52 protein-coding genes and 2 pseudogenes (2 of these 54 only partly in view) are annotated in these 56,133 nt (G+C 75.2%); 29 read left to right on the top strand and 25 right to left on the bottom strand.

Translation table 11 applies throughout. The features are described from left to right. Positions 1-1,103, bottom strand: partial view of a DHA2 family efflux MFS transporter permease subunit gene (locus tag IF99_RS0108570; protein WP_037826613.1) — the 5' portion only. 427 nt of this gene lie to the left of the window's left edge; only the first 1,103 of its 1,530 coding nucleotides appear in the window; the start codon lies at positions 1,101-1,103; its stop codon lies off the left edge, out of view. 408 nt (positions 1,104-1,511) lie between these two features. On the opposite strand from IF99_RS0108570, the gene IF99_RS0108565 reads away from it, so the two are divergent. Beyond that, complete coding sequence (locus tag IF99_RS0108565; protein WP_030995768.1) at positions 1,512-2,153, top strand: HAD family hydrolase; 642 nt, start codon at positions 1,512-1,514, stop codon at positions 2,151-2,153. Positions 2,154-2,294: 141 nt separating this feature from the next. Continuing rightward, positions 2,295-2,777: a hypothetical protein gene (locus IF99_RS0108560; RefSeq protein WP_030995767.1), complete on the top strand. Its 483-nt coding sequence runs from the start codon at positions 2,295-2,297 to the stop codon at positions 2,775-2,777. 197 nt (positions 2,778-2,974) lie between these two features. On the opposite strand, the gene IF99_RS0108555 is transcribed toward IF99_RS0108560, so the two are convergent. The 3 genes from IF99_RS0108555 to IF99_RS0108545 all read right to left on the bottom strand — a co-directional run bounded on the left by IF99_RS0108555 (position 2,975) and on the right by IF99_RS0108545 (position 5,197). Next, positions 2,975-3,157, bottom strand: coding sequence for a hypothetical protein (locus tag IF99_RS0108555; protein WP_030995766.1), 183 nt, complete (start codon positions 3,155-3,157; stop codon positions 2,975-2,977). Between the two features lie 240 nt (positions 3,158-3,397). After that, positions 3,398-4,270, bottom strand: a complete 873-nt coding sequence (locus tag IF99_RS0108550) for an undecaprenyl-diphosphate phosphatase (RefSeq protein ID WP_030995765.1) — start codon at positions 4,268-4,270, stop codon at positions 3,398-3,400. 183 nt (positions 4,271-4,453) lie between these two features. Continuing rightward, a complete protein-coding gene (locus IF99_RS0108545) occupies positions 4,454-5,197 on the bottom strand; it encodes a TVP38/TMEM64 family protein (protein WP_030995764.1) in 744 nt (247 codons plus the stop codon). A 163-nt stretch (positions 5,198-5,360) separates the two neighbouring features. Here IF99_RS0108545 and IF99_RS0108540 point away from each other — a divergent pair, with 163 nt between their 5' ends. Then, positions 5,361-6,209 carry a spermidine synthase gene (locus IF99_RS0108540; protein ID WP_030995763.1) on the top strand — a complete coding sequence of 283 codons (849 nt, stop codon included), beginning with the start codon at positions 5,361-5,363 and terminating at the stop codon, positions 6,207-6,209. Here the strand turns inward: IF99_RS0108540 and IF99_RS0108535 are convergent, their stop codons facing one another. Together IF99_RS0108535 and IF99_RS0108530 are read right to left on the bottom strand one after the other, a co-directional pair. Further along, complete coding sequence (locus tag IF99_RS0108535) at positions 6,210-7,556, bottom strand: MFS transporter (RefSeq protein WP_030995762.1); 1,347 nt, start codon at positions 7,554-7,556, stop codon at positions 6,210-6,212. It lies immediately after the preceding gene. A 76-nt stretch (positions 7,557-7,632) separates the two neighbouring features. Beyond that, positions 7,633-8,835: a hypothetical protein gene (locus tag IF99_RS0108530; RefSeq protein ID WP_030995761.1), complete on the bottom strand. Its 1,203-nt coding sequence runs from the start codon at positions 8,833-8,835 to the stop codon at positions 7,633-7,635. Positions 8,836-9,064: 229 nt separating this feature from the next. Between IF99_RS0108530 and IF99_RS0108525 the strand changes: the two genes are divergently transcribed. The 5 genes from IF99_RS0108525 to IF99_RS0108505 all read left to right on the top strand — a co-directional run bounded on the left by IF99_RS0108525 (position 9,065) and on the right by IF99_RS0108505 (position 12,538). Further along, positions 9,065-9,904, top strand: coding sequence for a DedA family protein (locus IF99_RS0108525; RefSeq protein ID WP_030995760.1), 840 nt, complete (start codon positions 9,065-9,067; stop codon positions 9,902-9,904). Further along, on the top strand, positions 9,901-10,425 hold the full coding sequence (locus tag IF99_RS0108520) for a gamma carbonic anhydrase family protein (protein ID WP_030995759.1): 525 nt from the start codon (positions 9,901-9,903) through the stop codon (positions 10,423-10,425). The genes IF99_RS0108525 and IF99_RS0108520 overlap by 4 nt, the downstream gene beginning before the upstream one ends. A 76-nt stretch (positions 10,426-10,501) precedes the next feature. Then, the gene (locus IF99_RS0108515; RefSeq protein ID WP_030995758.1) at positions 10,502-11,296 is read left to right on the top strand and encodes an acyltransferase; all 795 of its coding nucleotides are present in this window, start codon (positions 10,502-10,504) and stop codon (positions 11,294-11,296) included. 85 nt (positions 11,297-11,381) lie between these two features. Continuing rightward, on the top strand, positions 11,382-11,957 hold the full coding sequence (locus IF99_RS0108510) for a helix-turn-helix domain-containing protein (protein ID WP_030995757.1): 576 nt from the start codon (positions 11,382-11,384) through the stop codon (positions 11,955-11,957). A gap of 17 nt (positions 11,958-11,974) precedes the next feature. Next, complete coding sequence (locus IF99_RS0108505) at positions 11,975-12,538, top strand: YbaK/EbsC family protein (RefSeq protein WP_030995756.1); 564 nt, start codon at positions 11,975-11,977, stop codon at positions 12,536-12,538. Here IF99_RS0108505 and IF99_RS0108500 read toward each other — a convergent pair whose 3' ends face one another. Next, positions 12,539-12,949: a CoA-binding protein gene (locus IF99_RS0108500; protein ID WP_030995755.1), complete on the bottom strand. Its 411-nt coding sequence runs from the start codon at positions 12,947-12,949 to the stop codon at positions 12,539-12,541. Positions 12,950-13,200: 251 nt separating this feature from the next. Between IF99_RS0108500 and IF99_RS0108495 the strand changes: the two genes are divergently transcribed. After that, entirely contained in the window at positions 13,201-13,830 is a 630-nt protein-coding gene (locus tag IF99_RS0108495) for a YigZ family protein (RefSeq protein WP_030995754.1), read from the top strand. Positions 13,831-13,873: 43 nt separating this feature from the next. Here the strand turns inward: IF99_RS0108495 and IF99_RS0108490 are convergent, their stop codons facing one another. Together IF99_RS0108490 and IF99_RS0108485 are read right to left on the bottom strand one after the other, a co-directional pair. Then, the gene (locus IF99_RS0108490) at positions 13,874-14,479 is read right to left on the bottom strand and encodes an HD domain-containing protein (RefSeq protein ID WP_030995753.1); all 606 of its coding nucleotides are present in this window, start codon (positions 14,477-14,479) and stop codon (positions 13,874-13,876) included. A gap of 92 nt (positions 14,480-14,571) precedes the next feature. Further along, the gene (locus tag IF99_RS0108485) at positions 14,572-15,132 is read right to left on the bottom strand and encodes an NAD(P)H-dependent oxidoreductase (protein WP_030995752.1); all 561 of its coding nucleotides are present in this window, start codon (positions 15,130-15,132) and stop codon (positions 14,572-14,574) included. Between the two features lie 169 nt (positions 15,133-15,301). Between IF99_RS0108485 and IF99_RS0108480 the strand changes: the two genes are divergently transcribed. After that, positions 15,302-15,931, top strand: a complete 630-nt coding sequence (locus IF99_RS0108480) for a TetR/AcrR family transcriptional regulator (RefSeq protein WP_030995751.1) — start codon at positions 15,302-15,304, stop codon at positions 15,929-15,931. Between the two features lie 170 nt (positions 15,932-16,101). Here the strand turns inward: IF99_RS0108480 and IF99_RS0108475 are convergent, their stop codons facing one another. Both IF99_RS0108475 and IF99_RS0108470 read right to left on the bottom strand, forming a co-directional pair. Further along, positions 16,102-16,704 (bottom strand): DUF305 domain-containing protein, encoded by a 603-nt coding sequence (locus tag IF99_RS0108475; protein ID WP_030995750.1) that lies wholly within the window; start codon positions 16,702-16,704, stop codon positions 16,102-16,104. A gap of 110 nt (positions 16,705-16,814) precedes the next feature. After that, the gene (locus IF99_RS0108470; protein WP_030995749.1) at positions 16,815-17,216 is read right to left on the bottom strand and encodes a DUF6153 family protein; all 402 of its coding nucleotides are present in this window, start codon (positions 17,214-17,216) and stop codon (positions 16,815-16,817) included. Positions 17,217-17,384: 168 nt separating this feature from the next. On the opposite strand from IF99_RS0108470, the gene IF99_RS35430 reads away from it, so the two are divergent. From IF99_RS35430 to IF99_RS0108425, 9 genes are all read left to right on the top strand, one after another. After that, the gene (locus IF99_RS35430) at positions 17,385-17,516 is read left to right on the top strand and encodes a hypothetical protein (protein ID WP_267882234.1); all 132 of its coding nucleotides are present in this window, start codon (positions 17,385-17,387) and stop codon (positions 17,514-17,516) included. A gap of 332 nt (positions 17,517-17,848) precedes the next feature. Beyond that, positions 17,849-18,871 carry an amino acid ABC transporter permease gene (locus IF99_RS0108460; protein ID WP_030995748.1) on the top strand — a complete coding sequence of 341 codons (1,023 nt, stop codon included), beginning with the start codon at positions 17,849-17,851 and terminating at the stop codon, positions 18,869-18,871. Beyond that, positions 18,868-19,680 carry an amino acid ABC transporter ATP-binding protein gene (locus IF99_RS0108455; protein WP_030995747.1) on the top strand — a complete coding sequence of 271 codons (813 nt, stop codon included), beginning with the start codon at positions 18,868-18,870 and terminating at the stop codon, positions 19,678-19,680. Before IF99_RS0108460 ends, IF99_RS0108455 begins: the two co-directional genes overlap by 4 nt. A 101-nt stretch (positions 19,681-19,781) precedes the next feature. Beyond that, complete coding sequence (locus IF99_RS0108450; RefSeq protein WP_030995746.1) at positions 19,782-20,804, top strand: transporter substrate-binding domain-containing protein; 1,023 nt, start codon at positions 19,782-19,784, stop codon at positions 20,802-20,804. 51 nt (positions 20,805-20,855) lie between these two features. Continuing rightward, positions 20,856-21,578, top strand: coding sequence for a GNAT family N-acetyltransferase (locus IF99_RS0108445; RefSeq protein WP_030995745.1), 723 nt, complete (start codon positions 20,856-20,858; stop codon positions 21,576-21,578). Between the two features lie 180 nt (positions 21,579-21,758). Beyond that, positions 21,759-22,964 carry an LLM class flavin-dependent oxidoreductase gene (locus IF99_RS0108440; protein WP_030995744.1) on the top strand — a complete coding sequence of 402 codons (1,206 nt, stop codon included), beginning with the start codon at positions 21,759-21,761 and terminating at the stop codon, positions 22,962-22,964. Between the two features lie 26 nt (positions 22,965-22,990). Next, a complete protein-coding gene (locus IF99_RS0108435; protein WP_030995743.1) occupies positions 22,991-24,340 on the top strand; it encodes an NtaA/DmoA family FMN-dependent monooxygenase in 1,350 nt (449 codons plus the stop codon). 370 nt (positions 24,341-24,710) lie between these two features. Then, entirely contained in the window at positions 24,711-25,871 is a 1,161-nt protein-coding gene (locus IF99_RS0108430) for an exonuclease SbcCD subunit D (RefSeq protein WP_030995742.1), read from the top strand. Then, positions 25,868-28,873, top strand: a complete 3,006-nt coding sequence (locus tag IF99_RS0108425) for an AAA family ATPase (RefSeq protein WP_030995741.1) — start codon at positions 25,868-25,870, stop codon at positions 28,871-28,873. The genes IF99_RS0108430 and IF99_RS0108425 overlap by 4 nt, the downstream gene beginning before the upstream one ends. Before the next feature lie 194 nt (positions 28,874-29,067). Here IF99_RS0108425 and IF99_RS0108420 read toward each other — a convergent pair whose 3' ends face one another. Next, complete coding sequence (locus IF99_RS0108420; RefSeq protein ID WP_030995740.1) at positions 29,068-30,750, bottom strand: DUF885 domain-containing protein; 1,683 nt, start codon at positions 30,748-30,750, stop codon at positions 29,068-29,070. A gap of 281 nt (positions 30,751-31,031) precedes the next feature. Continuing rightward, a complete protein-coding gene (locus tag IF99_RS0108415; protein ID WP_030995739.1) occupies positions 31,032-32,423 on the bottom strand; it encodes a GNAT family N-acetyltransferase in 1,392 nt (463 codons plus the stop codon). Positions 32,424-32,559: 136 nt separating this feature from the next. Between IF99_RS0108415 and IF99_RS0108410 the strand changes: the two genes are divergently transcribed. The 5 genes and pseudogenes from IF99_RS0108410 to IF99_RS35705 all read left to right on the top strand — a co-directional run. Beyond that, the gene (locus IF99_RS0108410) at positions 32,560-33,006 is read left to right on the top strand and encodes a hypothetical protein (RefSeq protein WP_030995738.1); all 447 of its coding nucleotides are present in this window, start codon (positions 32,560-32,562) and stop codon (positions 33,004-33,006) included. 204 nt (positions 33,007-33,210) lie between these two features. Then, on the top strand, positions 33,211-35,886 hold the full coding sequence (gene lanKC, locus IF99_RS0108405) for a class III lanthionine synthetase LanKC (protein ID WP_030995737.1): 2,676 nt from the start codon (positions 33,211-33,213) through the stop codon (positions 35,884-35,886). Between the two features lie 70 nt (positions 35,887-35,956). Further along, complete coding sequence (locus IF99_RS0108400) at positions 35,957-36,088, top strand: SapB/AmfS family lanthipeptide (RefSeq protein ID WP_010272359.1); 132 nt, start codon at positions 35,957-35,959, stop codon at positions 36,086-36,088. A 124-nt stretch (positions 36,089-36,212) separates the two neighbouring features. Then, complete coding sequence (locus tag IF99_RS35425) at positions 36,213-37,979, top strand: ATP-binding cassette domain-containing protein (RefSeq protein WP_030995736.1); 1,767 nt, start codon at positions 36,213-36,215, stop codon at positions 37,977-37,979. Positions 37,980-38,875: 896 nt separating this feature from the next. Further along, a pseudogene (locus IF99_RS35705) lies at positions 38,876-39,475 on the top strand (ATP-binding cassette domain-containing protein); the annotation flags it as partial. A 228-nt stretch (positions 39,476-39,703) separates the two neighbouring features. Here the strand turns inward: IF99_RS35705 and IF99_RS0108385 are convergent. Continuing rightward, positions 39,704-40,297, bottom strand: a complete 594-nt coding sequence (locus tag IF99_RS0108385) for a response regulator transcription factor (protein ID WP_030995734.1) — start codon at positions 40,295-40,297, stop codon at positions 39,704-39,706. Positions 40,298-40,702: 405 nt separating this feature from the next. On the opposite strand from IF99_RS0108385, the gene IF99_RS0108380 reads away from it, so the two are divergent. Next, positions 40,703-42,409, top strand: a complete 1,707-nt coding sequence (locus tag IF99_RS0108380; RefSeq protein ID WP_420705653.1) for an alkaline phosphatase D family protein — start codon at positions 40,703-40,705, stop codon at positions 42,407-42,409. 157 nt (positions 42,410-42,566) lie between these two features. Here the strand turns inward: IF99_RS0108380 and IF99_RS0108375 are convergent, their stop codons facing one another. Continuing rightward, the gene (locus tag IF99_RS0108375) at positions 42,567-43,007 is read right to left on the bottom strand and encodes a DUF6194 family protein (RefSeq protein ID WP_030995732.1); all 441 of its coding nucleotides are present in this window, start codon (positions 43,005-43,007) and stop codon (positions 42,567-42,569) included. A 41-nt stretch (positions 43,008-43,048) separates the two neighbouring features. On the opposite strand from IF99_RS0108375, the gene IF99_RS0108370 reads away from it, so the two are divergent. Further along, entirely contained in the window at positions 43,049-43,801 is a 753-nt protein-coding gene (locus IF99_RS0108370; RefSeq protein ID WP_030995731.1) for a MerR family transcriptional regulator, read from the top strand. A 17-nt stretch (positions 43,802-43,818) separates the two neighbouring features. On the opposite strand, the gene IF99_RS0108365 is transcribed toward IF99_RS0108370, so the two are convergent. After that, a complete protein-coding gene (locus IF99_RS0108365; RefSeq protein ID WP_030995730.1) occupies positions 43,819-45,789 on the bottom strand; it encodes a sigma-70 family RNA polymerase sigma factor in 1,971 nt (656 codons plus the stop codon). Positions 45,790-46,643: 854 nt separating this feature from the next. Beyond that, on the bottom strand, positions 46,644-47,180 hold the full coding sequence (locus IF99_RS0108360) for an AAA family ATPase (RefSeq protein WP_030995729.1): 537 nt from the start codon (positions 47,178-47,180) through the stop codon (positions 46,644-46,646). Between the two features lie 318 nt (positions 47,181-47,498). Between IF99_RS0108360 and IF99_RS0108355 the strand changes: the two genes are divergently transcribed. After that, positions 47,499-48,251: a GntR family transcriptional regulator gene (locus IF99_RS0108355; protein ID WP_030995728.1), complete on the top strand. Its 753-nt coding sequence runs from the start codon at positions 47,499-47,501 to the stop codon at positions 48,249-48,251. 142 nt (positions 48,252-48,393) lie between these two features. On the opposite strand, the gene IF99_RS0108350 is transcribed toward IF99_RS0108355, so the two are convergent. The 3 genes and pseudogenes from IF99_RS0108350 to IF99_RS0108345 all read right to left on the bottom strand — a co-directional run bounded on the left by IF99_RS0108350 (position 48,394) and on the right by IF99_RS0108345 (position 50,067). Beyond that, entirely contained in the window at positions 48,394-49,548 is a 1,155-nt protein-coding gene (locus IF99_RS0108350; RefSeq protein WP_030995727.1) for an ROK family transcriptional regulator, read from the bottom strand. A 151-nt stretch (positions 49,549-49,699) separates the two neighbouring features. Beyond that, positions 49,700-49,846: pseudogene (locus IF99_RS35700) on the bottom strand (response regulator transcription factor); the annotation flags it as partial. Beyond that, entirely contained in the window at positions 49,843-50,067 is a 225-nt protein-coding gene (locus IF99_RS0108345; RefSeq protein WP_030995726.1) for a hypothetical protein, read from the bottom strand. The pseudogene IF99_RS35700 and the gene IF99_RS0108345, both read right to left, overlap by 4 nt. Here IF99_RS0108345 and IF99_RS0108340 point away from each other — a divergent pair, their 5' ends adjacent. Both IF99_RS0108340 and IF99_RS0108335 read left to right on the top strand, forming a co-directional pair. After that, positions 50,068-50,544: a hypothetical protein gene (locus IF99_RS0108340; protein WP_234340623.1), complete on the top strand. Its 477-nt coding sequence runs from the start codon at positions 50,068-50,070 to the stop codon at positions 50,542-50,544. Positions 50,545-50,601: 57 nt separating this feature from the next. Beyond that, positions 50,602-51,039: a hypothetical protein gene (locus IF99_RS0108335; protein WP_030995724.1), complete on the top strand. Its 438-nt coding sequence runs from the start codon at positions 50,602-50,604 to the stop codon at positions 51,037-51,039. Positions 51,040-51,072: 33 nt separating this feature from the next. Here IF99_RS0108335 and mug read toward each other — a convergent pair whose 3' ends face one another. The 5 genes from mug to IF99_RS0108310 all read right to left on the bottom strand — a co-directional run. Next, positions 51,073-51,639, bottom strand: coding sequence for a G/U mismatch-specific DNA glycosylase (gene mug / locus IF99_RS0108330; protein ID WP_030995723.1), 567 nt, complete (start codon positions 51,637-51,639; stop codon positions 51,073-51,075). Positions 51,640-51,691: 52 nt separating this feature from the next. Further along, entirely contained in the window at positions 51,692-53,125 is a 1,434-nt protein-coding gene (gene purB, locus IF99_RS0108325) for an adenylosuccinate lyase (RefSeq protein ID WP_030995722.1), read from the bottom strand. A gap of 483 nt (positions 53,126-53,608) precedes the next feature. Continuing rightward, the gene (locus IF99_RS0108320; protein ID WP_030995721.1) at positions 53,609-54,445 is read right to left on the bottom strand and encodes an SGNH/GDSL hydrolase family protein; all 837 of its coding nucleotides are present in this window, start codon (positions 54,443-54,445) and stop codon (positions 53,609-53,611) included. Between the two features lie 155 nt (positions 54,446-54,600). Further along, positions 54,601-55,629, bottom strand: coding sequence for a hemolysin family protein (locus tag IF99_RS0108315; RefSeq protein ID WP_030995720.1), 1,029 nt, complete (start codon positions 55,627-55,629; stop codon positions 54,601-54,603). Next, a protein-coding gene (locus IF99_RS0108310; RefSeq protein WP_030995719.1) for a hemolysin family protein crosses the window boundary here: on the bottom strand, positions 55,626-56,133 show its 3' portion. It continues 827 nt past the right edge of the window; 508 of the gene's 1,335 nt are visible here — the last part of the coding sequence; its start codon lies off the right edge, out of view — the gene reads right to left on this strand; its stop codon occupies positions 55,626-55,628. The genes IF99_RS0108315 and IF99_RS0108310 overlap by 4 nt, the downstream gene beginning before the upstream one ends.

Here is a 56,133-nt window from a genome sequence, read left to right as displayed (position 1 = left end):
AGACCGCCGGAGGCCATCAGCATGCCGAGCGGGACGATCGGCCGGGGGCCGACGCGGGGCAGCAGCATGTTGGTGGAGAGCTGGGCCGACACCATCAGGGCGCCGATCATCGGCAGGAAGGCGAGGCCGGTCTTGACCGGCGTGAAGCCGAGGGACGCCTGGAGGTAGTACGTCAGGAAGAGGAAGACGCCGAACATGCCCATGCTGGAGATCGCGACCAGGAGGAACGAGGCGCCGCGGTCGCGGTCCGCGAGGACGCGCAGCGGGAGCAGCGGGTGCGAGCTGCGCGTCTGCCACCAGGCGAAGGCGGCGAGCACGACGGCAGCGCCGGTCAGGAAGCCCCACGTCATCGGCGAGGACCAGTCGTGGGTCTCCGCGTTGGAGAAGCCGTAGACGAGGCCGAAGAGCCCGGCCGAGGCGAGCACGGTGCCGGGGAGGTCGAGCTTGGGCCGGTCCTTCACGGTGCTGCGGCCGAGGAAGACGATGCCGCCGATCAGCGCGAAGACCGCGATGATCAGGTTGACGTAGAGCGTCCAGCGCCAGCTGAGGTGCTCGGTGAGCAGGCCGCCGAGCAGGAGGCCGATGCCGCCGCCGGCACCCGCGATGGCGCCGTAGATGCCGAAGGCGCGGGCGCGCTCCTTGGCGTCGGTGAACGTCGTGTTCAGCAGGGCGAGCGCGGCGGGGGCGAGGAGCGCCCCGAAGACGCCCTGGAGGACGCGGCCCGTGACGAGGATCTCGAAGTTCTGCGCGGCACCGGCGAGCGCGGAGGCTCCCGCGAAGCCGACGACGCCGGTGAGGAAGACGGTCTTGCGGCCCAGGAGGTCGGCGAGCCTGCCGCCGAGCAGCAGGAGGCTGCCGAAGGAGAGGGCGTAGGCCGTCACGACCCACTGCCTGTTGCCGTCGCTGAACTCCAGCGCCTTCTGCGCCGAGGGCAGGGCGATGTTCACGATGGTCGCGTCCAGGACCACCATCAGCTGGGCCAGGGCGATGACGCCCAGCACCCACCAGCGGTGGTTCGCGGACTTCTCACGGGGGACCGGGGCGCCGGCGGGGGCCGGCGACCGGTCCACCGGCTGACCGAGGGTCTGTGTGGATTCACTCATGGGCTGGTGCTCCAGGGCGCGTCGGGAAACGCTGACGGGACGGGAACTGCGCCGGTGGGGCGGCGCGGGACGGCGGGGCCCGTGAGCGGGCCACCTGGGAAACGAAACCGTTTCGTACGCAACCGTAAGGGCTCTGCCGGGCCGCTTCCAACAGCTTGCCTCGCGCGTCGTGAGACGCGCGTCACCCGCTTCGACGTGGGCCCTCGGGAATACGCAGCTCAATGGGGGCGAGCGGCCGATCGGGGGGATCGCATGGTGAACGAAACGGTTTCGTTTTTTTACTTTCTCTTGAGGGAGCGCGCCCGTCCGGCGCGTCCCCCGGCCGCCCGCACACCCGGCCGTACGGCGTGTCCCCGACCGGCGGCGCGCTTGGGCCGTGCGCCGCGCCGATGCTCGTACGCTGCGCGGATGAACGAGACGATCGTGTTCGACATCGGCGAGACCTTGGTCAAGGACGACCGGTACTGGGCGGGCTGGGCCGACTGGCTGGGCGTGCCCCGGCACACGGTCTCCGCCCTCGTCGGCGCCGCGGTGGCGGCCGGGGGCGACCACGACGACGCGCTGCGGCTGCTGCGGCCCGGCATCGACGTCGCCGGGGCCCGGCAGGCGCGCGACGTGGTGGGCAGGGGCGAGTACCTCGACGAGAGCGACCTCTACCCCGACGTGCGCCCCGCCCTCGCCGCGCTGCGTGAGCGCGGCCACCGCGTCCTCGTCGTGGGCAACCAGACCGCCCGCGCGGGCCAGCTCCTGCGCGACCTCGATCTCCCCGTGGACCTCCTCGCCACCTCCGAGGAGTGGGGGCTCGCCAAGCCTTCGCCCGACTTCTTCGCGCGCGTGCTCAAGGAGGCGGGCACGGAGCCCGCCGAGACGGTCTACGTGGGCGACCACCCCGCGCACGACGTCTTCCCCGCGAAGACGGCGGGGCTCCGGGTCGCCCACCTGCGCCGCGGGCCCTGGGGGCACTGGTGGGCGGACGACGCCACCGTGCGGGCGGCGGCCGACTGGAGCGTGGACTCGCTGACCCGGCTGGAGGTGGCGCTGCGCGCGTGACGCCCGGCCCCCGTCGTCACGACTTCCGCACCGCTTGCGCGTCGCAGCGGGACAACTCCTCTACTCCTCCCTGCTTTTGGCGCGCAAAGGTATGTGCCAGCCTGTGGGGCGGGCAGGACACGATGAGCAGGGGGACACGCGGTGCCGAACGGGCCGGAGCCGGGAGCGACGACGTACGCGGAGCGGACGCTTGACCCCGCCGGGCGGCCGGAGGCCGCGGCTCGCGCGCCGCACTCCTGGCCGCGCTGGTTCGCCCCCGCGCGCGGCGTGCTCGGCGCGGCGGTCTTCGCGCTCGGCGGCGCCCCCTGGCCCGCCCGCGCCGATGACCTGGCGGGAGTGCTCCTGTGCCTGCTCGCCGCCGCCTTCGTCGTGGTGCACTACGTCGCGGTACGGCGCTCGCGCGTCCTCGCGTGGCCGGGGGACCGCGCCACGATGTGGCAGCGCCTGACGCCCACGCTCGTGCAGGCCGCGCTGTACGGAGCGGGCTGGTTGCTCGCACCGCTCTTCGGAAGGACGGCGGGAGCCCTCGCCGCCGGCTTGCTGCTCGGCGCGACGCTGTGGACGCAGACGGCCCTGCACGACGCGCGGGCCCGCGCGTCGCGGCCCCCGGCGGACGCCGGATGACGACGGCGGACGGGCTCGACGCGCACCGGGCCCGTCGTGGCCGCCTTCCTCTCCGGCCGCGGCGGGGCGGACTTCGGCGCGGGACGGGACTGTGCCGGACTCCCCGTCGCGAGCGTTGAGCCGTGTAGGGCGTGAACGCCGCCGGGAAGGAGGCTGCGGGGCCGGGGGAGGGGGTGGACGGCGGACCGGGCCCCGCTTCAGGCCGCCGGGACGACCTCGCGCCGTACCGCCGCGGCCCACTCGGTGATGAGCCGCTCGTACTCGACGCGTTGCTCCGCCGTGAGGTGGCCGCCCGCGCGCAGCCAGAGGCTGCGGATCTCCTCGTTGACGGCGGCGGCTGAGCGGGCGGGCTGAGCGGAAGTGAGTGGATTGGCGGACATGTGTCCCAGCCTAGGGGGTGAAGGTGACGGACCGCTGCCCCGTCGGTACCGTTCGTTGCCTCGGAGTGCGGTGTGTGCGACCCTCCTGACCTGCTTGATCATCCCTCAAACGCCCCCTTGTGGGCGGCTTTTGTGATCTCGGCCTCATTTCGCCGCCCCTGTCCCCGACGCTCACCCCGCACACCCCCCTGACCTGCGCCGACGCCGTACGCACCGTCGCGGCGTCCCGCCCGGCGTGCCTCAGCCCGCCGACTCGCCCGCGTGCGGGCTCAGGGCCCCGCTCTGCACGAGGCCGAAGAGCGCGAGGCCGAGCGCGACGCGGTAGATCACGAAGGGGAGGAAGCTGCGGTGGCTGATGTACCGCATGAACCATGCGATGACCGCGTACCCGACGGCGAACGCGATGACCGTCGCGAAGAGCGTCGGGCCCCAGGCGACGTGCCCCTTGCCCGCGTCCTTCAGCTCGAAGATCCCCGAGGCGAGTACGGCGGGGATCGCGAGCAGGAAGGAGTACCGCGCCGCCGCGGCGCGCGTGTAGCCCATGAGCAGGCCGCCGCTGATCGTCGCGCCCGAGCGCGAGACGCCGGGGACCAGCGCCAGCGCCTGGCAGAAGCCGTAGATGAGCCCGTCCCGTACGCCGAGGTCGTCGAGCGTCTTGCGCTGCCCGCCCGCGCGGTGTCTGCCGCCGTTCTCGTCGCGTGCCGCGAGGAAGTCGGCGAAGCCGAGGACGAGGCCCATGACGACGAGCGTCGTCGCGATGAGCCGCAGGTCGCGGAACGGCCCCTCGATCTGGTCCTGCAGCGTGATCCCGAGCACGCCGATCGGGATCGAGCCGACGATCACGAGCCAGCCCATCTTCGCGTCGTGGTCGCGGCGGGCCTCACGGCTCGTCAGGGACCTGAACCACGCGGCGATGATCCGCCCGATGTCCTTGCGGAAGTACAGGATCACCGCGCATTCCGTGCCGATCTGGGTGATCGCCGTGAACGCCGCCCCCGGGTCGTGCCAGCCCGCGAAGGCGGCGGCGAGCCGCAGGTGCGCGCTCGACGAGATCGGGAGGAACTCGGTCAGGCCCTGGACCAGACCGAGGATGAAGGATTCGAACCAAGACATGAACGCGCAGCCGTCCCACGGTGGTCAGGTACGGAACCGGGAGCGGCCCCGGCCGGAGGTGGTCAACCGCCGCCGCCGTAGGGCCCGGGGAGGGAGAGACGATCATGCGCCGGTCGCGGCGAGCGTAGGGCACGCGAGGGGACGGACAGGTGAACGCGAGCCGAAGCGTCGGCCAATGGGGTGTCAATGCCTGCCGCTCGCCCCGACGAGCTCGCGTGTCTTCTCCTCGTCCGGGCCGTCCCCCCGCATCCGGTGCCTGCGCCGCCAGCCGATCCAGCCTCCGGCGAGCGCCGTCACCACGACGAAACCCGCCGCCAGCAGGAAGACCGGGGAGCCCGGAGTGGCGGCACGGCTCCCCGCGATGACGTACGCCGCCGTGTTCGGTACGACGCCGATCGCTGTCGCCAGCAGGAACGGCAGCCACCGGGTGCGGGCCACGGCAGCGCAGTAGTTGACGCCCCAGTAGGGGAGCCCGGGGAAGAGGCGCAGCGCCAGCGTCGTACGGAAGCCGTGTGCGCTGAGCTGGCCGTCGGCCGCGCGCAGCCATCTCGTCCGCAGCAGCGGTCGCAGCGCGTCCTGGCCGAGGACGCGTCCCAGCCCGAAGGCGAGCCCCGCGCCGAGCACCGAACCGGCGACCGCGGCACCGAGCCCGGACGCGCTCCCGAAGAGCGCCCCCGCGAGCAGGTTGAGCACGGGGCGCGGCACGAAGGCGGCCGTGCAGACGCCGTACGCCAGGGCGAAGACGGCGACCGCGACACTGCCCGTGAACTGGTGCGCGAGCGTGCCGGTGAGCAGGTCGCGGGGGTCGTGGCTCAGGAGGAGGGCGGCGCCGGTGCCGAGCAGGGCGAGGAGAAGGGCCAGGCGCGCCCACGGCGAGAACAGCAGCCGTACTCCGCGAGCGGGGCGGGTTTCGACATCGTCGAACATTCGGGGAGCGTAACCGAATCGGCGGGGCGCAGGGGCCCCCGGTGCTGGGGTCGCCTCGCGGGACTCCGCCCCGGGAGCCGCTCCTCAGGCGCCCCCGGCCGCCGGCCGGAAGGCCCCCGGAGGGGCTCGGTCCGGCGGCCCCTTCGCCCGGCACAATGGCGTGGTGACCTCCCCCGAACCCCTCCCCGTCCGCCGTTCCGTCGACCAGGGTGTCGCGCGCCTGCTGCCCGATGTCGACCGGGCGCGGGCCTGGCTGCTCACCGTGGACGAGGCGCCGCAGTCGTACGTCGATCTCGACGCGCCCACGCACCTGGAGTTCGAGTACACGCGGCGCATGGGGCACGTGCTCGACCTCGCCGCCGAGGAGGGCGCGGCGCTCGATGTCGTGCACCTCGGCGGGGGCGCGCTCACGCTGCCCCGCTATCTCGCCGCCACCAGGCCCGGCTCGCGGCAGGACGTCGTCGAGGCGGACCGGGGGCTCGCCGCGCTCGTCGACGAGGCGCTGCCCGCCGTACCGGGGGCCACCGTGCACGTCGAGGACGCGCGGGCGTGGCTGGAGAGGGCGGCGGACGGGGTCGCCGACGTCCTCGTCGCCGACGTGTTCGGCGGGTCCTCCGTGCCGGGGCATCTCACCACCACCGAGTACGCCCGCGAGGCCGCCCGCGTCCTGCGCCCCGGCGGCCTCTACCTCGCCAACCTCGCCGACTCCGCGCCCTTCGCCTTCCTCGGCGCCCAGCTCGCGACCCTCGGCACCGCCTTCGCCCACCTCGCGCTCCTCGCCGAACCGGCCGTCCTGCGCGGGCGCCGCTTCGGCAACGTCGTCGTCCTGGCCTCGACCGCCCCACCGCGCACCGAAGGGCTCGCCCGCCGCTGCGCGCGGGACGCCTTCCCTGCCCGCCTCGTCGGGGAACCGGAAGCGATCGAGGCGCTGCGGGGCTCGGCGCGCCCGGTGCGCGACGGCGAGAGCGCCCCGTCCCCGCTCCCGCCGGGCGGCACCTTCCACGTGGGCTGATCAGGTGCCGGGACGTTCGTCCCCCGGTGTCGTCACCGTCTCGGGCAGCCCCTCCTCCGGCGTCGGGAGCACCGGCCCGGCCGCGCCCGTCGGCGCGCGGCGCAGGGTCCGTACCTCCGGCACGCACAGCACCGCCAGGGTCAGGAGCAGGATCAGCCCGGAGCACCCCCACAGCGCCGCCGAGCGCCCCACGGCCGACTCCACCGGCCCGGCGATCGCGGTCGCGAGCGGCAGCATCGCGAGCGAGCCGAGCCAGTCGTACGAGGACACGCGCGAGAACTTGTCCTCGGGGATCTCCTGATGGAGCACCGTCATCCACGAGACCCCGAAGACCTCGACGCACGTGCCGCTCACGAACATCACCACGAAGAGCCCGGTGACGTGCAGCGGCACGGCGAGCGCGGCCGAGGGCAGCGCGAGCGGCAGCACGCACAGCGTCCCCGCGAGCAGGGGGCGCGCCGGGCGCCACCGCGTCATGGCGAGCGCCCCGAGCAGGGTGCCCGCGCCGAATCCGGCGAGCGCCGTGCCCCAGGGCCCCGGGCCACCGAGGTGCTCCTCCGCGACGAGCGGCCCGTACACCGCCTCGGCGGCCCCGACGACCGCGTTGACCACCGCGAACTGGAGCACGATGGACCACAGCCAGGGGCGCCCGGTCACCTCGTGCCAGCCCTCGCGCAGATCCCGCAGGAGCGAGACCTTGTCGCCCTCGCGCCGCGGGATCTTCTCGACGTCGAGCAGCGCGCGCAGCGCCCCCGCCGCCGCGAAGGCCGCCGCGTCGACCGCGAGGACCCAGCCGGGCCCGATGAGCGCGACGAGCGCGCCGCCCAGCGCGGCGCCGCCGATCCCCGCGCCGTGCATCGCGACGCGGTAGAAGGCGAAGGCACGACTGGCCTGCGGCCCGTGCACGGAGGCGAGGAGCATCCCCTCGGAAGCGGGCGAGAAGAAGGCCGTTCCCGTGCCGCCGAGCGCCGCGAGCAGCATCATCGACCAGAGCGTGGCGTGCCCGGTGAGCACGACGACGGCGAACAACCCCTGCGAGACGCAGTTGAGGCTGTTCGCCGCGACCATCACGTGGTGCCGGGGCAGCCGGTCGGCGAGCGCGCCGCCCACCAGCAGGAAGACGACGAGCGGCAGTGTGCGCGCCGCGGCCACGAGCCCGACGTCCCCGCTGTCCCCGCCCGCGCCGAGCACGGCGAACGCGCTCGCGATGAGCGCGCCCTGGCTCCCGAGGTTGCTCACGACGGCCGCGGCCGTCAGGAGCGTGTAGTTGCGTCCTGCCCACGCGGGCCTGCGGCCCGTGGAGGGAGCCGCCCCCGGTGCCGGGGAGATCGGGGGTGGAGTACTCACGCGGAGACTATCCCCGCAGGGGGGACCCGCTGGCAATTCCTTTCGGCACCCCCCGCGGGCCCCACCGCCCCCGCCGTCAGTCCATCTTCTTGGGCGCCGTCTTCGTCAGGCGGACCGTGCTCAGGATGCGCTGGATCAGCTCCTCGGGCACCTCCCCGTCGACGCCCTTGGGCCCGCTGAGGTCCCAGCTCACGTAGTCGCCCGCGCCGTTCTTGAAGGCGAAGACGATCGCCTTCCCGTCGCTCGCGCACTTGTGCGTCTTCGGGTTGTTCTCCGACCAGGCCCGCGCGACGCTCCCGGTCAGCCCGGACTTCGTCGTGTACGGCTTCGCCTTCTCCTGCTTCATGGTCTTCTTGTCGGGATACGTGTAGCCGCCGTACACCCACCACGGCACACGGGTCTCGGCGGCCTCGTCGCTGCTCTTGGCGCCCTGCTCGCCCCGGGAGCCGACGAGACCGAGGGACAGTTCCTGCTTGCCGTCCTTCTTGTCGACGTAGCTGCACCAGTCCGACTTGTAGTACGCGGGCCGGTTGACGGAGACGGCGCCGTAGCCCGTGGGCTGCTCCTTGTCCTCCCACTGGTAGCCGCGACTGGCGTCGGCGGTCTCGACCTCCCAGTCGGCCGGTACCTCGAAGACGGTGCCGAACTTCGGGTTCGCGACCACCTGCCAGCCCGGGATCGTGGGCTCCTCACGCCCGGCGTTGCGTGAGGACGGGCTCGCCGTGGGGCTCGGCTCGTGCGGCGAGGGGCTCGGCGACGGCGACTTCTTGCCGTCCTCGGCCACGGTCTTCTTGTCGTCCTTCTTGTCGACGACGTACGCGGCCGTGCCCCCGGCCGCCGCGAGGACGGCGACGGCGCAGACGACCGAGACGATCACGGTCGTCCGCTTGCTGTTCTTCCCGCCGCCACCGCCGCCACCGGGACCACCCGCGCCGACCGTGCCGTAGGGCTGCTGCGGCGGGTACCCGTAGGCGGGCTGCTGGTACGGGCCCGGCTGCTGGTACGGGCCGGGAGTCCCGTAGCCCCCCTGCTGCCCGTACGGGCCCGCAGGCGTGCCCGGCTGCTGTCCGTACGGGCCCTGCGGGGCGTACGGACCGGGGGCGGGCTGCCCGTAGCCCCCGCCGGAGCCGGGCTGCGGCTGCCCGTAGCCGCCGCCTCCCTGGCCCGGCTGCCCGGTCTGCCCCGGCTGCCCGGTCTGTCCGGCGTCCTGCTGCCACGGACCGTCCTGCGGTATCCGTGGATGGTGCTCGCCCCCTGGCGGCTTTTCGTCTGGCCACATGAGCGAGACCCTAGGCGGCGGCGCGTGGTGCGCGCCACGGGGGAGGGGGTGGCGAGACCGGGTCGTGACACGCGGGCGGGGCCCCGGCGGCCGTCCCACCGGGAACACCCGGACGTCTTCGCACGGTTGTCCCATCCAGTAGGCTGCCCGCCGTGCGCGCGCGTCGGGCGTGGCGTGAAGTCCGCGCGATCCGCGTCACCCGCGCGAGAAAAGTCTGGGAGGCAACACGGTGCACGTCCAGGAGTGGCTGGAGACCGTCCCCGCCATCGCCGTGTACATCGTCGTCGCGGTGGTGATCGGCGTCGAGAGCCTCGGTATCCCGCTGCCCGGTGAGGTCGTGCTCGTCTCCTCCGCCGTGCTCGCCTCGCAGCACGGCCACATCGACCCGTACGTCCTCGGGGCCTGCGCCGTCGCGGGGGCCGTCATCGGGGACTCGGTCGGGTACGCGATCGGGCGCAAGGGCGGGCGTCCGCTCATCGCCAAGCTGGAGCGGAGGTTCCCCAAGCACTTCAGCGCGCAGAACGTCGAGGCGGCCGAGAGCTCCTTCCACCGCTGGGGCATGTGGGCCGTCTTCTTCGGCCGCTTCATCGCGCTCCTGCGCATCTTCGCGGGCCCCATCGCGGGTGTCCTGCACATGCCGTACTGGAAGTTCTTCATCGCCAACCTGCTCGGCGGCATCGCCTGGGCGGGCGGCACCACCGCCGTCGTCTACACGCTGGGCAAGGTCGCCGAGGAGTGGCTGAGCCGCTTCTCCTGGCTCGCGCTGCTCGCCGCCCTCCTCGTCGGCGCGCTCTCGCTCCTCCTCATGAAGCGCCGCGCCGCCAAGCAGCGGGCGAAGGGCGCGGCGGCGGAGAAGGTCCTCGGCGGCGCGGGCGGAACGGAAGCCGGTGCGGAGACCGCGACCCGCCCGGTGACGAGCGCCACCGTGCCCGTGGCCGCCGCGCCCGCCGCCACGACGGCGACCGCCACCGCCGCTGAGCCCGCCCCGGCCGCTGAGCCCGCCGCCGGGCCCGCCCCGGTCGCCGGGCCCGCTGCCGAGACCGGCACGACCCAGGAGACCCCCGCATGAGCGACGCCCTCGTCTCGCCCGTCGGCGGCCGTTCCCCCGAGGTCGATCCCGCCGCCTTCACCGCGCCGACCTCTGTCGTCCTCGGCGCCGTCCGCCTGGAGGCGGAGGCGAGCGTCTGGTACCACACGGTGCTGCGCGGGGACGCGGACAGCATCACGATCGGGCCGGGCAGCAACGTGCAGGACAACTGCACGGTCCACGCCGACCCGGGCTTCCCCGTCCGCGTCGGCAGTGGCGTCTCGGTCGGCCACAACGCCGTCCTGCACGGCTGCGTCGTCGAGGACGACGTCCTCGTCGGCATGGGCGCCACCGTCCTCAACGGCGCCCGGATCGGCGCGGGTTCCCTCGTCGCCGCGCAGGCGCTCGTCCCGCAGGGCATGGAGGTGCCGCCCGGCTCTCTCGTCGCGGGCGTCCCCGCCAAGGTGCGCCGTGAACTGACCGCAGAGGAGCGCGAGGGCATCGCGCTCAACGCCGCCGTCTACCGCGATCTCGCGAGGACCCACGCCGCCGAGGTGCGCTGACCGGAACCCGCCCGCTGGGCCGAAGATCACAGGACCCGGCCGCCCAGCCGGGGCTACTCGTGAGTACGGTGAGTCCGTGCCGCGCAATCGCAAGCCCCTGCCCCCGCCCGCCCGCTGGCCGCGCGCCCTCGCGCACCGCGCCGCGCAGACCGGCTGGCGCCTGTTGCGCGAGGCGGGCGCCGTCACCGCGCACGCGCACGGGCGGCTGCGTTTCGGCGCCATCGGCGAGGGAACCCGGCTCGCCTTCCCGCAGGGCACGCTCTTCAACGAACGCTGGATCCACCTCGGCGCGCACTGCATCATCGCCGAACAGGTGACCCTCACGGCGGGGATGCTGCCGCTCGGCCCCGGCGAGACCCTCGGCCCCGACCCCGTCCTGCGCCTCGGGAACGGCGTCGTCCTGGGCCGGGGCAGCCACGTCGTCGCCGACGCGCCCGTCACCATCGGCGACGAGGCGTACTTCGGCCCGTACGTCTACGTCACCTCGACCAACCACAGCTACGACGACCCGCACCAGCCGGTCGGCAAGCAGTGGCCGCGCCGCGCCCCGGTCACGATCGGCGCGGGCTCCTGGATCGGCACGGGCGCCGTGATACTCCCCGGCGCGCACCTCGGCCGCAACGTCGTGGTCGCCGCCGGTTCGGTCGTACGGGGCACGGTGCCCGACCACGCGGTCGTCGCCGGGGCGCCCGCGCGCGTCGTACGCCGCTGGGACGAGGCCACGGGCTGGGAGCCGCCGCTGCGCACGCCCGCCCCGGTCCCCTTGCCGCGCGGGGCGAGCGCCGCCCAGCTCGCCGCCCTCGCCTCGCTCGACGCCGACCAGCTCGCGGGCCTGGAGCGGCTCGCGGAACGGGAGCGGGAGCGGGACTGAGGCCCGCGCCTCCGCGCGCCCTCGCTACAGTGCGGTGTCCCGGCGCCGTGTTCCCGCGGCCCGGCGGTGGAGGAGGTGGAAACCGGTGGCGGATCTCGCGGCGCTGACCCGTACGCTCGCGCGCAACGTCAGGTACTGGCGCGCCGAGCGCGGGCACACGCTCGACGCGCTCGCGGCGCGGGCCGGGGTGAGCCGCGGGATGATCGTGCAGATCGAGCAGGCCCGCACCAACCCGAGCCTCGGCACGGTCGTCAAGATCGCCGACGCGCTCGGCATCAGCATCCCCACCCTGCTCGACCAGGCCCCGGGGCCGCGTGTGCGGATCGTGCCCGAGGAGGACGCCGTGGTGCTGTGGCGTTCCGCGGCGGGCAGCAGCGGGGTGCTGCGCGCGGGCACCGAGGCCCCCGGGCCGCTGGAGCTGTGGACGTGGCGGCTCGCGCCGGGCGAGGCTCACTCCTCCGAGGGACATCCCGCGGGCACCAGGGAACTCCTGCACGTCACCGCCGGTGTCCTCACCCTGGTGGTCGGCGAGGAGGCCCATCGCGTCCCCACCGGCAGCGGCGCCGTCTTCGCCGCCGACGCCCCGCACACGTACCGCAACGAGGGCGCGTCGGTCACCGAGGCGACGATGGCGGTCTCGGTGCCGTACGAGAAGCCGTGACTGCTACCGTGCCGCGCATGCGCGCGCCTCTGGGGGACTTCACCGACGTCCGTACCGCCCCCGAGGCCCTCGACGTCCTCGTCGAGCCCGTCGCGCGGGCGGTACGCCACTGGGCGGGCCCCGTCCCCGCCGAGGAGGTCTACTGGGTCGACAGCGAACCGGAGTTCGCGGACACCGCCGCCTTCGTCGAGCGCTACGGGCGCGACCTCTTGGAGGCGTCCGCGAACTGCGTCATCGTCACGGGCCGGCGCGGCGAGGCCCGCAGGCACGCCGCCTGCGTGGCTCTCTCGCACACCCGCGTCGACGTCAACGGCGTCGTGCGCAAGCAACTGGGCGCGCGCAAGGCGTCGTTCGCCGCGATGGACCTCGCGACGGGCGAGACGGGCATGGAGTACGGCGGCATCACGCCGGTCGGTCTGCCGGGCGACTGGCCCCTCCTGATCGACGCGGCGGTCACCGACCTCCCCCACGTCCTCGTCGGCAGCGGCCGGCGCCGCGGCAAACTCCTCGTCCCCGGCAAGGCGTTCGCGCAGTTGCCCGGCGCGGTCGTCGTTGAGGGGCTGGGCGTGCCCGCGGCGTAGTCAGGAACTCAGCCGCGGGATCTCGATGGCGGGGCAGCGGTCCATGGTCATCTTCAGGCCCGCCTCCCTCGTGCGCGCGTACGCCGCCTCGTCGACCACGCCGAGCTGGAACCACACCGCCTTCGCGCCCTTCGCGACCGCCGCGTCGGCCACCGCGCCCGCTTGCGCGCTGTTGACGAAGACGTCGACGACGTCCACGGGGAAGGGGATGTCCTCCAGGCTCGCGTACCCCCGCTCGCCGTGGACAGTCTCCGCCTTGGGGTGGACGGGGACGATCCTCTTGCCGAACCGCTGGAGGACCCTGGCCACGCCGTACGCGGCCCGCGAGGTGTTGTTCGAGAGGCCGACCACGGCCCACGTGTCACCGGTCCCGGTGAGGATGTCCCGTACCGTCTCGTCGTCGCCGTACATCCGGCACCTCCTGATCGCCCGGTGTGTCCGTGGGCGGCAACACCCGCCCGCCGCGAGCGATTCCCGCCCGCCGCCCAAGGGCTGTCCCGTCATCCCTGGTGGATCAGCGCGCGGCGTCAGATGCGGTGCATCGCAAGGCGGAGGGACGTTCGCATACTGGATGTATTCGGACGTTCCGACAACGCGGCGAGGTGCCGTAGCTGTCGTCGTGCGCCCGCCAGGGATGACGGGACAGCCCTTACGCTGGGGGAATGCCTCAGGACGCGTACCTCACCCTCGCCCGGGAGGGCAGTCACGAAAGAGAGATCAACCGGTCACGTTTCCTGTGCACCCTCGCCCCGGTCGCCGACGAGGAGGAGGCGCGGGCGTTCCTCGCGCGGGTGCGCGCCGCGCACGCCGACGCGACGCACAACTGCTGGGCGTACGTGCTCGGTGCCGACGCCTCCGTGCAGAAGGCGAGCGACGACGGGGAGCCGGGCGGTACGGCGGGCGCGCCCATGCTCCAGATGCTCACGCGCCGCGAGCTGCGCTGCGTCGCGGCCGTCGTCACGCGCTACTACGGCGGAGTCAAGCTCGGCGCGGGCGGCCTCATCCGCGCGTACGGCGGGGTCGTCGGCGAGACGCTCGACCGCCTCGGCACCGTCACCCGCCGCCGCTACCGCCTCGCCACCGTCACCGTCGACCACCAGCGGGCCGGGAAGATCGAGAACGACCTGCGCTCGACGGGCCGTTCGGTGCGCGGGGTGCGGTACGGGGAGCGGGTCAGCATCGACCTCGGCATCCCCGGCGCGGAACTCGACGCGTTCCGCGCGTGGCTCGCGGACGCGACGGCGGGCACGGCGGAACTGACGCTGGGCGGGGAGGCGTACGGCGAGGCGTGAGGGCCCGTGGCGAGGGGACTCCCGGCCCCTGCCCGTCGCGTCCTCAGTCCCGTACCGGGTCCCCGAACTCCGCCGACAGGGCCGCCACGTCCGGCTCGCCGAACTGGGCGCGCAGCGAGGCGAAATCCTCGTCCTTGCCGGGGCCGAAGCGGGAGACGAGGCGCGCGTAGCCGTCCGCCGTGTGGAAGCGGCCACCGCGCGACTTGGAGTGGAACTTGTCCGCGTACATCACGAGGCGCTCCTCGTCGGTGCGCGCCACGTAGTCCCCGGGCGGCAGGGGGAGGTGCTGGGTCTCGATGTCGGCGCGGGTGAGGCCGACGCCGGTGTGGCAGGAGCAGAAGCGGCACAGGTTCTCGGGCCAGCCCTCGGCGGCGAGCAGCCGGTGACCGAGGAGGCCGTGGCGGATGTAGTGGCCCTGGCCCAGCTCGCCGCGCTCCGCGTCCTCGTCGAGGCGGTAGACGCCGATGTCGTGGAGCAGGCACCCCGCCCGCACGAGGTCCGCGTCCACGTCGGCGCCCGAGGCGGCGATGAGCCCCTCGGCGATCCGCCACACGATCCCGCAGTGCCGGTGCACGGACGCGTGGGCCTCGGGGGTGGGGGCGTAGCGCTTGTGCAGGTCGTCGATCTGGTCCGGGGTGGGGAGGCGCATGAAGGTGAGCGTAGTCGCGCGGCCGGGGACGCGCCCCGGCGGCCCGGACGGCGAAGCGCCCGGCTTCGGGAGCCGGGCGCTTCGGTGGAGTGTCAGGCCGCGGCCGGGGTCGCCTTCTCGGCGACCGAGGCGAGGGTCTTGACGAGGCCGTCGACGACCTCGGTGTCGTCGGCCGGGTGCAGCTCGGCGAAGCGGGTCACGGAGCCAGGGATGGACAGCTTGACGTCCTCCAGGACCACGCCACCGGCGATGCCGGCGGCCTTGCGGGCTTCGTCCTGCGCCCACACGCCGCCGTACTGGCCGAACGCGGTGCCGACGACGGCGACGGGCTTGCCGCCGAGGGCACCGGCGCCGTACGGCCGGGACAGCCAGTCGATGGCGTTCTTCAGGGCGGCCGGCATGGTGCCGTTGTACTCCGGCGAGAAGAGCAGGAAGGCGTCGGAGGACGCGGCGGTCTCGCGCAGCTTGGTGGCGGCGGCGGGCACCTGGCCCTCCACGTCGATGTCCTCGTTGTAGAACGGCACCTCGGCGAGACCCTCGAAGATGACGACCTCGACACCCTCCGGAGCGTGCCGCACGGCCGCCTCGGCGAGCTGACGGTTGTGGGAGCCGGCGCGGAGGCTGCCGACGAGGGCCAGGATACGGACGGACATGGGGAGCTCCTGAGAAGGGAGGTAGTACGTGGCATGACCACGGACAAGGGTGTGACGCCGCCCCTCGGGAGGAAGGGCCGCGTGGGCTAAACGGACCGTGGTCCGTTGAAAGTTGTAACACTTATCCGGACCGGGGTCCACTTCGGGCCGAAAGCGTTACGGTGAGTTCATGACGCGCAACATTCGGCCCCCGGAGTGGGGCGGAAACGGGCTGCCGGTCCTCGCCCCCGCTTCCGGGCTGCGCGCCGATGCCGTACGCAACAAGGGACTGCTCATCGACGCCGCCTCGGCCCTCCTGGACTCGCGCGGCGCGGAGCGCCTGACGATGGAGGCGGTCGCCGTCGCCGCCGGGGTCGGCAAGGGCACGGTCTTCCGCCGCTTCGGCAGCCGCGCCGGTCTCTTCGCCGCCCTTCTCGACCACCGTGAGTCGCGCCTCCAGGCCGCTTTCCTCAGCGGCCCGCCGCCGCTCGGCCCCGACGCCCCGCCGCGTGAGCGGCTGCTCGCCTTCGGGCCCGCCCTCATCGCGCACGACCGGTCGTTCTACGACGTCGTGCGCGCCACCCGTGACGACCCCGAGCGCGCCTACGCGATCCCGGCGACGCGGCTGCGCGAGACGCACGTCGCGATGCTGCTGCGCGCGGCGGGCAGCACGGGGGACACGCTCCTGCAGGCCCACACCCTGCTCGCCTCGGTCGACGCGGTCCTCGTGCACCACCTGCTGACCGAGCGCGGGGTGGCCCGGGAGCGGATCGAGGCGGGGTGGCGGGACCTCGTGGAGCGCTTGCTCGACACGGGCTGAGCCTTCCGCCGGGGCCGCGGCCCGGGCGGCCCGGGCGGGGCACGGCGCCGCCGCGGGAAGAGCGGTCGCCTCCGGGTCGGGAAGACCGTCGCCTCCGGGGCGGGGAAGGCAGCCGCCCCCAGTGCCGCGAGGGCCGCCGCCCCCGAGGCGGGGAACGGCGGCCCCGGCGCCTACTTCAGCCCGTAGCCCAGCTTCCGCATCGTCACGATCTCCGCGTGCTGCGTCCTCACGATCCGCCGCGCGAGTGCCTTCGCCCCGCTGTGGGCGCCCCGTTCGCTCTCGGTCTCCGCGCTCGCCACGGCGCCCTCGTGGTGCTCGATCATGAGCCGCAGGAACGCCCTGTCGAAGGCGGCGCCCCGGGACTTCTCCAGGCTCTTCATGTCGGCCTCGCTCATCATCCCGGCCATGGCGTGCTTCCCCGCGTGGTGCGTCGCGCCGGGCACCTCCTCGCCCCACGAGGTGAGCCACTGTTCGAGCGTCGTGATCTCCGGCTTCTGCGCCTTCGCGATCTCCCCGGCGAGGTTCCGCACCGCCGGGGACGAGGCCCGCCCGACGGCGAGGCCCGCCATCTCCAGGGCCTGACGGTGGTGCGGGACCATGTCGCGCGCGAAGGCGGAGTCGGCCGCGTTGTGCGGGGACGAGTCCGCGTCCGGGCCGTTGCCGTGCGGTCCCGCGTGCTCGTCCCGCGCCCCGCAGGCCGCGAGGAGGAGCGCGGTCGTCGCGGCGAGCGCGAGGCGGGTGAGACGGCGGGTGGTGTGGTGTGCGTGGTGCATGGGGGTACGACTCCTTCCCGCACGCCGGGAGTGGCGCGCGGTGGACGTGGTTCCTTCGGGTACGGGCTGGGCGGCGGCACGGTGAGGTCGTACCGCCGCGTGCGTCCGGCCTATATCCGCAGGAGCGGGAGTCGCGAGAGGTGCGGAGGCGCCCGGCGGTTGCCCTCGCCGGTCACGGCTCCGGCGGGATCGCGCGGGGACGCGGCGGCGAGGAGCGGCGCGCTCCCCGGCACGGGCGGTGTGTACGTGCCCGCCGTGCCGGCCGCCGCGCAGGTGGCGTCGGCGTGGGCGAGGTGCCCGCGGGAGTCCTCGGGACAGGCGGCGGGGGAGTGGTGCGCCTCGTGGGCGAAGGCGTGGTGTCCCGCCGTCGCGGAGGGGGACGGCCGCCCGCTCGCCCGGTGCGGCGCCGCCCCGGGCAGGCCGTGCATCGCGAGGAGCCCGAGCAGCACCGCGAGCAGCAGCACGGCAGGACCGTGGGGCGCGCGGTGGGAGGGACGGGGCACGCGCGCCATCGTACGGGCCGTGCCACCGCCAGCGGGGAAGGCGTCGCGTGTCCCCCGAACGAGCTGGCGGCGGCGCTGAGTTGTCCACCATGCGGGGCACCGTTGACAGCTCCGCGCCGGGCTGCCTACCTTACGCCGCAGACGAGAACGACGAACGAGGGAAGAAGGTGAGCGGTGATGCGGGATCAGTCCGCCGTCTCCCGGCACCGCGGTCGCCTCGCGCCCTTCCTCAATCGTCCCGTCGACCTGCTGCGCGTCAACAGCGCCCTGTGTCCGTGTCTCCCGCGCCCCGCGCGCGTCTCCCGCTGAGCACGCGCCCGCGCGGCTGACCGGCCCTCGCGGCCGACCGGCCGCGGCCGGGCAGGACCGCTCGCGTCCCGCCTGAACCGCTCACGTCCAGGCCGTTCGCGCGGTCCCGGGGCCGACCGGCCGCCGAACGCCGCTCCGCTCCGTACCGCCCGGGACGCTCCCGTACCGCTCCAGCACCTCGCGCCACCCGGCGCCCCGCCCGTGCCCGCGCACGGGCCCGTCGCCGGGCCCCGCCCTCGTCCCCCCGCCCACCGGCCGCCCGCCGGTGGTGCTCCCTTCGCGCCCGTCCGCCCTCCGGCACGCGCAGCCGCCCTCCCGCCAGGAGCCTTCCCATGAGCGAACCGCCCGGGTCCGCCGTCACCCCGGTCCGCCCGCCCGAGCCAGGACCGCGCGTGCGGGACCGACCGCCCACGGACAAAGGGGAGGCGGCACCCTCGGGACCGCCCGTCGCCGAGCGTGTCCTCCCGCTGCGCCACCCCTGGCGGTGGCTCGCGACCGCCGTCGTCCTCGTGCTCGCCGCGCAGGTGGTCCACGGGCTCGTCACGAACCCCTTCTACCAGTGGGACCGCTTCGCCTACTGGTTCCTGCGGCCCACGATCCTCGACGGGCTCCTCATCACCCTGGAGGTGACCGCCCTCTCCGCCGTGCTCGGCCTGCTCGGCGGAGTCCTGCTCGCGCTCGGCAGGCTCTCGCGCAGCCCCGTCCTGCGGGCGGTGAGCTGGACGTACATCTGGCTGCTGCGCTCCACACCGCTCATCGTGCTGCTGCTCTTCCTCTACAACTTCAGCGCGCTCTACCAGACCCTGAGCCTCGGGGTGCCCTTCGGTCCCGCCTTCTTCACCTTCGACGAGAGCCGCCTCGCGACGGACATGGCGCTTGCCGTCCTCGGGCTGAGCCTCAACGAGGCCGCCTACGCCGCCGAAGTGGTGCGCGCCGGGCTGCTCTCCGTCGACCAGGGCCAGCACGAGGCCGCCGCGGCGCTCGGCCTGCCGCGCCGCTTCCAGTTCCTGCGCATCGTGCTCCCGCAGGCCCTGCGCGCCATCGTGCCCGGCTACGTCAACCAGCTCATCGGCCTGGTCAAGAGCACCTCGCTGGTCTTCTACGTCTCGCTGCTCGACCTCTTCGGCTCGGTGCAGAGCCTCGGCTCCACCTACCCGGGCGACATCGTGCCGCTCCTGCTCGTCGCGACCGTCTGGTACGTGCTCCTGACGAGCCTCGTCTCGATCGCCCAGTTCTACGGGGAACGCCGCTCCTCGCGCGGCGCCCTGCGCACCCTGCCGCCGACCCCGCTCCAGAAACTGCGCGCGTCCGTCCGCGACCTGCGCGCCCGGGCCCGCAAGGAGGCCGCGCTGTGAGCACCACCACGACGCCCGCCGGGAGCACGAGCGAGCCCGTCCCGCAGGCCCCGCCCGCCGTCGAGATCCACCAGGTGCAGAAGTGGTACGGGGCGCGGCAGGTCCTCAAGGGGGTGAGCCTGACCGTGCGCCGGGGCGAGGTCACCGTCGTCCTCGGCCCCTCGGGCTCCGGCAAGTCGACACTCCTGCGCGTCGTCAACCACTTGGAGAAGCCCGAGGCCGGGCACGTCCGGCTCGCCGGTGAACTCATCGGCGTACGCGCGCACAAGGGACGGCTCAAGGAACTGAGCGAGCGCGCGATCCTCGCCCAGCGCGGCCGGATCGGCTTCGTCTTCCAGGACTTCAACCTCTTCCCGCACCTCACCGTCCTCGACAACGTCGCCGCCGCCCCCGTCGCCACCGGGCGGCTCGGCAAGGACGAGGCGAAGGACCTCGCCCGCGACCTCCTCGCCCGCGTCGGGCTCGCCGGGCGCGCGGGTGCCTACCCCCGGCAGCTCTCCGGCGGCCAGCAGCAGCGCGTCGCCATCGCCCGCGCCCTCGCGCTCCGCCCCGAAGTGGTGCTCTTCGACGAGCCGACCTCCGCGCTCGACCCCGAACTCGTCGGCGAAGTCCTCGCCGTCATCCGCGACCTGGCCACGAGCGGCACCACGCTCGTCGTCGTCACGCACGAGATCGGTTTCGCCCGCGAGGTCGCCGACCACGTCGTCTTCCTCGACGAGGGCCGCGTCGTCGAACAGGGCCCGCCCGCCCAGGTCCTGGACCACCCGTCCCACCCGCGCACGCGGGACTTCCTCCGCACGGTGCTGTGACGGCGACGGTGTCCCGTCCCGCCACGGACGGGCGCCCCGCCGCCTCCGTACCGCGCGACCCCACTCACCTCACCGCCCTCACCGACAAGGAACGCGCCGTCATGCCCACGCCCCGCAGTCGTCACCGCCGCACCACCTGGCCGGCCGCCCTCGCCCTCGTCCCGCTCGCCGCCACGCTCACCGCTTGCGGCGGTGACGCCGAGCCCGCCGCGGCCGCGGCCGGGGAGGCGCGGGGCGAGGTCGGCATCGGCGCCCTCTCCCACGGCGCGGCGAAGCACGCGACGCTCAAGGTGCCCGCCGTCCCCTCCCTGCACGACGAACTGCCGCAGGAGATCAAGGACAAGGGGGAACTCGTCATCGCCGTCGGCGCCCTGCCCGCCGGGTCGCCGCCGCTCAACTACATCGGCAGCGACCAGAAGACCCTCACGGGCTCCGAGTCCGACCTCGGGCGTCTCGTCGCCGCGACCCTCGGCCTCAAGCCCGTGGTCCGCAACTCCACGTGGGAGAACATGTTCCTGGGCATCGACAGCGGAAAGGTCGATGTCGCCTTCTCGAACGTCACGGACACCGAGGAGCGCAAGCGCAAGTACGAGTTCGCCTCCTACCGGCAGGACAACCTCGCCTTCGAGACGAACAAGTCCGAGAGCTGGACCTTCACCGGCGACCCCGCGGTGCTCGCGGGCAAGACCGTCGCCGTCAGCTCGGGCACGAACCAGGAACGCATCCTCCTCCACTGGCAACGGCAGCTGAAGAAGAAGGGCGAGAAGCTCACCGTCAAGCACTACCCGGACCTCAACAGCACCTACCTCGCGCTCAGCGGCAAGAAGATCGACGCCTACCTGGGACCCAATCCGGCCATCGCCTACCACACCCGCACCACGGAGGGCACCCCGCGCGCGACCCGCAGCGCGGGCACCTACTCGGGCGCGGGCTCCGCGCTCCAGGGGCTCATCGCCGCGACCGCCAAGAAGGGCAGCGGCCTCGCGAAGCCGCTCGCCGGGGCGATCAACCACCTCATCGACAACGGCCAGTACGCGAAGTGGCTCGCCTCCTGGAACCTCTCCGACGAGGCCGTCGAGCGCAGCGAGGTCAACCCGCCGGGGCTCCCCCTCAGCGACTCCTGATGTCCTGAACCCGCACGAACACCGCACACCTCACAGGAGCAGAACCGCACCATGGCCACCAGCGTCCAGCCGGCTCCTTCGCCTGTCCCCGCGAGCCCCCACCTTCTCGACAACCCCGCCTGGGCCTCGCTCACCGGGCCGCACGCCGCCTTCGCCGAGCGCCTCGGCCGCGCCGCGCGCTACCCGGCCGACGTCGCCGCCTTCACGGCGCTCGCCGACCCCGAGGACCCCGCCGCGTGGGCGGACCTCGCGCGACTCGTCGGCCCCGGCACCGTCGCCCTCGTCAACGGCGCGCCCGCGGCGCCCGAGGACTGGGAGGTGCTGGAGCACGGCCTGGGCGTCCAGCTCGTCGCCACCGCACTGCGCTCCGAGCCCGCCCCCGAGGCGGTACGGCTCGGTCCGGAGGACACCGCGGAGATCCTCGACCTCGTCGCCCGCACCAAGCCGGGGCCCTTCAAGGAGCACACCGTGACGCTCGGCACCTATCTCGGCATCCGCGAGGAGGGCCGCCTCGTCGCCCTCGCGGGTGAGCGGCTGCACCCGCCGGGCTGGACCGAGATCAGCGCCGTGTGCACCGACGCGGGCTTCCGGGGCCGGGGCCTCGCGACACGGCTCGTACGCGCCGTCGCGCACGGCATCCGCGCGCGCGGCGAGACCCCGTTCCTGCACGCGGCGGCGAGCAACACGAACGCCATCCGGCTGTACGAGTCCCTCGGCTTCACGCTGCGCAGGCACACGACGTTCCTCCTGGTACGGGCACCCGCGGCGGGCTGAGCGGGGCGGGTGGGGGGCCGGGCCGGCCCCGGTGGGTGCCCGGCTTCCTGGGCGCCCGCCCCGCTCCGGCCGCCCGCCCCGCTCCGGCCGCCCGCCCCGCTCCGGCCGCCCGCTCCGGCCTTCCCGCTCCACCCGCCCCGTCCCGCCGTCCCCACCTTTGACCGACCGGAAGGGCCCCGCATGTCCGACACACCTCCGCTCCACCTCGCCGTCGCCCTCGACGGAGCCGGCTGGCACCCCGCCGCCTGGCGTGAACAGGGCGCCCGGCCGGGGGAGTTGTTCACCGCCGCCTACTGGGCGGACCTCGTGCGCGAGGCCGAGGCGGGCCTGCTCGACTTCGCCACCTTCGAGGACGCGCTCTCGCTCCAGTCCAGCCGCATCGAAGGGCCCGACGACCGCACCGACCAAGTGCGCGGCCGGCTCGACGCCGTCCTCACGGCGGCCCGCGTCGCCCCGCTCACACGGCACCTCGGACTCGTACCGACCGCCGTCGTCACGCACACCGAGCCCTTCCACCTCTCCAAGGCGATCGCCACGCTCGACCACGTGAGCAAGGGACGTGCGGGGGTGCGGGTCCAGATATCCGTCCGCCCGCAGGAGTACGGGCACTTCGGACGCCGGACCCTCCCTCCCCTCACCTTCCGGGAACTCCGGTCCGTCCAAGGCCAATCCGCCGTCTCGGAGCTCTTCGACGAGGCCGCCGACCACGTCGAAGTGCTGCGCCGCCTGTGGGACAGCTGGGAGGACGACGCCGAGATCCGCGACGCCGCCACCGGGCGCTTCATCGACCGCGACAAGCTCCACTACATCGACTTCGAGGGCCCGCACTTCTCCGTCAAGGGCCCCTCCATCACCCCGCGTCCCCCGCAGGGCCAGCCGCTCGTCACGGCCCTCGCCCACCAGACCATCCCCTACCGCCTCGTCGCCCGCTCCGCCGACATCGGCTACGTCACGCCGCACAGCGCCGCACACACGCGCGCGATCGTCGAGGAAATCCGTACCGAGCAGGAAGCCGCCGGGCGCGCGGGCGACCCCCTCCATGTCTTCGGCGACGTGGTGGTCCTCGTCGACGAGGAACCGGGCCGCGCCGCCGAACGGCTCGCCGCGCTCGACGCCTTGGCGGGGGAGCCGTACGCGAGCGACGCCGAGATCTTCGCGGGCACGCCCGCCGCACTCGCCGACCTCCTCACCGACTGGCAGGCCGCCGGGCTCACCGGATACCGCCTGCGGCCCGCCGTGCTCGGCCACGACCTGCGCGGCATCACGCGCGGGCTCGTCCCCGAACTCCAGCGGCGCGGCGCCTTCCGCACCGCCTACACCGCCACCACGCTGCGCGGCCACCTCGGTCTCGACGCCCACCCGGCCAACCGCTACGCGACCGCCTGACGCCCGCCCCGGAGAGGACCTTTTCCATGAGCACCCCGCTCAAGCAGATCCACCTGGCGGCCCACTTCCCCGGCGTCAACAACACCACCGTGTGGAGCGACCCGGAATCCGGCAGCCACATCGACTTCGAGTCCTTCGTCCACTTCGCCGAGACCGCCGAACGCGCCAAGTTCGACTTCCTCTTCCTCGCCGAGGGCCTGCGGCTGCGTGAACAGGCCGGGAAGATCTACGACTTGGACGTCGTGGGCCGCCCCGACACCTTCACGGTCCTCGCCGCACTCGCCGGCGTCACGACGCGCGTCGGCCTCACCGGCACCATCAACTCCACCTTCAACGAGCCCTACGAGGTGGCCCGTCAATTCGCGAGCCTCGACCACCTCTCCGCCGGACGCGCCGCGTGGAACGTCGTCACCTCCTGGGACGCCTTCACGGGCGAGAACTTCCGGCGCGGCGGCTTCCTGCCGCGCGAGCGACGCTACGCGCGTGCCGAGGAGTTCCTCGCGACCGCGCACGAACTCTTCGACTCCTGGCACGGCGACGAGATCGCCGCCGACCCGGACTCGGGCACCTTCCTGCGCGACGCGCGCGCGGGCGCCTTCGCGCACCACGGCGAAGAGTTCGACATCCAGGGCCGGTTCAACGTCCCCCGCAGCCCGCAGGGCCGCCCCGTCATCTTCCAGGCGGGCGACTCCGAGGAAGGCCGCGAGTTCGCCGCCGCCGAGGCCGACGCGATCTTCAGCAGGCACGACACCCTGGAGGCGGGCCAGGCTTTCTACCGCGACGTCAAGGGCCGCCTCGCCCGGCACGGCCGCACCCCCGACCAGCTCCTCATCCTGCCCGCGGCGACCTTCGCCCTCGCCGACACCGACGCGGAGGCCCGCGAACTCGCCCAGGAGATACGCCTCCAGCAGGTGAGCGGACAGACCGCGCTGCGCCACCTCGAACACGTGTGGAACACCGACCTCTCCGGCTACGACCCGGAAGGCCCGCTCCCCGACATCGACCCCGTTCCCGGCGAACACACCCTCGCCCGGGGCCGCTCCACCACGCGCCACCACCGCGACCCGCGCGAGATCGCCCGCGAACTGCGCGAGCGCGCCGAGGCGAAGAACCTCTCCCTGCGCGAACTCGTCATCGACATCACGGCCCGCCAGACCTTCGTCGGCTCGGCGGCGACCATCGCCGCGACCCTCGACGATCTCGTCCAGCGCGACGCGGCGGACGGCTTCATCCTCGTCCCGCACGTGAGCCCCGGAGGTCTCGACGCCTTCGCGTCCCAGGTCGTCCCGCTCCTCCAGGAGCGGGGCGTGTTCCGCCGCGAGTACGAGGGGACGACGCTGCGGGAGCACCTGGGGCTGAGGCACCCGGACGCGTAGGGGAGCGGGGGCCGGGTGAGTGGGGGGGCGGGGCCCCGGGCACGGGTACGGGGGGTGCCCGGGGCCCCCGCCTTCTCGGAGCGGGAGCCGGAGCCTGGGGGTGGGCCGAGCCGGAAGGGGGCTGGTGCGGGGTGGCGGGCCGCTTCCTCCTGGGGCGTGGACGGGAGCGCGGGGCCGCCGCGCGCCCGGAGGCGCGTCACATGCCCGAAACCTCTCATAGCGCGTGAAGCGGTCGCTCTCGGCCACTCCGTGCAAGCCGCCCTCTCCCGGGTGGCAGACTGTCGGGCGTGAGGTGTCAGGTGGCCGCCGGGTGCGGCGGGAGCGGGGCGGCTGGTGGTACGCGGGTGAACGGGCGGACGGAGGGGGCGCGTTGAGGATTCTGCACACCTCCGACTGGCACCTCGGGCGCTCGCTGCACCGGGTGTCGCTGCTCGACGCGCAGGCCGCCTTCCTCGATCACCTCGTGGCAACCGTGCGGGAGCGCGACGTCGAGGCCGTCGTCGTGGCCGGGGACGTGTACGACCGGGCGGTGCCCTCCCTGCCCGCCGTCGAGCTGTACGACCAGGCGCTGCACCGGCTCGCCGCGCTCGGCGTGCCCACCGTGCTGATCTCCGGCAACCACGACTCCGCGCGCCGCCTCGGCGTCGGCGCCGGGCTGCTCCGCGGCGCCGGGGTGCATCTGCGGACCAGGCCCGCCGAGTGCGGGGAGCCCGTCGTGCTGCGCGACGCGCACGGCGAGGTCGCCTTCTACGGGCTGCCCTACCTCGAACCCGGCCTCGTCAAGGACGAGTTCGCCGCCCCCGCCGACCACGAGGGCGTCCTCGGCGCCGCACTCGACCGGGTCCGCGCCGACCTCGCGACCCGCCCCGAGGGCACCCGCTCCGTCGTCCTCGCGCACGCCTTCGTCACCGGCGGGGCCCCCAGCGACAGCGAGCGCGACATCACCGTGGGCGGCGTATGCGCGGTACCGGCCGCGCTCTTCGACGGCATCGACTACGTCGCACTCGGCCACCTCCACGGCAGCCAGGTGCTCGGCGAGCGGCTGCGCTACTCGGGTTCCCCGCTCGCGTACTCCTTCTCCGAGTCCGGCCACCGCAAGAGCATGTGGCTGATCGACCTGGACGGCGCGGGCGCCCTCACCGCGGAGCGCGTCGACTGCCCCGTACCGCGGCCCCTCGCGCGCCTGCGCGGCACGCTCGACGAACTCCTCGCCGACCCCGCGCACACCCCGCACGAGGAGGCGTGGATCGAGGCGACGCTCACCGACTCCGTACGGCCCGAGGAGCCCATGGCGCGGCTTGCCACCCGCTTCCCGCACCTGCTCAGCCTCGTCTTCGCGCCCGAGCGGCCGCCCGAGCCGGACGGACGCAGCTACGCGCGCAGGCTCCGGGGACGCGGGGACCACGAGATCACCGAGGACTTCGTCGCCCACGTGCGCGGCGAGGCCCCCGACGAGGCGGAGCGCGCGGTGCTGCGCGCCGCCGTGGACGCCGTGCGCCTCGCGACCCAGACCGGGGAGGCACGCCGATGAGACTCCACCGCCTCACCGTCACCGCCTTCGGCCCCTTCGCGGGAACGCAGACCGTCGACTTCGACCGCCTCGCCGAGGCCGGGCTCTTCCTGCTGCACGGCGCGACCGGCGCGGGCAAGACGTCCCTGCTCGACGCCGTCTGCTACGCGCTGTACGGCGTCGTGCCCGGCGACCGGCAGGGCGTCTCCGCGCAGGGCGAGAAGCTGCGCAGCGACCACGCGGCCCCCGGCACCCGCACCTCCGTCACGCTCGACTTCACCGTCTCGGGCCGCCGCCTGGAGATCACCCGGCAACCCCCCTTCGTCCGGGCCAAGAAGCGCGGCACCGGCACCACGACGGAGAAGGCCCTCACCACGCTGCGCGCCCACGACCCGGCGCGGGGCTGGACCGGGCTGAGCCGCACCCACCAGGAGATCGGCGAGGAGATCAAACAGCTCCTCGGCCTCAGCAGCGAACAGTTCTGCCAGGTCGTCCTCCTTCCCCAGGGCCGGTTCGCCCGCTTCCTCGGCGCCGACACGGCCGACCGCGCCCTCCTGCTGCGCCAGCTCTTCGACACCCGCCGCTTCTTCGAGATCGAGGGGCACCTGCGCGACCGGAAGGCCGAGACGGACGAGGCGGTCCAGGCCGCCGACAGCGAACTCCTCGCCCTCCACCACCGCATCGGCCAGGCCGCCGCGCTGCCCCGCGAGGAGGCCCCCGCCGAACCACCGGCGGCCGGTGACCCCGCGCTGCCGGAGTTCGTCCTCACCCACGCCGCGCTCGCCCGCGCGGACGCCCGGGAGCGGCTCGACATCGCGCGCCTGCGCCACCGGAACGCGGAAGCCGCCCACCACGCCGCCTCGGCCGCGTACGAAAACGTCCGCGAGCGCGCCGCTCTCCAGCTCCGGCACGCCGAGGCCCGCGCCCGCGCCGCCGCGCTCGCCGCGCGCGAGCCCGCCCACCGCGCGGACCTGGACCGTCTCGACGCCGCCCGCCGTGCCGAGAGCGCGGCCCCCGCCCTCGACCTGCGCGAGGCGGCGGCCACCGCCCACGCGGACGCGCTGGAGACCGAGCGCCGCCTGCGCGCGGCCCTGCCGCGCGAGCACGCCGAGGCCGACGCGGCGGGACTCGCCGAGGCCGCCCGGCGCCAGGACGAGGCACGCGGCGCGCTCGCCGCGGCCCGCCGCGCCGAGGAACGCCTCCAGGAACTCGTACGGGAACGGGACACCATCGACCGCGAGGACCACGCCGACGCGCAGGCCCGCGCCGAGGACGAGCAGTGGCTCGACGCCTGGCCCGAGCGCCGCGCGGAGCTGCGCGCCCGCGTCGCCGCGGCCCGCGACGCGGCCACCCGAGCCGCCGAACTCACCGGGCGCGCCGAGCCCCTGGCGCGGCGTCTCGCCGCCGCGCGCCGGTACGAGGAACTCGCCGCGGACCACGCGCGCGCCGAGACCGCCGAGGCCGCCGCCCGCGCCCGCCGCGACGAACACCGCACCGCCTGGCTCGACGCGCGCGAGGCCCGCCTCGACGGCATCGCTGCCGAACTCGCCGCCCACCTCACCCCCGGCACCCCGTGCGCCGTATGCGGGGCCACGGAGCACCCCGAGCCCGCCCAGCGCGCGGCGCGGCACACCGACCGCGCCGTCGAGGACGCCGCCGAGGCCGCCTACCGGCGCGCGGAGACGGCCGCGGGCGAGGCCACGGCCCACGCCCGGACGCTCGCCGCGCGCCGCGACGCCGCCGCCGAGGCGGCGGGCGACGCGTCACCCGCCGACCTCGCCGCCGAGAAGTCCGCACTCGACCGGGAACTGGAGGCGGCGCGTGCCGAGGCCGCCCTCCTCACCGAGGCGCTGCGCGCCGAGGAGCGCGCCGAGCGCGAGCACACCCGCCGCGCGGGAGCGCGCGAGGCCGCCGCCACGCGCGCCGCCGCGCGGACGAGCGCCCGCGAGGCACTCGACGCCGAGGAAGGCCGGCTGCGCGCGGAGGCCGCCGAGGCGCGGGGCGGCTTCGCGAGCGTCGCCGCCCGCGCCCGCCACCTCGAAGAGCTCGCCCGGCTCCTCGCCGAAGCCGCCGAAGCCGTACGCGCCGTCGCCACGACGGCCGACCGGCTGAAGGAGGCCGACGCCCGCCTCGCCGACGCCGCCTTCACCGCCCGCTTCGACACCCCCGCCCGCGCGGCGGCCGCCCGGCTTCCCGAGGCCGAGGCCCGCCGGCTGCGGGAGCGCACCGATGCCCACGCGCGCGAGGCCCACACCGTCCGCCTGGCGCTCGCCGAGCCCGCCGTCGCCGAAGCGGCGGCGCTGCCGCCCGCCGATCCCGCCTCGGCGGCGACGCACGCCCGCGCCGCCGAGGCGGCGGCCCGGGCCGCCGCGTCCGCGCACGACGCCGCCCGCTCCCGTACCACCGCGCTCCACGGCCTTTCCGCCACGCTCGCGGCGCGCGTCGGGGAACTGGGCCCGCTGCGCGCCCGGCACGCTCTCGTCAGCGGGCTCGCCGACCTCGCCTCGGGGAGCGCGAAGCGCAACGAGCGGAAGATGCGCCTGGAGTCGTACGTGCTGGCCGCGCGCCTGGAGCAGATCGCCGCGGCGGCGACCGCGCGCCTCGCCCGCATGTCCCAGGGCCGCTACACGCTCGTCCACTCCGACGACCGCGCGGCGCGCGGCAAGCTCTCCGGGCTCGGCCTGCACGTCGTCGACGCCTGGACCGGGCGCCAACGCGACACCGCGAGCCTGTCGGGCGGCGAGACGTTCTACGTCTCGCTCGCCCTCGCGCTCGGCCTCGCCGACGTCGTCACCGACGAGGCCGGCGGGGTGCGGCTCGACACGCTCTTCATCGACGAGGGCTTCGGGAGCCTCGACGAGCAGACGCTCGACGAGGTCATGGACGTCCTCGACGGATTGCGTGAGCGCGAGCGCTGCGTCGGCATCGTGAGCCACGTCGGCGAACTGCGCCGCCGCGTGCCCGCGCAACTGGAGGTCGTCAAGGGACGGGCGGGCTCGACGGTACGCGAGCGGGGTTTCTGAGCGACCGGCCTCTCACGCCAGTTTCTGAGGGACCGGCCTCTCACGCCTTCGCAGCCCCCTCGCGCCTTCGGGGCGCCGCCCTCTCCGCGCCTCCGGCCCCGCACGCGCGGAGGGACGGGAACCTCCCGGCCCGCACACGTGGAGGGGCGGGAACCCGGCCGGTCCCCGCCCCCTCCACGCCCCGCGTCAACCGCTCAGAGCCGGGACAGCTCCTCCACCAGGTCGTCGAGCCCCAGCGAGCCCTGCGAGAGCGCGGCCATGTGCCACTTCTTCGCGTCGAAGGCGTCGCCGTGCGCCTTCTGCGCGTTGGCGCGGCCCGTGAGCCAGGCACGCTCGCCGAGCTTGTAGCCGATGGCCTGGCCCGGCATCGAGAGGTAGCGGATCATCTCGCTCGCGACGAACGCGGCCGGGCGGCTGCTGTGCGCGGCGAAGAACTCGTGCGCGAGGGCCGGGGTCCAGCGCTCACCCGGGTGGAAGGGAGAGTCGGCCGGGATCTCCAGCTCCAGGTGCATGCCGATGTCGATGATGACGCGGACCGCGCGCATCATCTGCGCGTCGAGGTAGCCGAGGCGCTTCTCCGGCGTGTCCAGGTAGCCCAGCTCGTCCATGAGGCGCTCTGCGTACAGCGCCCAGCCCTCCACGTTCGCCGAGACCATGCCGATGCCGGCCTGGTAGCGCGAGAGGCTGTCGGCGACGTGCGTCCACTGCGCGAGCTGGAGGTGGTGCCCGGGGACGCCCTCGTGGTACCAGGTCGACGTGAGGTCGTAGACGGGGAAGCTCGTCTCGCCCATCGTGGGCAGCCACGTACGGCCCGGCCGCGAGAAGTCCTCGGACGGCTCCGTGTAGTACGGGGCCGCCGCGCTGCCCGCGGGGGCGATGCACGCCTCGACCTTGCGGACCCGCTCGGCCAGCTCGAAGTGCGTGCCGTCGAGCTGCTCGATCGCCTCGTCCATGAGGCTCTGGAGCCACTGGCGGGTCTCCTCGACGCCCTCGATGCGCGTGCCGTGCTCGTCGAGGTGCGCGAGCGCGACCCACGGGGTCGCCGCCCCCGGCAGCACCTTCTCGGCCTCGGTGCGCATCTCGGCGAGCAGTCGGTGGAACTCGGACCAGCCGTACGCGTACGCCTCGTCGAGATCGAGGTCGCTGCCGTTGAAGTTCCGGGCCCAGCGGGCGTAGCGCTCGCGGCCCACGACGGCCGGGGCGTCGGCGATCTCGGGCGCGTACTCGTCGCGCACCCAGTCCCGCAGCGCGACCACGGCGGCCGTGGCGCCGTGCGCCGCCTCGTCGAGCTCGGCGCGCAGCGCCTCGGGCCCGGCCGCGACGAAGTCCTCGAACCAGCCGTGGCCCTCGCCCGCCCACTCGGTGAGCTGCTCGACGAAGGTGGCGGTCGGCTCGGGCTGCGCGGGCAGGCCGCGCTCCAGGCCGAGCGCGAGCGACTCCCGGTACCCCTCCAGCGCGGCGGGGACGGCGCGCAGGCGCGCGGCGATGGCCCGCCAGTCCTCCTCTGTCGCGGTCGGCATCAGCGTGAAGATGTCCCGCACCGGGTGCGCGGGGGTATTCATGTTGCCGACGGTGCGCAGGTGCTCGCCCGCCTCGTGGACGGCGAGTTCGGCGGTGAGGCGCTCGCGGAGCAGGCGGGCGCAGCGCCGCTCGATGTCGCTGTCCGCGCCGGGCGCCCGCTCGGCCTCGGCGAGCCGGTCCAGGGTGGTACGGGCGAGCGCGGCGAAGGCCTCGGCCCCGGCGGGGGAGAAGTCGGGCAGCCGCGTGGCGCTCTCGGCGACACCGAGGTACGTACCGGTGATCGGGTCGAGTGCGACGAGGTCGTCGACGTACGCGTCGGCGACCTCGCGGGGGAGCGGGGTCTTGGTCTCTGGCATGGGCTCATCTTGGTACCTCACGGCGTGCGGTGTCATCCGGATGGCGGCTCCCTGGGCGTCCGGTTTCCGGACGGATTGCCGAAAGGGGCGGGGTGAAAACGGTCGTTCTCGCGCGCAAACGGGCCCCGGACAAGGGTGTCCGGGACCCGTTTTCGGCCGGGAGGGGCCTCGCGGGCACGGGGGTGGCAGGCGGGGGCACGAGGCGGGGCGCGGGCGGCTCGAGGCGGTGGGGTGCCGTGGCGTGGCGAGGGCTACGGCGCGGACCGGGCGCCCCGGCGCCCTCAGCCCCGCCCGCGTCCCTGGCCCGCCGCGCCCCGTGCGCCCGGGCGTGCTGCCGTGTCCGGTGCGTGCCCCGCGAGGCGTGCCGTGATCACGAGCGTGCCCTCCTCGATCTGGTAGTCCAGCGGCAGCCCGAGGCCGCGCATCGCGGCGACCATCCCGGTGTTGGACGCCTGGGTCACCGCGTACACGCTGTCGGCCTCCGCCTCGGCGGCCATCGCGACGAGCCGTTCGAGGAGCCGGGAGCCGACGCCCTGGCGCTGCCAGGCGTCCTCCACGAGCAGCGCGACCTCGGTCTCCTCGCCGTCCCACAGCAGATGCCCGAGCGCGACGAGCCGACCGGTGGAGGTCCGTGCCGCGAGGGTGCGGCCGTGGCGGGGGCTGAGCAGGTGCGCGAGGTAGCGGTCCGCGTCGCGCACCGGGCCGTGGTAGCGGCGGGCGAGCGTCGCGGGGGAGCAGCGGGCGTGGAGTTCCCTCGCCTCCTCCAGGTCGCCCTGCCCGGCCCGTTCGACCGTGACGGCCTCGCCGCGCGGCAGCGTGTACACCTCGGCGCCGCCGGGGAGCCGGGGGCCGAGCCGCGCGTCGAGGGCGAGGAGCGCGCGGGCGCGCGCGAACTCGGTGGGCGTGAAGGGGAGGTAGGCCCGTTCGGCGGTGACGACGTCGCCTTCGGGGGTGTGCAGGCGCAGGACGGTGCCGGGACCGCCCTCGCCGTCGTGGATGCCCTCCGCGCCCTGTGCCGCCTTGCCGGCGGGCAGCGAGCGGATCGCGCAGCGGCCGAGGAGTTCGCGCAGCGCGAGCGGGAGTTCGGAGGGGTCGAGAGCGGTGCGCGTGGCGAGGTGCAGGATGCGCGCGGGCGGGTCCACGAGGTCGTGGGCGTCGGCCCGCTCGATCCACGTACCGCTGCCGCCCGCCGCGGCGACCGCACGGGTCAGCGCGCTCGCCTCCAGGCTCGCCGGGGCGCGCAGCGAGAACTCGTCGACGGTGCCCTCGGCGAGCGGGTGCGTCTGGAGGCTGAGGATGTCGACGCGGTGCCGCGCGAGCGCCCCGCACAGCGCGGCGAGCGAGCCGGGCTCGTCGCGCACGGTGGTGCGCATCCGCCACAGGACGGTCGCTCCGTCGTGCTCCCCGGTGACCGGCTCCGCACCGGTACCGGTATCGAGCGGGGGAGGGGCGTGCCCGTGGCGCCGCGACCACCACACGTGGAAACCGGCGGTCGCGGCGAGCAGTACCGCCGAGGTGATCAGCAGCTCGGGACCCCCGGGCCCGTGCGCAACGGTGTTGGCGACCGCGTCGGCGACGGCGACGGCGGTGAAGAGGGCGGCGAGCTCGACGAGTTCGCGGCGCCAGTGGCGCGGGCGCGGGGCCGCCTCGTGCGCAGGAGTCTCAGCGTTCATGCGCTCAGCTTCGGGCACCGGTGTTGCGCGACAACGAACGCCTTGTGACTGATCGGTTAAGTATCGTTCCGATCAAGAACACACCGATATGAACCGTTACATACGAAAAGACCGAAAGATTGAGAAAGGACCTCTCTTGGCTCTCTTCGTGATCGAACGCGGCAGCACGCTCCCGGCGTCGCGCGCCTGGGACCTGCTCACCGACTGGCGACGGCACGGGCGCGTCGCCCCGCTCACAGCGGTACGGGTACGCGGCGGGCCCCCGGGCCGCGGGCTCGGCACGGTCTTCGTCGCCAGGACCGGTATCGGCCGCCTCGGCTTCGATGACCCCATGGAGGTCACCGTGTGGCGGCCCCCGGGGCCGGGCCGTCCGGGGGTGTGCCGCCTCGACAAGCGCGGGCGGGTCTTCACCGGCTGGGCCCTCGTCGAGGTCCTGCCACTCGCGTCGGGCTGTCGCGTCCGCTGGACGGAGGACATCAGCCTGCGCGGGCTCCCGCGCGCCGCTGACCCCGTGACACGGCGGGTGGCCGCCCTCGTCTTCGGCAAGGCGGTGGACCGGCTGCTGGTGGCGGACGGGGAGTGAGCGCGACGCCCGCGCGGCGTGTGCTTTTCGCGTGCCCGCTCCGTGCCGCCCCGGGCGCCGGACAGGTGCGGGAAGCACATCGCGACCGTGCGGGACCCGCCCCGCAGTGGTGACAACGGGCACTGCCCGACAGGGGTCCTGGCGTGCGAATCTCGATCGCGCCGCCGGTTCCGGTGGCCCCCGCACCACACCGAGGGAGGACGCGTGAACCCCGAGTACGCCGCGTACGCCGCCGCGCACCCCCTCTTCTACGACGCCGCGCACCACGCGCGGGCCGGCCTCGTCGCCCAGCCGGGCGCGGAGGACTACGCCACCGCGCTCGGCTCCGTCCCGCCCGGCTGGGAAGAGGCGCGGCGCGGTGACTGGCGCTCGCTGGCCCCGGCGGGGCTGCGGATACCGCCGCAGGGCTGGAAGATCCACGTCTCGGCGAGCCTGGAAGCGGCCCCCCGCGTCCTCGCGCGGACGGCCCGCTTCTGCTTCGCCCGCCGCGTCCCCTTCAAGTTCGTGCCCACCCCGACGCTCCTCCTGCTGCGCAACGGGAAGTACGCGGACCGCGCGGGCAGCGGCAAGTTCCTCACGCTCTACCCGCCGGACCCCGCCGACTTCGAGCCGCTGTGCCAGGACCTCGCCGCCGAGCTCGACGGCGAGCCCGGCCCGTACATCCTGAGCGACCTGCGACTCGGCGCCGGGCCCGTGCACGTGCGCTACGGGGCCTTCGCGCCGCGCTTCTGCCCCGGACCCGGCGGCGTCCCCGTACCCGCCGTGGCCGACCCGGAGGGCGTTCTCGTCCCCGATCCGCGGGGGCCCGTCTTCGCCGTCCCCGACTGGGTCACACCACCGCCCTTCCTCGCCCCGCACCTCGCGGCGCGCGCCGCGGCGGGCGCGGACGGCATCCCCTACGAGATCGAGGGCGCGCTGCACTTCTCCAACGGCGGCGGGGTCTACCGCGCCAGGGACCCCCGCACGGGAAGGCGCCTCGTCCTCAAGGAGGCGCGCCCCCACGCGGGGCTCGCCGCGGACGGCGCCGACGCCGTGACCCGCCTGGCACGCGAGGCGGACGTGCTGCGCCGGCTCGCCGGGCTCGACTGCGTGCCCGCCGTGCACGAGGACCTGACCGTGGGTGAACACCACTTCCTCGTCATGGACTTCGTGCCCGGCACCACGCTCAACACGCTCTTCGCCCGCCGCTTCCCGCTGTCGCGCTCCGCGCCCGGCGAGGCGGCGCTCGCCGCTCACGCCGCGTGGGCCGAACGGATGCACCGGCTGGTCGCGGAGGCCGTCGCCGCCGTCCATGCGCGCGGGGTGGTCATGGGCGACCTGCACATGAGCAATGTCATGGTGAGCGAGGACGAACAGCGGGTCGTCCTGCTCGACTTCGAGGCGGCCTCGCCCGTGACCGAGGCGAGACGGCCCACCGTCGCCAACCCCGCCTTCGCCGCCCCCAAGGACCGCGCCGGGCAGGCCGTCGACACCTACGCGCTCGCCTGCCTGCGCCTCGCCCTGCACCTCCCGCTCACGACACTCCTCGGCCTCGACCGCGCCTACGCCGCCCGCCTCGCCGACGCGATCGCCGAGACCTTCCCCGTACCGCGCGCCTCGCTCGACGCGGCCGTACGGGAGATCGAGGGCCCCGCGAGCGCGTCCGCCGGGACCACCGCCCCGCCCACCGCGTCCCCCGCGGTGCCCCGCGGAGGGCCCGAGCGGGCGGAAACGGTGTCCCTCACCTCCTGGCCGCGCGCCCGGGACCTCCTCGTCCGCGCGCTGCTCGCCTCGCGCACCCCCGAGCGCGCCGACCGCTGCTTCCCGGGCGACATCGCCCAGTTCGCCACCCCGGCCGGTGGCGCGAGCCTCGGCTACGGCACGGCCGGCGTCCTGCACGCCCTCGACGCGGCCGGGGAGCGATGTCCCGAAGCCGAGGAGTGGCTGCTCGCACGGACGAAGGCACCCGCCTCGGGCACCCCCTGCGGGCTCTACGACGGACTCGCCGGGATCGCCTGGACCCTCGACCGCCTCGGCCACCGCCAGGAGGCCCTCGACCTCGCCGCCCTCGTCGCCCGGGAACCCCTGCACGCCCTGCCCCCGGGGCTGCACGGCGGACAGGCCGGGATCGCGCTCGTCCTCGGCGCGCTCGCCGCGGGCGGCGACCGCACGGAGACCGCGACGCTGCGGGCCGCCGCCGACCGCTGCGCCGAGGCGGTGACCCGGTCGGTGCGCGAGGCGGCGGCACGGACGCGGAGACCTGCGGGCAGCCGCGCGGGGCTGCTCCACGGAGCCGCCGGAGCGGCCCTCCTGCTCATCCGCCGGTACGAGGAGACGGGCGACACCGGGACGCTCGACCTCGCCGCCACCGCGCTGCGCCTGGACCTCGCCCACTGCCGCACCGGGGCCGACGACGCCCTCCTCGTGGTCGAGGGCAAACGCACCATGCCCTACCTCGGCGGCGGCAGCGCGGGCCTCGCGATGGTCCTCGACGACTACCTCGCTCACCGGCCCGGCGACCCGCTCGCCGTCCACCGCCCCGCGCTGCGGCAGGCGGCCACCTCCCGCTTCTACATCCAGCCCGGTCTCTTCCGCGGCGTCGCCGGGCTCGTCCTGCACCTCGCGCGCACCCCGGCCGGCGACCCCCTCGCGCGCCGCCGCGTCATCGAGCGCCACCGCGCGCTCCTCACCGACCAGGCTCTGCCCCACGCGGGCGGCCTCGCCTTCCCCGGCGAACAGCTCCTTCGGCTCTCGATGGACCTCGCCACCGGGACAGCGGGCTGCCTGCTCGCCCTCGGCAGCGCGTACGGACCGGAACCCGCCCGGTTCACGCTGCCGTTCCTGCCGCCACCGCGGCCCACAGACGGCCCCCACCCGGGGGCCGGAGCCACCGAGAGGTGATCACTCCACCGGCCGGACCGGCGGACCGCTCCTTGCCGCCGCCCGGCCCCGTTCCGAAAGGAACCGTGCCATGGCACTGCTCGACCTTCAGGTGATGGAGACCCCCGAGGAGGAGGGCTTCCAGGACATCGCCACCGGCAGTCAGGTGAGTCTCCTCATCTGCGAGTACAGCTCCCTGAGCGTCACCCTCTGCACCCCGTGACGCAGACCCGCCCGGAGTGAGGCACGGGGCACCGGCCGCGCGCGCGGCCGGTGCCCCGTTGCCACACGGCGGAGGACTCCGCCGCTCCCGCCTCCCGCCGCCCCACGCCCAGGAGGGAACCGGCGTGCCACCCACCCGCCCCGGGAAGCGGACCCCCCGGGGGACTCCACCCGGGTGGTCCCGCCCACCCGCCGCCCTCGCGCTCACGGCACGCTCCGCTGCCCCCGTCGCCGTGCTGCTCTGCTCCCTCGGCGCGGCGCTCGCCGCCCTCGCCCTGCCCGCGCTGCTCGGCTCGACGCTGTCGCGGCTCGCCGCCGGCGGCCCCGTCCCGTGGGACGGCATCCGGCTGTGCCTCGCCCTCACCGCCACCGAGGTCCTGCTCGACACCGCCGTCGCCGCGCTGAGCGGTGCCGCGACCGCCACCCGCACCGCCCGCCTGCGCGGCCTGCTCCTGGGCCGTGTCCTCGCCGCCGCACCCGACGACAGGGACCTGCCGCACCCCGGCGACCTCGCGACCCGCCTCACCGCGAACACCGCCGAAGCGGCGACCGTCCCCGTCACGCTCGCCGCCGCCGTCCCGGCCGTCCTGCTCCCGCTCGGCGGCCTCGCGGGCGTCCTGCTGACCGACCTGTGGACCGGTCTCGCCCTCCTCGCCGGATTCCCGGCCGTCGCCGTGCTGCTGCGCGCCTTCACCCGCGGCACCGCCGAAGCAGGCGCCCGCTACCAGCACACCCAGGCCCTCATCGCCTCCCGCCTCACCGAAGTCCTCGAAGGCGCCGAGACGGTCCACGCCGCGGGCACCGCGCACCGCGAGTTCGGCCGCGTCACCGCTCCGCTCGCGGAACTCGCCGCGCACGGGCGCGCCACGTGGCTCCTGTACGGGCGGGCCGCGGGACGCGCGGGGGTCCTGCTGCCGCTGCTGACCGTCCTCGTCCTCGCGGTGTCCGGACTGCGGCTCGCGGCCGGGGCCATCGAGGTCGGCGCGCTCGTCGCGGTCACGCGGTACGCGGCCCTCGCCGTGGGCATCGGCACGATCACCGGCGCGCTGAGCGCCCTCGCGCGCGGCCGCGCCGCCGCCGGGCGCCTCGCGCCGCTGCTCGCCCTCGCCGCGCCGCCCGCCGGGACCGCGCCACTGCCGCCCGGCGGCGGCGCGCTCAGTCTGCGCGGCGTGGGTCTGCGCCGCGCGGGCGCCGAGGTGCTGCGCGGCATCGACCTCGACGTCGCGGCGGGCGAGTACCTCGCGGTCGTGGGACGTTCGGGCACGGGCAAGTCCCAGCTCGCGGCCGTGGCCGGAGGACTCGTCGCCCCGAGCGCGGGCCGCGTCCTCCTCGACGGGGCCGAGCTGCGCACCCTCGCACCCGCGGCTCTGCGCCGCGCCGCCACGTACGCCTTCGCGCGCCCCGTGCTCTTCGGGGACACGATCGAGGACGCCCTCGCCTTCGGCGCCACGCGGCCGGACGGCGCGACGGTGCGCGCCGGTGCGCGCGGCGCCGCGGCGCACGGGTTCGTCCGCGCCCTGCCCGACGGCTACGCGACCCGCATCGACGCCGCCCCGCTCAGCGGCGGCGAACACCAACGCCTCGGCCTCGCACGGGCCTTCGCCCACCCCGGCCGCCTCCTCGTCCTCGACGACGCGACCTCGGCACTCGACACGCTGACCGAGCGCGAGGTCCACCGCTACCTGGCCCGCCTGCCCGTCACGCGGCTCCACGTCACGCACCGCGGTTCCGTCGCCGCCCGCGCCGACCGCGTCCTGTGGCTCGACGCGGGGCGCGTGCGCGGCTGCGCCCCGCACGCCGAACTGTGGCGGGACCCCGCCTACCGCGAGGTCTTCGCGGGCGACCCGCTCCCGGCAGCCGCCGGTACCGGCTCCGGGGGCCGCGCGTGCTGAGGCCGCACGGGCCGTGGGCCCGCGTCGGCCGCGCCGCGCGCCCCTACCTGCGGGAGCGGCGCCGGGACCTCGCACGCCTCGCCGGGTGGTCGCTCGTCGAGTCCGTCCAGACCTTCGCCGGCGGATACGCCCTCGCCCGCGCGCTCGACGCGGGGTTCCTCGCCGGGCGGACCGGGACAGGACTGGCGTGGCTGGGGCTCGCCGCCCTCGCGGCCCTCCCGGCCGGACCCGCCCAGAGCGGTGTCTTCCGGGGACTCGCCGCGCTCGTGGAACCGTTGCGCGACGGCCTCGTGCGGCGCGCGGTCGCGGGGGCCCTCGGAGCGGCGCTGCGCGGGGAACTGCCCGAGCGGGCCCGTACCGCCGCCGTCTCGCGGGTGACCCACCAGAGCGAGATCGCCAGGGACGGCTGGGCCGGGCTCGTGCTGTCCCTGCGCTCCTTCGTCTTCACGACGGCCGGGGCACTGGCCGGACTCGCGGCCCTCGCGCCGCCCCTCCTCCTCGTCCTCCTCCCGCCCCTCCTCCTCGGCCTCGCCCTCTTCCTCGCCACCCTCGGGCCCACCGCCGCACGGCAGCGCGCCCTCCTCGCTGCCGACGAGGAGTACGCCGCTCTCGCGGGACACGCCGCGTCCGGCCTGCGCGACCTCGCCGCGACGGGCGGGAGCGCCCTCGTCGCGGCGCACGCCGCGCGCGTCGCCGCCGCCGAGGCGGACGCGGCGCGGGCACTCGCCCGCTGGTCGGCGGTACGGGTCCTCGCCCTCGCTCTCGCGGGCCGTGTCCCTCCCCTGCTGCTCCTCGTGGCGGCACCCTGGCTGCTGCGCCGCGGACTCACCCCCGGAGAACTGGTCGGGGCGCTCGCCTACCTCTCGCAGGCGCTGCTTCCCGCGCTCCAGTCGCTCATGACGGCGCTCGGCACGGCGGGGGGCCGCCTCCTCGTCGTCCTCGACCGCTTCGCCGTCCCGCCCGCCCCCCTGCCCGCCCCGCCGGAGCCCGCCGCGGCCCCGCCCAGGGTCCGCCCGGGGCCCCTCCTGGAGCTGCGCGGGGTCTCGTACGCGTACGGGGCGGGAGCCCGCCCGGTGCTCGACGGACTCGACCTCGTGCTCGATCCCGGGGAACGGCTGGCCGTCATCGGGCCGAGCGGAGCGGGCAAGTCGACCTTCGCCGCGCTCGTCGCGGGCGTGCGGGCGCCGACGTCCGGACAGGTGCTGTGGCACGGCCGCCCGCCCGGCGACACCGACCCCGCGCTCTTCCGCACCCTTGCCCCGCAACAGGCCTACCTCCCCGCGGGTACGCTCCGCGAGGCCGTCACGTACCTGAGCCCGCACGCGGACGACACGGCGCTCGCCGCCGCGGCGCGGGCCGCCGGGCTCGAAGCGGTGGTACGGGCCGTCGGGGGCTGGGACGCGCCCGTCCCGCCGGGGCGGCTCTCGCCCGGTGAACGCCAGCGCGTGGCCCTCGCCCGTGCCTGGCTCTCGCCCGCGCCGCTCCTGGTGCTCGACGAGGCCACGAGCCACCTGGACCCGCAGGCCGAACTGCGGGTGGAACGCGCGCTGTCCGCCCGGCCCGGGACGACGCTCGTCCTCGTCGCGCACCGTCCGGCGACCGCGGCGCGCGCCACCCGGGTACTGCTCCTCGACGGGGCCCGTACCGACTGCGGCACGCCGGGGGAACTGGCCGCCCGCTCGGCCCTCTTCCGTGAGCTGACCGGCGCCTTCACGCCCGCCGTCTCACAGCCAGCCGGCCTCCTTGGCGAGCCGGATGGCGTCCAGCCGGTTGCGCGCGCCGGTCTTGCGGATGGCCGCCGCGAGGTAGTTGCGGACCGTTCCGGCGGCGAGGTGCAGGTGCCCGGCGATCGCGGCCACCGACTCGCCCTCGGCGGCGAGCCCGAGGACGCGTAGCTCACGGTCCGACAGCGGCGTTTCGGACACCCGCAGCAGGCCGAAGGCCAGCGTCTCGTCCAGGTGCCGCCCCCCGGCGGCGACCTTGCGGACCACGGCCGCGAGGTCCCCCGTCTCGCCGTACTTGTCCACGTACCCGCCCGCGCCCGCGTGGAAGGCGCGGCGCAGGTCACCGGGCCGCTCGCCCTTCGTCAGGATGACGAGCGCGCCCGTGCCGTCGTCGGCGCGGCTGGCGCGGAAGCTCTCTATCTCGGTGAGCAGGCCCAGGGAACCCGGACAGTCGAGGTCGAGGACGTAGACGTCGGGCGGGCAGGTCCCGGCCGCCCGACCCACGTCACCCGGCCCCGCCGTCTCGACGTGCAGATCCGTGTCGGCTGTGAGCAGGGCACGGAGCGCGACCCGCCAGAGCGGGATCTCGTGCACCAGCAATATGTTCGTGCGAAGCGGCACCCGGACTCCCCCTGGCGTCGTGTGACCGGGGCGGCTCCCGCCCGGCATCGATCAGTTCACCGGAGCGGGTGCCCGCGCGTGCGCGATAGCCGCGTATTGGCCGGAACAGGACGAGGCGGGGCGGCGCGCGAACGCGCGGGACGCGCGCCCCGTGCGCCCCCTGGGGAGCCCGCACGCGGAGGAGGACCGGACGGCCGTGCCGTCCGCCGTCAGCCGGCCGTTCCCTCAGGGACCGGCGCGGGGGACCGGGCCGCCCGCTGTCCCGCGCACTCCCCTCCGGAAGAAGTTCACCGGCCGTTCCCCCGCACGCCCCGGCGCCCGTAGGGGCGACGGAGGGCACACTGCGGCCCGTACCGAAGCCCCGAGGAGGAGCAAGCGATGAGCGACGCCGTCCGCCCGAACGCCGTCTCCGCAGACCACGCCCACAAAGACCCCGCTCGGACAACCCCCGGTCACGGAGCCGCCGCTCCCGGTGGGCCCGCTTCTTCGCGGGGCCCGTTGTCGCCCCGCCCCGCCCGCAGGTCCCTCCTCGCCGGAGCCGCCCTCGCGACCGCCGGGCTCGCCGTGCCCGCGTTCGGCGCGGCGAACGCGCGGGCGGCGGGCCGCGCGCCCGCGCGGGCCTGGTCCGGACGGCCCGCCGCCGACTGGGGCGTGCAGGCCGGGGACGTCGGAGAGCGCTCCGCGGTGATCTGGACCCGGAGCGACCGGCCCGCCGTGATGACCGTCGAGACCTCCGCCACCGAGTCCTTCCGCGGCGCCCGCCGCTGGCGCGGCCCGCTCCTGACCCCCGGCACCGACTTCACCGGCACCACGGCCCTGCACGGCCTCCCGCCGGGCGAGCAGATCCACTACCGCGTGACGCTCGCCGACCCGGACGACCCCCGCCGCTCCTCGCGGCCCGTCACCGGCACCTTCCGCACCGCCCCCGCGCGCCGCTCGGCGGGGGTGCGCTTCCTGTGGTCGGGCGACATCGCCGGTCAGGGCTGGGGCATCAACCCCGACCGGGGCGGCTGGCGCGTCTACGAGGAGATGGCGCGACTGGACCCGGACTTCTTCCTGTGCAGCGGCGACACGATCTACGCGGACGGGCCGATCCAGCCGAGCGTGACGCTCCCGGACGGCACGGTGTGGCGCAACCTCACGACCGAGGCGAAGTCCGCCGTCGCGCAGAGCCTCGACGAGTACCGGGGCGCCTTCCGCTACAACCTCCTCGACGCGCACCTGCGCCGCTTCAACGCCCAGGTCCCGCAGATCACGCAGTGGGACGACCACGAGGTGCGCAACAACTGGTACCCCGGCCAGATCCTCGACGACCCTCTCTACACCGAGAAGCGGGTGGACGTCCTCGCCGCCCGCGCCCGCCGCGCCTTCTCCGAGTACTTCCCGCTCAGCACCCTCCCGCCGGGCGACCCCGACGGACGCGTGTACCGGGTCCTGCGCCACGGCCCGCTGCTCGACGTCTTCGTCCTCGACATGCGCACCTACCGCGACCCCAACTCCCGCAACCGCCAGGTGGACGACCCGCAGGGCATCCTCGGCGCGCACCAACTGAGGTGGCTCAAGCGCGAGTTGTCGCGCTCCCGGGCCGTGTGGAAGGTCATCGCGGCGGACATGCCGCTCGGACTGGTCGTCGCGGACGGGGCCACCAACTTCGAGGCGGTGGCGCAGGGCGATCCCGGGGCCCCGCTCGGCCGCGAACTCCAGATCGCCGAACTCCTGCGCCACATCAAGCACGCCCGCGTCACGGGCACCCTGTGGCTCACGGCGGACGTGCACTACACCTCGGCCCAGCACTACGCGCCCGAGCGCGCCGCCTTTCAGGACTTCGCGCCGTTCTGGGAGTTCGTCTCGGGGCCGCTCTCGGCGGGCGGCTTCCCGAGCGTCCCGCTCGACGGCACCTTCGGCCCGCGCCAGACCTTCCTGAAGGCACCCGCGCGGGCCAACGTATCGCCGGCCGAACTCCCGCCCAACTACGGCGAGGTGAGCATCGACGGACGGTCCGGCGAACTGACGGTCCGGCTCCGCGAGGAGGGCGGCCGGGTGCTCTACACGCGGGTGCTCAGGCCGGGGCTCGTCGGCCAGTGACGACCAGCGGCGCCGGGCCCCCGCGGGGGCTGTGACCGGGCGGCTCCGCGCCGCTCAGCCGTGGGCCCGCGCGGGGCGGACGGGGCCCGCGCGGGGCGGGTGGGGGTCCTTACGGGCGGACGGAGGCCCGAGCGAGGCGGCGCGGGGCGGCCGTCGGCTACCGCGGCCCGGCGCGGCGTTCGTAGCGGGCGCGGGCCGCCTCGTGGGCCGTGCGGAGCAGGCCGAGGAGAGCGTCGGTGGTGCGGGGGCCGGGGTTCACGACACTAACCCAGCCCTGGGCCCCGTAGAGCGGGTGCGGGAAGAACACGTCGGTGGCGGCGGGGTCGGCGGGCGTGTGGCGGCGCGCCGCCGTGCGGCCGACGTGCGCGTTGACGCGGTACCGGCCGGAGGCGTCGAGGCGCGAGGAGGAGTCGCCCGGGTAGTCCTTCGTGAGCAGCGTGCCGTAGGGCTGGGTGTGCGCGGGGACCTCGCCGTCCGGCGCGTAGAAGAAGAAGGCGTCGCCGTGCGCGAGGGGCGGGAAGCCGCTGCCCGGCCCCGGTACGAGGACGAGGGCGCCGTCGAGGCGGCGCACGGCCGCGAGGATGTGCTCGATACTCATGGTTCGAGCATGACCTTCAAGTGCTTCTGTGGGGTTCCCCGATGAAGGACGCGGCACCGCTGCGCACGGCCGAGCTGGTCCACCGCTCCGGCTACTCGTTCCAGCAGGTCCGTGACCTGGAACGACTCGGTGTCCTGCCACCGGCGCCGCGCGCCGCCAACGGCTACCGCGAGTGGTCCGAGGTCCACATCCACGCCCTGCGGGCCTACCGGGACCTCGCGCACGCCCTCGGCCCCGTCGCGGCCCGCCGCCTCCTCGCCGAGGCGCACACCGCACCGCCGGCGGAAGCGGCCGCCGCCGTCGGCGCGGCCCACGCGGATCTCGCCCGCGCCCGCGAGGAGACCCTGCGCGCCCTGGACGCGGTCCGTGCCCTCCGCGCGGAGGGCACGACACCGGACGACGACGCCATGACGATCACCCAGCTCGCCACCGCCCTCGGCGTCCGCCCCTCCACGCTGCGCTTCTGGGAGCGGGAGGGACTGCTCACCCCCGACCGCGTCACCTCGCACGGCGCCCGCCGCTACACCCAGCCCGCCATCCGCGCCGCCCGCGTGGTCACCGTCCTGCGCGCCGCGGGGCACGGCATCCCCCGTGTCCGCGAACTCCTCGCAGCGCTCGACCGCTTCGACGGGGCCGAGGAGGCGGTCCGCCTCCTGTCCGTCCGCCTCGACCACCTGGGCAGTCGCATGCTGGCGCTGCTGCGGGCGGGAACGGACGTGGCGGAGGTGGTGGTGCGGACGCACGGGACGCGTCGTCCGCCTGCGGCCGCGCACGAGACGCGTCCGCCCGCCTGAGCGCACGCACCCGCCCCTCACCGCGCCGTGCGGAACGCCTCCCCCGCCTCCGTCCAGGAGCCGTCCGGGCGGTAGAGGCCCGTGTTCACCTCTCCGGCGGCGGAGGGGAGCCCGAACCAGGCGTAGCGCTGGAGCCAGGGCAGGGTGTCGAGCATCCGCGTCGCGGAGGAGAGGAAAGCCGCCTGCTCGGTGGGGGAGGGGAAGCGGACGCCCTGCGAGAAGTCCGTCAGCGCGAACTCCGTGAGCCACACCGGCTTGCCGTACCTGCGGTGCACGGCCTCCAGGTACGTCCTCAGCTGCTGGACCGCCGCCTCGGTACGGAAGTCGCCCCCGTACCAGTGCACCGCGACGAAGTCGACGCGGTAGCCGCGTTCCCGCGCCCCCGTCATGAAGCGGTCGAGCCAGCCCCCGGGCGTGTCCCCGCCGTAGGCGACCGCGGGGCTGCCGAGGACCTTGCCGTGCGCCATGAGCTTCGGCCACAGGTCGAGGGCCCGTTCGACGGACAGGTTCGCCTGGCCGCCCATGTCCGGCTCGTTGAAGCCGAGCAGGTACGGGCCGTTGGCGCGCGCCGTCGCGAGGGTCGCGTCGTCCGTGTTCTTCTCGCCCCAGATCATCGGGACGAAGCCCGGCGCACCCGAGTCCACGATCCCGCGCGGACTCGCCGACCACGTGTAGTACCAGCGCGCCCCCGAGGCGGCGAGCCCCTGCTCGTCGCCGGGCGCGTCCCACACCCCGACGCCCTTGCGCGCCGAGGCGACGACGGCGGTTCGCGGGGCGTGCGAGGAGGACGCGGCCCGCCGCGTCGGCGCGGGGCTCGTCTTCCCGGGGGTACGGGGCGAGGGTGCGTGCTTCGCCGAGTGGGAGGGGGTGGGGGAGGGGCTGGGCGATGTCGTCGACGGTGCGGGGGTCTCGGGGGCGGAGCGGGGCACGGTGGCCGCGCGGACGGACGCGCCCGCGGGCTCCTCGCCGCCGCGCAGGAGGAACGGCGTCGCGACGGCGGCGGCCACGGCCGCGGCGGCGGCACCGATCCCGACCGGGCCGTGGAAGAGCCGCGCCGCCGTGCGCGGACCCCGGTGCGCACCGCCCCGCCGGGGGGAGGACGGAGCGGTGCGCGGGCCCGCCGCAGGGGCGGCGGGGGAGGGGTGGCCCGTGGGGGCGTGCGGCGGCGCGGAGGCGGCGCCTTCCGCCCCGTACCCGAGCAGGTGCGGCGCGTGGGCGGCGGGCGGCGGCAGCAGCGGCAGGCCGGCGAGGAGCCGTTCCATCGGCAGGAGCCGCCGCCCGTCGCCGCAGCGCGCGCAGCCGCGCACGTGCCGTGCGATCCGCTTGCGCCACAGCGGCGAGGGCGTGCCGTCCCAGCCGCCGAGGAGCCCGCCGAGTTCCGCGCACTCCTCTCGTCGCGTCAGCGCGTGCACGACGGTGCGGGCCGTCTCCATCTGCTCCTTCATGCGCTGCACCCGTACCGCCGCGTGGCGCCGTGAGACGCCGAGCGCCTCGGCGAGTTCGGCGCGCTCCAGCTCGCCGGTCTCCTCCAGCCACCACAGCGAGAGCAGCGCGCGGTCGTCTCCGTCGAGCCAGCGGGTCGCCTCGGCGATCTCCCTGCGCTGATCGGTGAGCCCGAGGCGCAGCACGGTCAGGCCCACGAAATCGGCGGCGGGGTCGGGCACGTCGGCGGCGCTGTCCCAGTCGGCGAGGTGCTGCCCGGCCGCACGAAGGGCCCGCTCGCGGTCGCGGACGCGCCGTACCGCGATCGCGATGAGCCAGGAGCGGTAGGCGTGTTCGTCCCGGAGCTGCGGCAGCGCGCGCACGACGCGGAGCAGTGTCTCCTGGACGACGTCGTCGACGTCGCTGTGCCCGTTGAGCGCGCGGCCCACGACGTTGTAGACGAGGGGCAGGCTCTCGGCGAGCAGCCGGTCGAGTGCCGCCGAGTCCCCGGCCCTGGCGGCACGCACCGTCCCGGCCCCGGGCCCGCTGTGACCGGTCTCCCGCATCTGGCTGCTCCTTCACGCGCTGTACGTAAGCCTGGGCGGACTCCGACCGTGCCGCCCCGACTGGGAGACGCGGGGCCGGGCCCCCGGACAACGGAAAAACCCCGGGAGAAGGAAAATCCCCTACTCCGCCCGGAAAAGCCAGCGCGCGAACAGCACGGACGCCGGGCCGGGCGCCGCCGAGGGCGGGGGGCTGGGCCGCCGAGGGCCGGGCCGGGCGCTGCGGAGTGGCGGGTCCGAGGGCGCGGGCGCCGGACCCAGGGCCGGGGCGAGGGGCCCGGCGGCTCGTCCGCGTCAGGTCCCGTACGTCACCCCTCGCGCCGCACGAGCGCCGTCACGCGGATCTCCACGCGTCCCCGGGGCGTCCAGGGCCGGTACGCCGAGCTGCGTCCAGATCGGGGCGCGCTCGCCATCCGGGCCCGGAACTGCTCACGTTCTCCGAGTACCTGACTCCCAGCCACATCTCCGGATCGCCCGGCCGCCGCCCGCGGATGAGTGAGTTTCGCCTACCTCGCGAGCGATTCGCTCTCACGCCTCTCCCATGTCGTCAAGCGCTTCGAGCAGCGCCGTCGGGTCGAGCGTCACTCCGACCCTGACGAGGGCCGCATCACGATCGCCGCCCTCGCGGACGAGGGCTTCGCCCGGTCGTCGCAGCGGCCTCCACCCCCCTCCGTTCGGTGCGCGCCCTCGTCCTCGATCCGCTGGGCCCGCCGACCGGCGCGTCCTGTCCCGGGTCTCCGCCGAGCTGCGCACCCGGCCGTCCGACCTCGGCGCCACGAACTGACCGGTGGGGCCCGCTCGCCCCGCGTGAGGTGGTCGCCCGCGCGGTGCGGGTTCTGCACCGTACTGCGGAACGGCTAGGGCGAAGCGGGTCCCCCTTCACGCCGGGCCGCCGCGAGGCCCGAGTCCCGGAACACCAGGTCCGCCGCCTCCGCCGCCCCGCATGCGGCGGGGATCACCCTCTCGACGCCGCCGGGGAGCAGGTCGCGCGGCAGGTACCAGCTCCGCAGGTCCGCCTCCGTGACGACACCTGCGATCGCCTTGCCCGCGTGGCGGCGGAGGGTCTCGTCGAAGGGCACGTCCAGGTAGTAACTCGCCTTCGGGCCGGAGTGCTCCGCGAGGAGGGCGGTGAGCATCGCGCCGTAGCGGGCGCTCGCCAAGATGCCCTCGACGACGACGTGGAAGCCGTGCGCGAGCGCGTGCCGCGCGGTGAGCGCGACGAGACCGATGTTCGCTCCGCCCGGCACGTCCCGCTCCCGCAGCACCTCCCGCCGCAGCACGTCCTGTGCCACGAGCGCGAGCCCCCTCCCGTACCGCTCCCGCAGCCCCGAGGCGAGCGTGCTCTTCCCGCTCGCGCTGTTGCCCCGCACCGTCACGAGGACCGGTTCCGTCATCGCGCCACCTCCGGCCAGCAGCCTCTCAGACGGGCGGACTCCCGCTCTTCTGTGGCGCGAAAACCCCCTGAACGAGCGAATCACGAACACCTGATGAACCCTTTGCCGGGATCTGACCGTTCCGTGGAAGAGGCGTCGATGATTGGTCTTGACCAAGGGTGAGGGCGGGCCTACTCTCGCCTGAGTCGGATAGTGCAACAACCTTTAATAAAGAAGCCCGCGTAAAGCTCCGGCTCCCCGCACATCGGGTGGGCGGAACCGCGCGCGGCACCAGGCACGGCACACGGCGCGAGGCACACGGCGAAGGTGGAGGACAGGGTGGGGACCAGGCTGCACACAGTGCCGGAGCCCAAGTACCGGCATCTCAAGACGGTCATCGGCGAAGCGCTGGACCACGAGTTCGCGGTGGGCGAGGTGCTGCCCAACGAGCGCGAACTCGCCGCCCGTTTCGGCGTGGCCCGCGCCACGCTCCGCCAGGCGCTCGAACAACTGGAGCTGGAGGGCCGCCTCCAGCGCCGCCGCGGCGTCGGCACCACGGTCGCCCCGCCGCGCGTCGGCGTCGAGGTCGGCAGCAGCCGCGAGAACTGGCCGGGCGCCCCGTGCGACCCCTGGCAGGCCCGCGACGCGTACCGCGCCGTACCCCCCGCCGCTGTCGCCGAGCTTCTCGGCACCGGTGACGAGCCCGTGCACGTCCTCACTCGGGTCCGCCTCGACGAGGCCCTGCCGGTCGCGACCGAACTCCTCTACGTTCCGGCCGCCTCCGTTCCCGGGCTGAGCGCCATCGACGCCCCGGGTGGCAGCGCGCGCGCCCGCGCCGTGCTGCGCGAGCTGGGCCACCTGGAGCCGGAGGGCGAGGACCGCTCCGTGGAACTCGGCTCCGCCGGGGCCGAGGACGCCCGCCGCCTCGACCGCCTGCCCGGCTCCCCCGTCCTCCTCGTCACGACCCGCTTCTTCGCCGAGGGCGCCACGGCCGCCGTCTCCGTCGCGACCTACCGCGCGGACACCTGCCGCCTCACCTTCGGCACCGACGGCGCGGGCGTCGAGATCGCTCCGGCCCGCCGCGCCTCCTGACCTGCGGCGCCGTCACGGCGGCAACGGCTCACGCACGGGTACGGGGCCGCGCACACCTGCGCGCGGCCCCGTACCCGTACCACCGCACGCCCGGCCGCCCCTCCCGCCCCGGTGCCGTCCAGCCTCGGCGCCCTCCGGCCGCTCAGGCGCGCGCCGACACCGTGCTCTCCACGGCGAACAGGTCCTCCTCCACGTGGTCCAGCGCGAGCCGCAGCGCCCCCGTCATGATCGCCGCCTCGCCGAGCCCGGACAGCTCCACGCGAGGCGTCCGCAGGCAGTACTTCTCCAACTGCCGCCGCAGCGGCTCCAGTACGCCGTCGAGCCCCGCCGCCCAGCCGCCGATCACGACGAGTTCGGGGTCGAGCGCGAGCACGAGTGCGGCGACATCGTGCACGAGCCGCGAGAGGAAGCGGTCCACCGCCGCGCGCGCCTGGTCCTGGCCCTCGCGGGCGAGCGCGAACACCTCGGTCACGGCCCGCTCGTCGAGCGGGTGCAGCGGGCGGTCCGTCGTCGAGAGCAGCGTCTCGGGCCGCTCCTCCTGGCCGAGCAGGTGCAGTGCTCCGATCTCCCCCGCGGCTCCGCCGAAGCCCCGGTGCAGACGCCCCCCGATGAGCGAGCCGGCGCCCGGGCTCAGCCCCGCGAGGACCACGACGACGTCGTCGCTGCCGCGCGCGACGCCCTGCCAGTGCTCGGCGAGCGCGGCGGCGTTCGCGTCGTTCTCGACGAGTACGGGACAGCGGAACGAACGCCGCAGCCGCTCCCCGAGCCTGAGCCCCGTCCACTGCGGCAGCGCGGTTCCCAGGCGGATCGTGCCGTCCGTCTCGACGATCCCCGGGCTCCCGACCCCGACGGCACGCAGCGAGTCCCGCGCGACGCCTGTGCGCCGCAGCAGCTCGCCTGCCGTCGTCCGCAGCCGTTCGATCCGGTCGTCGGCACCCGCCGACTCCTCGACCTCCCGGGCCGCCGTGCCGAGTTCGCGGCCCTCCAGGTCGGAGACGACGGCCGCGACGCGGTGCGGGCCGATCTCCAGGCCGAGCAGGTGCCCCGCCTCGGACCGGAAGCGGTACAGGCGCGCCGGGCGGCCCTGCTTGCGCGCCCCCGCGTCCGCGGCTGTCTCGACGACGAGCCCGGCCGCGGTGAGATCGTCCACCGAGCCCTCGACGGTGGGCCGGGACAGGCCCGTCAGGCGCGCGATCTCGGTGAGTGTGCGGGGCCGCCCGCCGCGCAGCGTGTCGAGGACCACGGCGGAGTTGATCCGCCGCAGCAGAGAGGGATCACCACCGGTCAGCCGCCCCACGTCACGTCCTTCCAGCTCGCACCCTGTGTGGCCGGATCGTACAAGGCGGCGACCCGCTCGGGGACGCGGGAGGCAGGACCGTACGGGCCTTGTGACCTGGGGGAGGGGCAGGTCCGCACCAAGGCGGGGCAGGTACGGACCAATGCGGTCCCCGCTTGCGCGGAAGGGCAGGCCCGTCCCTTGCGCCCACGTCCCCCGCCTCCCCGCACACCTCCAGGTCCGGCTGCGCCTCCAGCACGGCCCGCAAACCGGCCCGGACGAGGGGCTCGTCGTCGACGAGAAGCACGCGCAGCGTCATCTCCCCGCCTCCCTGAGGTCTTCCAGGGGCAGCCGGACACGGAGGCGCCAGACGCCGTCCCGGGCGCCCGCCGTCACCGTGCCGCCGAGGACCGCCGCGCGTTCGCGCAGACCGCGCAGGCTGGTACCGCCACCCGGGAAGGGCGAGGCGCCCTCCGGCAGCGGGTTGGTGAAGTCCAGCGTTAGGGCACCGGGCAACTCGCGGGGGACGGTGGGGCCCACGTGTTCCTCGCCGTGCCCCGGCGCGGCATCGCCTACGCGGCGCGGCTGCTCGCCACCGCCGGACACCTGCTGCTCGCCGGTCTCCTCGCAGGCGTCCTCACCTCCCTCTGCGCGCGGCTCGCGACGGGGGACCCGGCGGTCGGGCCCGGGGACGCCACCGCCTGGCGCGCCGTCATCGGCTGCGCGCTCTACCTCACGCTCGCCGGACTGCTCGCGAGCGGCGTCGCCACATGGCTGCGGCACGGTGTCGCGACGCTCTCGGTCACCGTCGCGGTGCTCTTCCTCCTGCCGTTCGTCGTCGGCGAAACGGCCGGTGGGGTCGCCCGCTTCCTGCCCGCGACGGCGGGGCAGCTCGCGCTGCGGGCCGAGCCCGTGGACGGGCCGCTCGGTCCCTGGACGGGGCTCGGGGTGCTCGCGCTGTGGGCGGCGCTCGCGGTCGGCGCGGGGTGGTGGCGGCTGCGCGGGCGCGATGTCTGAGGCCGCCGCCGGGGGTCGCTGTGCGGGGGCGTGCGGCGGCCCGGTTTACTGGAACGCATGAGCGGCACGGCCCAGCACCTGGACACCCTCGAGTCCCTGTGCGCGCTGCCGTTCCCGGATGCCGACTCGCCGGGTGCGTACGAGAGTTCGGGCCCCCGCCACCACCTGGTCACGCTGCTCCTCGCCCCCGCCGAGAGCGGGGAGGACACCGCGACGACAGTGTTCGAAGAGCAGTTCGAAACCGAACGGGAGGCGCTGTCGCTCCTCCTGACGGTACGGGGGTGGGGCCCGCCCGACCGCTTCGCCCTCACCGGCGCCGCGCTGCGGGCCGGGGGCGAACCGCTTCCCGCCCCCTGGGACCACCTCGTCCACACCGTTCCCGATGTCCACCTGTGGCGCCGCGCGGAGCGCTGGACGGGAATCGGCACGGCCCACCACGGCCCGGGCCTCCCTCTCGCCCTCGTCGCCTTCACGACGACGGAGGACCCGCCCTGAGGCGGTGCGGCCCGTCCACCGGGCGGACGCGGGTCAGTCCGCGCGGCCGCCTCGCGCGGGGAGCCCCGCCGCCTCCCGCAGCCGCCCGAACTCCTCCGCCATCGCCGCGAGCGACCAGTGGGCGTTGAGCCCGCTCGGGTTGGGCAGCGCCCACACCCGTGCCCCGCCCACTCGTTCCTCCTGCGGCCCGACCACGGCCTTCGGCGCGTCGAACGCCGCGCGGTACGCCGTGATCCCGACGACGGCGAGCCACGTGGGCCCGAGCCTGGCCACCTTCGCGGCGAGCGCCGCACCGCCCGCACGGAACTCCTCGGCGCTCAGCTCGCCCGCCCGCGCCGTCGCCCGGTCGACGACATTGCTGATCCCGAGCCCGTACGTGAGCAACTCGCCCTGCTCGTCGGGGCGCAGACGACGCGGGGTGAACCCCGAGAGGTGCAGCGCGGGCCAGAAGCGGTTGCCCGGCCGGGCGAAGTGGTGGCCGCTCGCGGCCGACAGGAGCCCAGGGTTGATGCCGCAGAAGAGGACCCGCAGACCGGGCGCCACGATATCGGGGAGCAGCTTTCCCCGCGCCGCCTCCAGCTCCTCGGGCGTGAAGCGCATCGCGCTCACCGCCCGGCCCGGAGGGCGGACGGTGAGCGCTGGGCGCGGCGGTTCAGAGGATCGCCCCCGGGGCGTAACCCGCGGCCTCGGGCCGCTCGGCGACGAGAGCCTCGACGCGCGCGACGACCGCGGCGACCTGGTCGCGGGCCGCGCCGGTGAAGGCCAGCGGGTCGCCCATGAGGGCCGCGAGCCGGTCACGGTCGAGCGGCAGGCGCTCGTCGGCCGCGAGCTTGTCGAGCAGGTCGTTGCGCGCGGCGCCCTTCTCGCGCATCTCCAGGGCCGTCGCGACCGCGTTCTCCTTGATCGCCTCGTGCGCCACCTCACGCCCGACCCCCTCGCGCACCGCGCCCATGAGGACCTTGGTCGTGGCGAGGAAGGGCAGGTAACGGTCGAGTTCGCGCGCGACGACGGCGGGGAAGGCGCCGAACTCGTCGAGAACGGTCAGGAAGGTCTCCAGGAGGCCGTCCAGCGCGAAGAACGCGTCGGGCAGCGCGACGCGCCGCACCACCGAGCACGAGACATCGCCCTCGTTCCACTGGTCGCCCGCCAGCTCACCGGTCATCGACGCGTAGCCGCGCAGGATCACCATGAGACCGTTGACGCGCTCGCAGGAGCGGGTGTTCATCTTGTGCGGCATCGCGGAGGAGCCGACCTGGCCGGGCTTGAACCCCTCGGTGACCAGCTCGTTGCCCGCCATGAGGCGGATCGTCTTGGCGAGCGAGGAGGGCGCGGCGGCGAGCTGCACGAGGCTCGTGACGACCTCGTAGTCGAGCGAGCGCGGGTAGACCTGGCCGACGGAGGTGAAGACCTCGCCGAAACCGAGGTGCGCGGCGATGCGGCGCTCCAGCTCGGCGAGCTTCTCCCCGTCCCCACCGAGCAGGTCGAGCATGTCCTGCGCGGTGCCGACCGGGCCCTTGATGCCGCGCAGCGGGTAGCGGCGGAGCAACTCCTCGACCCGCCCGTAGGCGACGAAGAGCTCGTCGGCGCCCGTGGCGAAGCGCTTGCCGAGCGTCGTGGCCTGCGCGGCGACGTTGTGCGAGCGCCCGGCCATGACGAGCTCGCCGTACTCCCCGGCGAGCTTGCCGAGTCGCGCGAGGACGGCGACGGCGCGGTCCCTGACGAGTTCGAGCGAGAGACGGGTCTGGAGCTGCTCGACGTTCTCCGTGAGGTCGCGCGAGGTCATGCCCTTGTGCACGTGCTCGTGCCCGGCGAGGGCGTTGAACTCCTCGATGCGGGCCTTCACGTCGTGCCGGGTGACCTTCTCGCGCTCCGCGATCGAGGCGAGGTCCACGGTGTCGAGGACGCGTTCGTAGTCCTCGACCACCCCCTCGGGCACCTCGATGCCGAGGTCGCGCTGGGCACGCAGCACGGCGATCCACAGCCGGCGCTCCAGCTTCACCTTCTGCTCGGGCGACCAGAGCTCGGCCAGCTCGGGGGAGGCGTAGCGGCCTGCCAGGACGTTGGGGATACGGGGCTTCGCAGTCACGAGGTCGCAGTCTACTTGGCGGTTCCCGCAGGTAGACGAGCCGGTCGCGTTCGGAGGAACCTCCAAGGCCCCCGGCGCGCGCTCCCGGGGCGGCGGCCGCGCACGGGGGCAGCCGCCGCCCCGTCCGCACCGCGCCGCGCCTCGCGTGCCCGCTCCACGAGGTACGGCTCGGTGTCCGCCGAGGTGAGGGGCAACGGCGCTACCGGCACTCTCAGAAGGTGAACGTCTGAGGGCCCTTCACGGGGCGCGGCCCGCGACGAGTGCGCCCCTGCGGTTCGGGCCGCGAGCAGGCGTGCCACGCGGCCATGTCCTCCCGGCGGGAGAGCGCGCGCGAGAGGGCGGGGAGATGACGCCCGTCGGCAACCGCGCTCCAGGGAGGCCGGGTCCCGGGGCCTGTCCGTACCTGCCGCCAGGGGTCAGGGGGTCCGGGCCGTCCTGCCGGAGCGCGCGGGCCGCGTGCGGGGCACGGGGGCGGGGGCGGGCTCAGGACTCCGCGCGGCGCCAGCCCGTCACCGGGCCCGGGTTCGCCGGGTCCGCGGGCGTGATCCAGAAGCCCTCGCCCGCTTCGAGGCAGAACTGCGCGCCCGAGCGGCCGTCGCCCGAGGAGCGGCCGGTCAGGCGGCGGCCGATCCAGGGCAGCAGGTGCGCCCGCGTGAAGCTCACGTCGGCGACCCGCCGCTGGAGCCACGAGGGCGGTACGGGGACGGGCAGCGGGCTGGTCCAGTCGTCCTCGGCGGCCAGGCCGAGCCCCTGCCACACGGCCTCCGCGACCCTGCGGTGCCCCTCGTCGGTCAGGTGCAGGCGGTCGACGCCCCACATCCGCTGGTCGCCGAGCGCCGCCGCGCCGTAGAGATCGATCACCAACGCGCCGTGCCGGGCCGCGAGTTCGTCGATGCAGGCGAACAGGGCCTCCATGCGCGGCCGGAAGCGGTCGAACACCGGGCCCTGGCGCCCCGGGCTGCGCATGAGCACGAGCTGTTTGCAGCTCGGCGCCAGCGTCTCGACCGCCTCTTCGAGCAGCCCCCGCACCCTGCCCATGTCGCACTTCGGGCGCAGGGTGTCGTTGAGTCCCCCGACCAGGGTCACGATGTCGGCGCCCATCTTCGCGGCAGGCCCGACCTGTTCGCGCACGATCTGCTCGATGAGCTTGCCGCGCACGGCGAGGTTCGCGTACCGGAATCCGGCGGTACGGGTCGCGAGGCGGGCGGCGAGCAGATCCGCCCACCCCCGGTAGGACCCGTCGGGCAACTGGTCCGACATGCCCTCGGTGAAGCTGTCCCCGACGGCGACCAGGCTGGTGTAGGTGGCATTGATCGACATGGCGAGTGCGATCGTACCGGCCGGTAGGGGGACGGGGCGAGCCCGGCGACGGCCGGGCGCATCCCCCGGACCGCCACCCGCCCGGCCACGGCCGCCGCCCGGCCCGGGCCGCTACGCCGGGCACCGTCCCGCACCGGCCGCCGCCCGGCCGCCCCTCAGGCCGCCACCGCCTCCGTCCCGCCGCCGATCAGCTCCCGCAGGACGTCCTCCAGCGTGACGAGGCCCACGAGCCCCTCACCGGGGGCCGTGACGGCCGCGAGGTGGACGCCCTGCGCCCGGAGCGTGGCCAGGGCCTCGTCCAGCGGGGTGCCGGCCGCGAGGCGGGGGAGCGGGCGCAGCTCGCCCGGCGCGAAGGGCAGGTCGGCGGGGCGGGCGCCGAGGGCGTCCTTGACGTGCAGGTAGCCCAGGGGCCGCCCCTCCGCGTCCGCCACGGGGAAGCGCGAGTAGCCGGACGCGGCGGCGAGCGCCACGAGCCCGTCCGGGGTCGTCCCGAGCGGCGCCGTCACGAGCCGCTCCGGAGGGATCGCCACGTCCCGTACGGGCCTGCGGCCGAGCGCCAGCGCGTCCCGCAGCCGCTGCCCGGACCGCGCGTCGAGCAGCCCCGCCGCGTGCGCGTCGCCCACGAGGCGCGCCAGCTCGTCGTCCGAGAAGGCCGCTGCCACTTCCTCCCGCGGCTCGACGCGCAGCAGCCGCAGCAGGCCGTTCGCCACCGCGTTGACCCCGGCGATCACGGGCCCGAGCGCCCGCGTGAGCGCCACGAGCGGCGGGCCGAGCCACAGCGCGGCGCGCACGGGATCGGCGAGCGCCACGTTCTTCGGGATCATCTCGCCGAGCAGCATGTGCAGGTACGTCGCGAGCGCGAGCGCGACGACGAACGCGGCCGGGTGCACGAGCCCGTGCGGCAGGCCCACGGCGTCGAAGCCCGGCTCCAGGAGGTGTGCGATCGCCGGTTCGGCGACGATCCCGAGCACCAGCGTGCACAGCGTGATGCCGAGCTGTGCCGCCGCCATGAGCCGGGAGACGTGCTCCAGACCCCACAGCACGCGGCGCGCCCGCTTGTCGCCCCCCTCCGCGCGCGGCTCGACCTGCGCGCGGCGTACCGAGATGAGCGCGAACTCCGCGCCGACGAAGAAGGCGTTCACCACGAGCGTGGCGAGGCCGATGAGCAGTTGCAGCGTGGTCACCGGTTCAGCTCCTTCGCCTTCGTCTCCACGGCCGGTGCGAGCAGTCGCACGCGTCCGGCGCGCCGCCCGTCGGCGCTGTCGACCCGCAGCTCCCAGCCGGCCACCTCCACGGTGTCCCCGGCGCGCGGGACGCGCCCCAGCTCGGCCGCGAGCAGGCCGCCCAGCGTCTCGTACGGTCCTTCGGGGAGGACGGGACCGAGTCCCGCGAGCCGGTCGACGCGCAGCGAGCCCTCGGCGGCCCACACGGCGCGCCCGTCCTCGCTCCCGGCCCGTACCAGCTCGGGCTCCGCGCGCGGGTCGTGCTCGTCGCGCACCTCGCCGACGACCTCCTCGACGACGTCCTCCAGGGTCACGACGCCCGCCGTACCGCCGTACTCGTCGATCACGACGGCCATCGAGCCCTCCCCGGCGAGCCGGTCGAGCAGCCGGTCCACCGGCAGGGTCGCGGGGACGAGGACGGGCGGAGTGAGCAGGGCCCGGACCGGCGTCGCGGCGCGCGCGTCG

It is taken from the genome of Streptomyces sp. NRRL F-5630, assembly GCF_000719475.1.
Classification (GTDB): Bacteria; Actinomycetota; Actinomycetes; order Streptomycetales; family Streptomycetaceae; genus Streptomyces.
The sequence above is the reverse complement of the archived record's forward strand: the minus strand, read 5'-3'. Positions and strand labels throughout refer to the sequence as shown.

Excerpts from the sequence above, each read along its gene's own strand:
- IF99_RS0108565 (WP_030995768.1), top strand. The coding sequence starts at position 1,512 with ATGAACGAGACGATCGTGTTCGACATCGGCGAGACCTTGGTCAAGGAC.
- IF99_RS0108555 (WP_030995766.1), bottom strand. The coding sequence starts at position 3,157 with ATGTCCGCCAATCCACTCACTTCCGCTCAGCCCGCCCGCTCAGCCGCC.
- IF99_RS0108550 (WP_030995765.1), bottom strand. The coding sequence starts at position 4,270 with ATGTCTTGGTTCGAATCCTTCATCCTCGGTCTGGTCCAGGGCCTGACC.
- IF99_RS0108545 (WP_030995764.1), bottom strand. The coding sequence starts at position 5,197 with ATGTTCGACGATGTCGAAACCCGCCCCGCTCGCGGAGTACGGCTGCTG.
- IF99_RS0108530 (WP_030995761.1), bottom strand. The coding sequence starts at position 8,835 with ATGTGGCCAGACGAAAAGCCGCCAGGGGGCGAGCACCATCCACGGATA.
- IF99_RS0108520 (WP_030995759.1), top strand. The coding sequence starts at position 9,901 with ATGAGCGACGCCCTCGTCTCGCCCGTCGGCGGCCGTTCCCCCGAGGTC.
- IF99_RS0108505 (WP_030995756.1), top strand. The coding sequence starts at position 11,975 with ATGCGCGCGCCTCTGGGGGACTTCACCGACGTCCGTACCGCCCCCGAG.
- IF99_RS0108500 (WP_030995755.1), bottom strand. The coding sequence starts at position 12,949 with ATGTACGGCGACGACGAGACGGTACGGGACATCCTCACCGGGACCGGT.
- IF99_RS0108495 (WP_030995754.1), top strand. The coding sequence starts at position 13,201 with ATGCCTCAGGACGCGTACCTCACCCTCGCCCGGGAGGGCAGTCACGAA.
- IF99_RS0108490 (WP_030995753.1), bottom strand. The coding sequence starts at position 14,479 with ATGCGCCTCCCCACCCCGGACCAGATCGACGACCTGCACAAGCGCTAC.
- IF99_RS0108485 (WP_030995752.1), bottom strand. The coding sequence starts at position 15,132 with ATGTCCGTCCGTATCCTGGCCCTCGTCGGCAGCCTCCGCGCCGGCTCC.
- IF99_RS0108480 (WP_030995751.1), top strand. The coding sequence starts at position 15,302 with ATGACGCGCAACATTCGGCCCCCGGAGTGGGGCGGAAACGGGCTGCCG.
- IF99_RS0108475 (WP_030995750.1), bottom strand. The coding sequence starts at position 16,704 with ATGCACCACGCACACCACACCACCCGCCGTCTCACCCGCCTCGCGCTC.
- IF99_RS0108470 (WP_030995749.1), bottom strand. The coding sequence starts at position 17,216 with ATGGCGCGCGTGCCCCGTCCCTCCCACCGCGCGCCCCACGGTCCTGCC.
- IF99_RS35430 (WP_267882234.1), top strand. The coding sequence starts at position 17,385 with ATGCGGGATCAGTCCGCCGTCTCCCGGCACCGCGGTCGCCTCGCGCCC.
- IF99_RS0108460 (WP_030995748.1), top strand. The coding sequence starts at position 17,849 with ATGAGCGAACCGCCCGGGTCCGCCGTCACCCCGGTCCGCCCGCCCGAG.
- IF99_RS0108450 (WP_030995746.1), top strand. The coding sequence starts at position 19,782 with ATGCCCACGCCCCGCAGTCGTCACCGCCGCACCACCTGGCCGGCCGCC.
- IF99_RS0108445 (WP_030995745.1), top strand. The coding sequence starts at position 20,856 with ATGGCCACCAGCGTCCAGCCGGCTCCTTCGCCTGTCCCCGCGAGCCCC.
- IF99_RS0108440 (WP_030995744.1), top strand. The coding sequence starts at position 21,759 with ATGTCCGACACACCTCCGCTCCACCTCGCCGTCGCCCTCGACGGAGCC.
- IF99_RS0108435 (WP_030995743.1), top strand. The coding sequence starts at position 22,991 with ATGAGCACCCCGCTCAAGCAGATCCACCTGGCGGCCCACTTCCCCGGC.
- IF99_RS0108425 (WP_030995741.1), top strand. The coding sequence starts at position 25,868 with ATGAGACTCCACCGCCTCACCGTCACCGCCTTCGGCCCCTTCGCGGGA.
- IF99_RS0108420 (WP_030995740.1), bottom strand. The coding sequence starts at position 30,750 with ATGCCAGAGACCAAGACCCCGCTCCCCCGCGAGGTCGCCGACGCGTAC.
- IF99_RS0108415 (WP_030995739.1), bottom strand. The coding sequence starts at position 32,423 with ATGAACGCTGAGACTCCTGCGCACGAGGCGGCCCCGCGCCCGCGCCAC.
- IF99_RS0108400 (WP_010272359.1), top strand. The coding sequence starts at position 35,957 with ATGGCACTGCTCGACCTTCAGGTGATGGAGACCCCCGAGGAGGAGGGC.
- IF99_RS0108380 (WP_420705653.1), top strand. The coding sequence starts at position 40,703 with ATGAGCGACGCCGTCCGCCCGAACGCCGTCTCCGCAGACCACGCCCAC.
- IF99_RS0108375 (WP_030995732.1), bottom strand. The coding sequence starts at position 43,007 with ATGAGTATCGAGCACATCCTCGCGGCCGTGCGCCGCCTCGACGGCGCC.
- IF99_RS0108370 (WP_030995731.1), top strand. The coding sequence starts at position 43,049 with ATGAAGGACGCGGCACCGCTGCGCACGGCCGAGCTGGTCCACCGCTCC.
- IF99_RS0108365 (WP_030995730.1), bottom strand. The coding sequence starts at position 45,789 with ATGCGGGAGACCGGTCACAGCGGGCCCGGGGCCGGGACGGTGCGTGCC.
- IF99_RS0108360 (WP_030995729.1), bottom strand. The coding sequence starts at position 47,180 with ATGACGGAACCGGTCCTCGTGACGGTGCGGGGCAACAGCGCGAGCGGG.
- IF99_RS0108335 (WP_030995724.1), top strand. The coding sequence starts at position 50,602 with ATGAGCGGCACGGCCCAGCACCTGGACACCCTCGAGTCCCTGTGCGCG.
- mug (WP_030995723.1), bottom strand. The coding sequence starts at position 51,639 with ATGCGCTTCACGCCCGAGGAGCTGGAGGCGGCGCGGGGAAAGCTGCTC.
- IF99_RS0108320 (WP_030995721.1), bottom strand. The coding sequence starts at position 54,445 with ATGTCGATCAATGCCACCTACACCAGCCTGGTCGCCGTCGGGGACAGC.